The sequence below is a fragment of the Halorutilus salinus genome (assembly GCF_026242195.1).
Classification (GTDB): Archaea; Halobacteriota; Halobacteria; order Halobacteriales; family Halorutilaceae; genus Halorutilus; species Halorutilus salinus.
The window spans coordinates 1-56,745 of the sequence record NZ_RKLV01000010.1; the positions used below are offsets into that span (position 1 = coordinate 1).

Annotated in this window: 59 protein-coding genes and 1 pseudogene (1 of these 60 only partly in view); 44 read left to right on the forward strand and 16 right to left on the reverse strand. The window is 61.0% G+C overall.

All coding sequences use genetic code 11. From position 1 onward, the window contains the following. Nucleotides 1-89 precede the first annotated feature (89 nt). Nucleotides 90-791, forward strand: a complete 702-nt coding sequence (locus EGH25_RS09560) for a hypothetical protein (RefSeq protein WP_266087989.1) — start codon at nt 90-92, stop codon at nt 789-791. A gap of 31 nt (nt 792-822) precedes the next feature. Here EGH25_RS09560 and EGH25_RS09565 read toward each other — a convergent pair whose 3' ends face one another. Next, nucleotides 823-1,992: a redox-regulated ATPase YchF gene (locus EGH25_RS09565; protein WP_266087991.1), complete on the reverse strand. Its 1,170-nt coding sequence runs from the start codon at nt 1,990-1,992 to the stop codon at nt 823-825. 75 nt (nt 1,993-2,067) lie between these two features. Between EGH25_RS09565 and EGH25_RS09570 the strand changes: the two genes are divergently transcribed. The 25 genes from EGH25_RS09570 to EGH25_RS09690 all read left to right on the forward strand — a co-directional run bounded on the left by EGH25_RS09570 (nt 2,068) and on the right by EGH25_RS09690 (nt 24,770). Continuing rightward, the gene (locus tag EGH25_RS09570; protein ID WP_266087993.1) at nt 2,068-2,514 is read left to right on the forward strand and encodes a helix-turn-helix domain-containing protein; all 447 of its coding nucleotides are present in this window, start codon (nt 2,068-2,070) and stop codon (nt 2,512-2,514) included. A gap of 48 nt (nt 2,515-2,562) precedes the next feature. Then, nucleotides 2,563-3,564 (forward strand): signal peptide peptidase SppA, encoded by a 1,002-nt coding sequence (gene sppA, locus EGH25_RS09575; protein ID WP_266087995.1) that lies wholly within the window; start codon nt 2,563-2,565, stop codon nt 3,562-3,564. Between the two features lie 51 nt (nt 3,565-3,615). Then, the gene (locus EGH25_RS09580; protein ID WP_266087997.1) at nt 3,616-3,930 is read left to right on the forward strand and encodes an ASCH domain-containing protein; all 315 of its coding nucleotides are present in this window, start codon (nt 3,616-3,618) and stop codon (nt 3,928-3,930) included. A gap of 39 nt (nt 3,931-3,969) precedes the next feature. Next, on the forward strand, nt 3,970-5,022 hold the full coding sequence (hemH, locus tag EGH25_RS09585; RefSeq protein WP_266087999.1) for a ferrochelatase: 1,053 nt from the start codon (nt 3,970-3,972) through the stop codon (nt 5,020-5,022). Between the two features lie 135 nt (nt 5,023-5,157). After that, a complete protein-coding gene (locus tag EGH25_RS09590; RefSeq protein WP_266088001.1) occupies nt 5,158-6,564 on the forward strand; it encodes a class II fumarate hydratase in 1,407 nt (468 codons plus the stop codon). Between the two features lie 93 nt (nt 6,565-6,657). Next, a complete protein-coding gene (locus EGH25_RS09595; protein WP_266088003.1) occupies nt 6,658-7,044 on the forward strand; it encodes a DUF5820 family protein in 387 nt (128 codons plus the stop codon). Between the two features lie 313 nt (nt 7,045-7,357). After that, complete coding sequence (locus EGH25_RS09600) at nt 7,358-8,746, forward strand: ammonium transporter (protein ID WP_266088005.1); 1,389 nt, start codon at nt 7,358-7,360, stop codon at nt 8,744-8,746. Continuing rightward, entirely contained in the window at nt 8,739-9,092 is a 354-nt protein-coding gene (locus EGH25_RS09605; RefSeq protein ID WP_266088007.1) for a nitrogen regulatory protein GlnK1, read from the forward strand. Before EGH25_RS09600 ends, EGH25_RS09605 begins: the two co-directional genes overlap by 8 nt. A gap of 82 nt (nt 9,093-9,174) precedes the next feature. Further along, a complete protein-coding gene (trpD, locus tag EGH25_RS09610; protein ID WP_266088009.1) occupies nt 9,175-10,176 on the forward strand; it encodes an anthranilate phosphoribosyltransferase in 1,002 nt (333 codons plus the stop codon). Then, entirely contained in the window at nt 10,173-10,778 is a 606-nt protein-coding gene (locus EGH25_RS09615; protein WP_266088011.1) for a phosphoribosylanthranilate isomerase, read from the forward strand. The genes trpD and EGH25_RS09615 overlap by 4 nt, the downstream gene beginning before the upstream one ends. Beyond that, nucleotides 10,762-12,312: an anthranilate synthase component I gene (gene trpE, locus EGH25_RS09620; RefSeq protein WP_266088013.1), complete on the forward strand. Its 1,551-nt coding sequence runs from the start codon at nt 10,762-10,764 to the stop codon at nt 12,310-12,312. The genes EGH25_RS09615 and trpE overlap by 17 nt, the downstream gene beginning before the upstream one ends. Next, nucleotides 12,309-12,908 carry an anthranilate synthase component II gene (locus EGH25_RS09625; RefSeq protein ID WP_266088015.1) on the forward strand — a complete coding sequence of 200 codons (600 nt, stop codon included), beginning with the start codon at nt 12,309-12,311 and terminating at the stop codon, nt 12,906-12,908. The genes trpE and EGH25_RS09625 overlap by 4 nt, the downstream gene beginning before the upstream one ends. A gap of 25 nt (nt 12,909-12,933) precedes the next feature. Beyond that, nucleotides 12,934-13,383, forward strand: coding sequence for a CBS domain-containing protein (locus tag EGH25_RS09630; RefSeq protein WP_266088017.1), 450 nt, complete (start codon nt 12,934-12,936; stop codon nt 13,381-13,383). A gap of 46 nt (nt 13,384-13,429) precedes the next feature. Further along, entirely contained in the window at nt 13,430-15,127 is a 1,698-nt protein-coding gene (gene ilvD, locus EGH25_RS09635) for a dihydroxy-acid dehydratase (RefSeq protein WP_266088019.1), read from the forward strand. A gap of 3 nt (nt 15,128-15,130) precedes the next feature. Further along, nucleotides 15,131-15,478 (forward strand): DUF5658 family protein, encoded by a 348-nt coding sequence (locus EGH25_RS09640; protein WP_266088021.1) that lies wholly within the window; start codon nt 15,131-15,133, stop codon nt 15,476-15,478. 22 nt (nt 15,479-15,500) lie between these two features. Continuing rightward, nucleotides 15,501-16,628, forward strand: coding sequence for an isocitrate/isopropylmalate dehydrogenase family protein (locus tag EGH25_RS09645; protein ID WP_266088023.1), 1,128 nt, complete (start codon nt 15,501-15,503; stop codon nt 16,626-16,628). Between the two features lie 83 nt (nt 16,629-16,711). Next, a complete protein-coding gene (locus tag EGH25_RS09650) occupies nt 16,712-16,957 on the forward strand; it encodes an AbrB/MazE/SpoVT family DNA-binding domain-containing protein (RefSeq protein ID WP_266088025.1) in 246 nt (81 codons plus the stop codon). Next, nucleotides 16,947-17,318, forward strand: a complete 372-nt coding sequence (locus EGH25_RS09655; protein ID WP_266088027.1) for a PIN domain-containing protein — start codon at nt 16,947-16,949, stop codon at nt 17,316-17,318. The genes EGH25_RS09650 and EGH25_RS09655 overlap by 11 nt, the downstream gene beginning before the upstream one ends. Nucleotides 17,319-17,450: 132 nt before the next feature. Further along, on the forward strand, nt 17,451-19,034 hold the full coding sequence (locus tag EGH25_RS09660; protein WP_266088029.1) for a 2-isopropylmalate synthase: 1,584 nt from the start codon (nt 17,451-17,453) through the stop codon (nt 19,032-19,034). Nucleotides 19,035-19,040: 6 nt separating this feature from the next. Further along, complete coding sequence (gene ilvB / locus EGH25_RS09665) at nt 19,041-20,795, forward strand: biosynthetic-type acetolactate synthase large subunit (protein WP_266088031.1); 1,755 nt, start codon at nt 19,041-19,043, stop codon at nt 20,793-20,795. Then, on the forward strand, nt 20,792-21,367 hold the full coding sequence (gene ilvN / locus EGH25_RS09670) for an acetolactate synthase small subunit (RefSeq protein ID WP_266088033.1): 576 nt from the start codon (nt 20,792-20,794) through the stop codon (nt 21,365-21,367). Before ilvB ends, ilvN begins: the two co-directional genes overlap by 4 nt. A 26-nt stretch (nt 21,368-21,393) precedes the next feature. After that, nucleotides 21,394-22,407: a ketol-acid reductoisomerase gene (ilvC, locus tag EGH25_RS09675; RefSeq protein ID WP_276591970.1), complete on the forward strand. Its 1,014-nt coding sequence runs from the start codon at nt 21,394-21,396 to the stop codon at nt 22,405-22,407. A 93-nt stretch (nt 22,408-22,500) separates the two neighbouring features. Continuing rightward, on the forward strand, nt 22,501-23,898 hold the full coding sequence (leuC, locus tag EGH25_RS09680; RefSeq protein ID WP_266088035.1) for a 3-isopropylmalate dehydratase large subunit: 1,398 nt from the start codon (nt 22,501-22,503) through the stop codon (nt 23,896-23,898). After that, nucleotides 23,899-24,513, forward strand: coding sequence for a 3-isopropylmalate dehydratase small subunit (locus tag EGH25_RS09685; RefSeq protein ID WP_266088037.1), 615 nt, complete (start codon nt 23,899-23,901; stop codon nt 24,511-24,513). A gap of 2 nt (nt 24,514-24,515) precedes the next feature. Beyond that, nucleotides 24,516-24,770 (forward strand): YhbY family RNA-binding protein, encoded by a 255-nt coding sequence (locus EGH25_RS09690; protein WP_266088038.1) that lies wholly within the window; start codon nt 24,516-24,518, stop codon nt 24,768-24,770. Here the strand turns inward: EGH25_RS09690 and EGH25_RS09695 are convergent. Beyond that, a complete protein-coding gene (locus EGH25_RS09695; protein WP_266088040.1) occupies nt 24,767-25,240 on the reverse strand; it encodes a DJ-1/PfpI family protein in 474 nt (157 codons plus the stop codon). The two genes, EGH25_RS09690 and EGH25_RS09695, sit on opposite strands and share 4 nt — an antisense overlap. Nucleotides 25,241-25,317: 77 nt before the next feature. Between EGH25_RS09695 and EGH25_RS09700 the strand changes: the two genes are divergently transcribed. Next, nucleotides 25,318-26,073 (forward strand): Nif3-like dinuclear metal center hexameric protein, encoded by a 756-nt coding sequence (locus tag EGH25_RS09700; RefSeq protein ID WP_266088042.1) that lies wholly within the window; start codon nt 25,318-25,320, stop codon nt 26,071-26,073. Here the strand turns inward: EGH25_RS09700 and EGH25_RS12310 are convergent. Next, nucleotides 26,074-26,567 (reverse strand): annotated as a pseudogene (locus tag EGH25_RS12310) (DUF21 domain-containing protein). Between the two features lie 327 nt (nt 26,568-26,894). Between EGH25_RS12310 and EGH25_RS09715 the strand changes: the two are divergent. From EGH25_RS09715 to EGH25_RS09725, 3 genes are all read left to right on the forward strand, one after another. Further along, nucleotides 26,895-27,116 (forward strand): hypothetical protein, encoded by a 222-nt coding sequence (locus EGH25_RS09715; protein WP_266088048.1) that lies wholly within the window; start codon nt 26,895-26,897, stop codon nt 27,114-27,116. After that, entirely contained in the window at nt 27,113-27,505 is a 393-nt protein-coding gene (locus EGH25_RS09720; protein ID WP_266088050.1) for a PIN domain-containing protein, read from the forward strand. Before EGH25_RS09715 ends, EGH25_RS09720 begins: the two co-directional genes overlap by 4 nt. A 149-nt stretch (nt 27,506-27,654) precedes the next feature. Further along, on the forward strand, nt 27,655-27,867 hold the full coding sequence (locus EGH25_RS09725) for a hypothetical protein (protein ID WP_266088052.1): 213 nt from the start codon (nt 27,655-27,657) through the stop codon (nt 27,865-27,867). Between the two features lie 125 nt (nt 27,868-27,992). Here EGH25_RS09725 and EGH25_RS09730 read toward each other — a convergent pair whose 3' ends face one another. Continuing rightward, nucleotides 27,993-28,703: a DUF4396 domain-containing protein gene (locus tag EGH25_RS09730; protein ID WP_276591971.1), complete on the reverse strand. Its 711-nt coding sequence runs from the start codon at nt 28,701-28,703 to the stop codon at nt 27,993-27,995. A gap of 332 nt (nt 28,704-29,035) precedes the next feature. Between EGH25_RS09730 and EGH25_RS09735 the strand changes: the two genes are divergently transcribed. Beyond that, entirely contained in the window at nt 29,036-30,139 is a 1,104-nt protein-coding gene (locus EGH25_RS09735; RefSeq protein WP_266088154.1) for a pyridoxal-phosphate-dependent aminotransferase family protein, read from the forward strand. 45 nt (nt 30,140-30,184) lie between these two features. Here the strand turns inward: EGH25_RS09735 and EGH25_RS09740 are convergent, their stop codons facing one another. Further along, the gene (locus EGH25_RS09740) at nt 30,185-31,270 is read right to left on the reverse strand and encodes a glycosyltransferase (RefSeq protein ID WP_266088056.1); all 1,086 of its coding nucleotides are present in this window, start codon (nt 31,268-31,270) and stop codon (nt 30,185-30,187) included. A gap of 25 nt (nt 31,271-31,295) precedes the next feature. Further along, the gene (locus EGH25_RS09745; protein WP_266088058.1) at nt 31,296-32,261 is read right to left on the reverse strand and encodes a glycosyltransferase; all 966 of its coding nucleotides are present in this window, start codon (nt 32,259-32,261) and stop codon (nt 31,296-31,298) included. A gap of 95 nt (nt 32,262-32,356) precedes the next feature. On the opposite strand from EGH25_RS09745, the gene EGH25_RS09750 reads away from it, so the two are divergent. The 4 genes from EGH25_RS09750 to EGH25_RS09765 are packed head-to-tail and all read left to right on the forward strand — an operon-like array spanning nt 32,357 to nt 36,208. After that, nucleotides 32,357-33,721: a sulfatase gene (locus EGH25_RS09750; protein WP_266088060.1), complete on the forward strand. Its 1,365-nt coding sequence runs from the start codon at nt 32,357-32,359 to the stop codon at nt 33,719-33,721. Between the two features lie 25 nt (nt 33,722-33,746). After that, nucleotides 33,747-34,895, forward strand: coding sequence for an alpha-1 4-glucan-protein synthase (locus EGH25_RS09755; RefSeq protein ID WP_266088062.1), 1,149 nt, complete (start codon nt 33,747-33,749; stop codon nt 34,893-34,895). A 57-nt stretch (nt 34,896-34,952) separates the two neighbouring features. After that, on the forward strand, nt 34,953-35,996 hold the full coding sequence (locus EGH25_RS09760; RefSeq protein ID WP_266088064.1) for a lysylphosphatidylglycerol synthase transmembrane domain-containing protein: 1,044 nt from the start codon (nt 34,953-34,955) through the stop codon (nt 35,994-35,996). Nucleotides 35,997-36,055: 59 nt separating this feature from the next. Next, nucleotides 36,056-36,208 carry a hypothetical protein gene (locus EGH25_RS09765; RefSeq protein ID WP_266088066.1) on the forward strand — a complete coding sequence of 51 codons (153 nt, stop codon included), beginning with the start codon at nt 36,056-36,058 and terminating at the stop codon, nt 36,206-36,208. 8 nt (nt 36,209-36,216) lie between these two features. On the opposite strand, the gene EGH25_RS09770 is transcribed toward EGH25_RS09765, so the two are convergent. The 4 genes from EGH25_RS09770 to EGH25_RS09785 form a co-directional block, all read right to left on the reverse strand. Then, a complete protein-coding gene (locus tag EGH25_RS09770) occupies nt 36,217-36,657 on the reverse strand; it encodes a universal stress protein (RefSeq protein ID WP_266088068.1) in 441 nt (146 codons plus the stop codon). 45 nt (nt 36,658-36,702) lie between these two features. After that, entirely contained in the window at nt 36,703-37,785 is a 1,083-nt protein-coding gene (locus tag EGH25_RS09775) for a sulfite exporter TauE/SafE family protein (protein ID WP_266088070.1), read from the reverse strand. 175 nt (nt 37,786-37,960) lie between these two features. Beyond that, a complete protein-coding gene (locus tag EGH25_RS09780; protein ID WP_266088072.1) occupies nt 37,961-39,853 on the reverse strand; it encodes a cation:proton antiporter domain-containing protein in 1,893 nt (630 codons plus the stop codon). A gap of 78 nt (nt 39,854-39,931) precedes the next feature. Further along, on the reverse strand, nt 39,932-40,228 hold the full coding sequence (locus EGH25_RS09785) for a translation initiation factor eIF-1A (protein ID WP_266088074.1): 297 nt from the start codon (nt 40,226-40,228) through the stop codon (nt 39,932-39,934). A gap of 76 nt (nt 40,229-40,304) precedes the next feature. Here EGH25_RS09785 and EGH25_RS09790 point away from each other — a divergent pair, with 76 nt between their 5' ends. After that, nucleotides 40,305-41,345: a CNNM domain-containing protein gene (locus tag EGH25_RS09790; RefSeq protein ID WP_266088156.1), complete on the forward strand. Its 1,041-nt coding sequence runs from the start codon at nt 40,305-40,307 to the stop codon at nt 41,343-41,345. Here EGH25_RS09790 and EGH25_RS09795 read toward each other — a convergent pair. Beyond that, entirely contained in the window at nt 41,342-42,571 is a 1,230-nt protein-coding gene (locus EGH25_RS09795) for an NAD(P)/FAD-dependent oxidoreductase (RefSeq protein ID WP_266088076.1), read from the reverse strand. The genes EGH25_RS09790 and EGH25_RS09795 overlap by 4 nt on opposite strands. 109 nt (nt 42,572-42,680) lie before the next feature. On the opposite strand from EGH25_RS09795, the gene EGH25_RS09800 reads away from it, so the two are divergent. Then, entirely contained in the window at nt 42,681-44,189 is a 1,509-nt protein-coding gene (locus EGH25_RS09800) for a phosphoenolpyruvate carboxykinase (ATP) (protein ID WP_266088078.1), read from the forward strand. A 62-nt stretch (nt 44,190-44,251) separates the two neighbouring features. Continuing rightward, nucleotides 44,252-45,208 (forward strand): ferritin family protein, encoded by a 957-nt coding sequence (locus tag EGH25_RS09805; protein WP_266088080.1) that lies wholly within the window; start codon nt 44,252-44,254, stop codon nt 45,206-45,208. A gap of 9 nt (nt 45,209-45,217) precedes the next feature. Here the strand turns inward: EGH25_RS09805 and EGH25_RS09810 are convergent, their stop codons facing one another. The 4 genes from EGH25_RS09810 to EGH25_RS09825 form a co-directional block, all read right to left on the reverse strand. Next, complete coding sequence (locus EGH25_RS09810; protein WP_266088082.1) at nt 45,218-46,570, reverse strand: sodium-dependent transporter; 1,353 nt, start codon at nt 46,568-46,570, stop codon at nt 45,218-45,220. A 22-nt stretch (nt 46,571-46,592) separates the two neighbouring features. Next, the gene (locus EGH25_RS09815; protein WP_266088084.1) at nt 46,593-47,552 is read right to left on the reverse strand and encodes a PrsW family intramembrane metalloprotease; all 960 of its coding nucleotides are present in this window, start codon (nt 47,550-47,552) and stop codon (nt 46,593-46,595) included. A 94-nt stretch (nt 47,553-47,646) separates the two neighbouring features. Further along, nucleotides 47,647-48,159 (reverse strand): YbhB/YbcL family Raf kinase inhibitor-like protein, encoded by a 513-nt coding sequence (locus tag EGH25_RS09820; RefSeq protein ID WP_266088086.1) that lies wholly within the window; start codon nt 48,157-48,159, stop codon nt 47,647-47,649. A 57-nt stretch (nt 48,160-48,216) separates the two neighbouring features. After that, nucleotides 48,217-48,867 carry an SOS response-associated peptidase gene (locus tag EGH25_RS09825; protein ID WP_266088088.1) on the reverse strand — a complete coding sequence of 217 codons (651 nt, stop codon included), beginning with the start codon at nt 48,865-48,867 and terminating at the stop codon, nt 48,217-48,219. Between the two features lie 50 nt (nt 48,868-48,917). On the opposite strand from EGH25_RS09825, the gene EGH25_RS09830 reads away from it, so the two are divergent. Next, entirely contained in the window at nt 48,918-49,925 is a 1,008-nt protein-coding gene (locus tag EGH25_RS09830) for a sodium:calcium antiporter (RefSeq protein ID WP_266088090.1), read from the forward strand. 40 nt (nt 49,926-49,965) lie between these two features. Beyond that, the gene (locus tag EGH25_RS09835; RefSeq protein ID WP_266088092.1) at nt 49,966-52,530 is read left to right on the forward strand and encodes an AAA domain-containing protein; all 2,565 of its coding nucleotides are present in this window, start codon (nt 49,966-49,968) and stop codon (nt 52,528-52,530) included. Here EGH25_RS09835 and EGH25_RS09840 read toward each other — a convergent pair. Continuing rightward, complete coding sequence (locus tag EGH25_RS09840) at nt 52,527-53,738, reverse strand: DUF92 domain-containing protein (protein ID WP_266088094.1); 1,212 nt, start codon at nt 53,736-53,738, stop codon at nt 52,527-52,529. The two genes, EGH25_RS09835 and EGH25_RS09840, sit on opposite strands and share 4 nt — an antisense overlap. A 42-nt stretch (nt 53,739-53,780) precedes the next feature. Here EGH25_RS09840 and EGH25_RS09845 point away from each other — a divergent pair, with 42 nt between their 5' ends. From EGH25_RS09845 to EGH25_RS09860, 4 genes are all read left to right on the forward strand, one after another. Then, complete coding sequence (locus EGH25_RS09845; RefSeq protein ID WP_266088157.1) at nt 53,781-54,338, forward strand: undecaprenyl diphosphate synthase family protein; 558 nt, start codon at nt 53,781-53,783, stop codon at nt 54,336-54,338. Further along, nucleotides 54,335-55,618 carry a protoporphyrinogen oxidase gene (gene hemG / locus EGH25_RS09850; RefSeq protein ID WP_266088096.1) on the forward strand — a complete coding sequence of 428 codons (1,284 nt, stop codon included), beginning with the start codon at nt 54,335-54,337 and terminating at the stop codon, nt 55,616-55,618. Before EGH25_RS09845 ends, hemG begins: the two co-directional genes overlap by 4 nt. A 56-nt stretch (nt 55,619-55,674) precedes the next feature. Beyond that, the gene (locus EGH25_RS09855) at nt 55,675-55,974 is read left to right on the forward strand and encodes a sulfurtransferase TusA family protein (protein WP_266088098.1); all 300 of its coding nucleotides are present in this window, start codon (nt 55,675-55,677) and stop codon (nt 55,972-55,974) included. Nucleotides 55,975-56,051: 77 nt separating this feature from the next. Then, a protein-coding gene (locus EGH25_RS09860; protein ID WP_266088100.1) for a YeeE/YedE family protein crosses the window boundary here: on the forward strand, nt 56,052-56,745 show its 5' portion. 470 nt of this gene lie beyond the right edge of the window; only the first 694 of its 1,164 coding nucleotides appear in the window; its start codon is at nt 56,052-56,054; its stop codon lies off the right edge, out of view.

Consider the following 56,745-nt stretch of genomic DNA (forward strand, 5'->3'; position numbering starts at 1 on the left):
TCCAACTCGATGTTTCCCGCTTCATTCTCCTTGCTCTAACGATACAATCCATCGCTACCTAGTGATTCACCAGAGCCAAAGATTTAATAGTGGTTTCGCTCGAACCCGGAGAAACACAGAACGTTGATCTTTCGGCTGAGGTAGACACGGATAACGACGAAGAGGTGATACTCTCTGTGTCAACCGAAGACAGCACCGAAGTCAAAGCTGTGTCTACCGGCGACCGGTCTGTCGATGATCAGTCTGTAGGCGGACTAGGCGGGGGTAGTGTCTCGCCCGCTAACTTCACCGAACAAACCACTGTGTCGGTTTCCTCCGACGATGGCAGGGTTGAGGTTGAGGTTACCAACACCGGGGTTAGCGAAGGGGATACGACGGTCGAACTTGTACATGGGGATGATGTTGTCGACACCGCACCTGTCCGTTCGTTGCCGGGATACCTGTCCGAGATCGTATCCCTGTCATACGGCTCCGTGGCAGGTGAGTATGAGGTCGTAGTGGACGGCGAGAGTATAGACACGTTTACCGTTGAGGATGATGGAGACGATACAGAGAACGAAACCGAGCACGGAAGCCAGGATGGGGATGAAGCCAGTGACGCCGACGATACGAGCGATGAAGAGATCGATAACGAAAACGGAACCGATGGAGATGAAGAAGCGACGGAGGCAGGTGGCGTTGACGACGGTAACGAAACCGAGACCGACGGAGGGGAGAACCTACCCGGCTTCACCGCGGTAGCGGTTGTACTCGCCCTGATCGGGATGCTTGCATACCGTAACCGTCGGTAGTCGCGCACCCCACCGTTGAATATAGACCACGCTACGCCGTAACCACCTTCACCACGTCGCCTTCCTCTAACTCGGTTTCGTCGCTCATACGCTGTTTCGTACGTCCGTCGACCGCATGGTGGTACGCATCGCCTATGTCGGAGTGTATGGCGTACGCGAGGTCGCGCGGCGTCGCTCCGTCGCGCAGAAGGAACGCGTCGGGTAGGACGTTACCGCTCCCGTCCGTCCATCCGTTCTCGTTCCCAACGGGGTAGACGGTGATACGGTTCAGAGTACCGTACACCGCGGTGTCAAGCGCCTTCTGTACACCCGTTCCGCCGTACCCGTCGACCGTGTTACGGATGCTCTCAAGCCCCGCGCCCTGCTCGTCGGAGATATCGCCCGTGACCTTGAACGAACCGTCGCCGGGGGCGTAGTCGACGACACCCGACTCATCCGCGCGCCGTAGTGCGAGTTCCGACTCGGCGCTCGCAGGAACCGCACCGTCTTCGACGAGCGCATCCACGAACCCGTCGGGCGCAACGTCGAGCTTGTTTGCGACCACGAGCGTCGGCTTGCTGAGACCCCGAACCTCGCGCGCGAGCACCTCGATCTCCTCGTCCCCCCAGTCACCGACGGGCGGAAGTTCGACGCGTCGGAGGGCATGCTGTACGTCCGTCTCTGAAGCGCCTACGCCCGTTAGGATTTCGGCGAGCGCCTCGTCGAGTTCGAACTCCGGTGTCTTCGAACGGCGTACGAGACCGTTTAGGTTGTCGCGTAAGACGCCGGCTATCCACATCTCCATCTCGTGTTCGAGAAACTCGACGTCTTCCTGAGGGTCGTGTGCACCGACCTCGACGGGTTCGCCCTCCTCGTCCGTCCCACCCGACGCGTCGACGACGTGCAGAATAACGTCCGCTTGCCGGAGTTCGTCGAGAAACCGGTTTCCGAGTCCACGCCCCTCGTGTGCGTCGGGTACGAGACCCGCGACATCGATAACCTCGACGGGGACGTACCGGCGTCCTTCGCGGCAGTTTCCGCAGTAGCCGTCGAGACCGTCGACCTCGTCGCACGGGCAGTCGGTTCGTACAGCCGCAACGCCGCGGTTTGCGTCTATCGTCGTGAACGGGTAGTTGCCGACCTCCGCCTCTGCACGTGTCACGGCGCGGAAGAACGTCGACTTGCCCGCGTTCGGCTTCCCCGCGAGTCCAACCGTTATCATCGATGAGCGGTAGACGGGCTTTCCTTGTCAAACTATCTAAAAAGAAATATAAGCTTGGGATACTTCGGTCGGTACATGTCCGACGAAAAAACAGAGTTAGACGAGACGGTAGAGGCGGACGACGCAGAGTCAGAGGGTGTAGAGGAACGTGTAGAGGAACAGCGCGAGAAGGTCGAGGAGCGCGCAGAGGAACTTCTTGACTCGGTTGACGACAACGTCGACCGCCTCCTTTCGGAGATACTCGACACGCGTGCACGCGTCGCTGTCTACGTCGGTCTCCGCGAGGAGGGCGGTGGCTCCGTCGAAGAGGTATCGGAGGCGACAGGTCTCAACCCCGACAAGGTCGAGGCGGTTCTCGACGACCTCAGGGACGACGGCATCGTGGAGGTCGAGTCCGGCGAGTACAAGGCTATCTCCCCCACGGAACTCGTGCGCCGCGTTCCCGACCGTGTCGGTGAGTGGCTCGAAGACGTTCTTCCGCGCGGTAACGACGACGAGACGACCGACATAGACGTCGAGTAGACCTACGACAGCCGACCTACTTTTACGCGTGCCTGTACACATACACGTATGGCACGCAGTTCAACCGCAGGACAGGGCTTCGTCGTCGCCTTAGGAACCGTTACGGCGCTCGTCGCAGGCTACGCGGGCTTCGTCGTCGTACCCCGGATCGCCGACGTCTCCGTATGGAGCGTCTTCTTCATAGTAGCCCTCGGCTTCGGCGGTCTGTTCGTCTCACAGCGGATCGCTTCGGCGCTCGTCTCGCCTTACAACACGGCGGAGGTCTCCGTCGACGGTCCTATCACGCGCGACGGAACCGGCGGACTGGTACCGACACCCGGCTTCGGAGCCGACCGTGTCGTGGACGCCATCGAGGCGGCGGACGAAGACGAAGCCGTTAACGCACTCATCGTACGTCTGAACACCCCCGGCGGAGAGGTCGTTCCGAGCGACGACATACGCCGTGCTGTCGCTGAGTTCGATGGTCCCGCTGTCGCGTACGCCACGGATGTCTGCGCGAGCGGCGGCTACTGGATAGCGAGCGCGTGCGACGAGATCTACGCACGCGACACGTCGCTCGTCGGCTCCATAGGCGTTATAGGCTCGCGTCTCAACGCCAAGGAGGCGGCGGAAAATCTCGGCGTCGAGTACGAGCGTCTCGTCGCGGGACGGTACAAGGACGCGGGCAACCCGTTGAAGGAGACCGACGATGAGGAGCGCGAGTACCTACAGGGTCTCATAGACGGCTTCTACGATGTCTTCGTCGACCGCGTCGCCGAGGGTCGCGGTATGACCGAGGAGGAGGTGCGCGACACCGAGGCGCGCGTCTACCTCGGCAAGGAAGCCGTCGACTCAGGTCTCGTCGACGAGACGGGTACGTACGACGACGTAGAGGATCGGGTCGGCGATATGATCGAAGCCGACGCGGAGGTACGTGAGTTCTCGCCGAGACGTTCGTTCCGCGAACAGATAGGCGGAGGGGCGCGCTCCGTCGCTTACTCCTTCGGTGCGGGCGTCGCCTCGGTTCTCGGAGACGACGACGTCGACGGCTACGACTTCCGTCTGAAGTAGGTATTAACCCATCCGGTGTTTTTAACATTCTTGCCGAGCAACACGTGATGTATGGCACGCATTGATGCCACCGACCTACTGCCCGCACAGCGCCTACGCGATGCCGTCGCAGACGGCGAGATAACACAGATACACCGAGGCGACAGACACGCCGATGAGGGCGATACGTTCGTCGTCGACGGAAATGAGTACGAACTCGTGGAGGTGCGCGAGCGCCGTCTTGGCGAGCTCACTGACGAGGACGCCCGCGCCGAAGGATCGCCGAACCTCAAAGCCTACAAGCGCCGTATAGAGGAGACCCACGACACCGAATGGGACGACGGTTCGACGGCTTACCTCCACGACTTCGAGCCAACCTATGACTAAGACGAAGGAGTGAAACGTCACGCGCGCGTATAGCCCATCATGACGACCGGAGTCCTGTTACTCAACTTTGGCGAACCCGAGGAAACAACCCGCGACGCCGTCGTGCCGTACCTCGAACGTATCTTCATGAGCAACATGGAGATGGAGGATATAGACGACGAGGACGAGGCACGTGAACGCGCACATGAACTCGCAGAGAAACGCGCACCCGGTCTTCTCGCCGAGTACGACGAGATGGGTCCGTCGCCGCTCAAGCCGCAGGCGCGTGAGCAGGCGGACGCGCTCGTCGACGAACTCGACGAACGCGGATTCGACGCACACGTCTACAACGGTATGCAGTACACCGAACCGTTCGTCCGCGACGCCCTCAAAGAGGCGCGCGACGACGGCGTCGAGAAACTCGTCGCCCTCCCCGTCTACCCCCTGTGCGGACGTACCACAACGGTCGAGTCGCTCGAAATGGCTGAGGACGCACTCGAAGGGTTCGACTGGTCGCCCGAGTACACCGAGATCACGGGGTGGCACGAACACCCCGACTACGTCGAGCTACGTGCCGAGAACCTCGCCGGCTTCATCGAGGACGAGGGTGTCAGTATGGGCGACGACGGCGACGCCGAGCTACTGTTCTCGGCGCACGGTACACCGACCAAGTACCTCGAAGGCGACCTTGCAAGCAGATACGACAAGTACGTCGAGGAGTTCTGCGACTGGATGGCGCGCCGGATCGGTGTCGACGACTACCTCCTCGGCTACCAGAACCACGAAAACCGCGGTGTCTCTTGGACGGAACCCGACACCGAGGACGTGATCGAGGAGGTCGAGGCGGATCACGTCGTCGTCGAACCCGTCTCGTTCATGCGCGAACAGTCGGAGACGCTCTCCGAACTCGACATCGAGCTACGCGAGGACTGCGACGAACTCGGTGTCGAGCTACACCGTGTCCCCGTGCCGCACGACAGCCCGCGTTTCCCCGGCGTCCTCGCCGACCTCGTCGAGCCTGTACTCGGTGACCAAAGCCTCGCCGACTACGGTATGGGACAGTGTAGATGCAAGGAAACCGAGGGCACGTACTGCTACGGACCCGCATACTGACGGAGCCGTGCCGAACGCCTCCGTTTGGACGTCTATCTCCGACCCCCACGGAACCCCGGCAACAGAGCCTACTGACGGAGCGTACCACGCGCCCGTTTGGACGGCTTTTTGTACCGCGCCCGCCTGCGTCGACCTATGACGGATGAGAACGACTACCGTGTAGAACAGGACTCCATGGGCGAGGTACGTGTCCCCGAAAAAGCCCTCTACGGCGCACAGACACAGCGCGCCGTCGACAACTTCCCCGTCTCCGACCTACGTTTCGGCAGACGTTTCATACGTGCCATAGGGACGGTCAAGTACTCAGCGGCGGAGGCAAACGAGGAACTCGGCTTGCTCGACGCCGACAAGGCGGACGCTATACGGCAGGCGGCGCGCGAGGTTGCCGAGGGCGAACACGACGACGAGTTCCCCGTCGACATCTTCCAGACCGGTAGCGGTACCTCGACAAACATGAACGCCAACGAGGTCATCGCAAACCGTGCGTGTGAGATAGTCGGCGCGGAGAAGGGTTCGAAGGAGGTACATCCCAACGACCACGTAAACATGGGACAGTCGAGCAACGACGTTGTACCCACGTCGATACACGTCGCCGCCCTCACCGCCGTCGAGGACGACCTCCTCCCAGCGCTCCGTAACCTCGCGGGTTCTCTCGACCAAAAGGCGGACGAGTTCGACGACGTGGTAAAGACGGGACGGACGCATCTTCAGGATGCCACCCCTGTCCGTCTCGGTCAGGAGTTCGGTGGGTACGCAGAACAGATAGACAAGGGCGTCGAACGCGTCGAGCGCGCGCGCTCGTCGCTACGTGAACTCGCAATCGGCGGAACCGCGGTCGGTACGGGTCTGAACACGCATCCGGAGTTCCCTGAACTCGTCGTCGAGAACGTGAGCGAAGAGACGGGTGTCGAGTTCGTCGAGGCGTCGAACCATTTCGAAGCACAGGCGGCACGCGACGCCGTCGTAGAGACGAGCGGTGCGCTCAAGACGGTCGCGGGTTCGCTGATGAAGATAGCCAACGACCTCCGCTGGCTATCGAGCGGACCGCGCACGGGCTTCGGCGAGATCGACCTCCCCGCCGTACAGCCGGGTTCGTCGATAATGCCGGGCAAGATAAACCCTGTCATTCCGGAGTCGGTCTGTCAGGTCGTCGCGCAGGTAACGGGGAACGACACGGCGATAAACGTCGGCGGTCAGGCGGGCAACTTCGAGCTAAACGTCATGAAGCCCGTCATGGCGCACAACCTGCTCCAGTCTATCGAACTCGTCGCAAACGTCTCCGACCTACTCTCCGACCGTTGCGTCGAAGGGATCGAGGCGAACCGTGTGACGTGCGCCGACGACGCCGAAAGGTCGCTCTCTATCGTGACGGCTCTCGCACCGCATATCGGGTACGACGACGCCGCAGAGATAGCGAAGCAGGCGATGAAGGAAGGGCTCACCGTCCGCGAGGTCGCGCTTGAACACGGTCTGAGCGAGGACGAACTCGACGACTACCTCGATGTCCGCGAGATGACCGAACGCGGTATACTCGGCGAGTAGAGGTCTTCGACGAAGAAGACCCGCGCCTCACCCGTCGACGCAGAGACCGGACGAAGCCGACAAGACTCTTTACCGCGCGCACGTATCACCGACATGGATCTCCCTAAGGAGCACGCGGGTCGCCGCCTACCCGACGGCTGGTACGTCTGGTCGGAGGACGACGGACTCGTCGCGTGCTACAAGCCCGGTATCTTTGACGGCGACGAATACCCGCGCGCGTGTCTACCTCTCGTAACCGTCACCGAAGCGTCAAGAGGAACCGCAGGAGGACGCGACGGCTGGCGCGTCTCGTTCCATATCGAAGCCGACGTTCCGGCGCGCAAGCTCCGTAAGAACCTCGTGGGGTACGACAAGGCTATCGACTACGCCTTAGAGATAGCCGGCGACTTCTCCGACGGCGAGTACGACGTAGCGGGCTTCTACGCCGACGGCGACGTGCGCGCGGGGTACGTCGCGCGCCTCCGTGAGGAGACGGGATAGCGCCTTCCGCTTCTGGGCTCTCTTAACACCCACGAAACAACGTACGTCTAACGCCTCTTACCGAAGGTTTAGTTCTGCAAACCTATACCTTAGTGCTACAATCTATTAGTTCTTTCGCTGAACGTTCAGGTATTTGACACGAACTATTGTCACATCTATTTTTGGACAGTATCGACCTGAATTCTCTAAGTTCACCCGTTGTGAGTTAGTAATGCTTTTATACCTACGTGTATTTGGTGTAACTGCCGAAACACATGCCCAAACGTCCAAAACTGAAAGTTTGGGCTTGGAAGGCGTAACAAGGTAACAAAACATGGTAGACGAACTCGTACTACAGGTAGAGGACGTTGGAACGCTGGTCGATGGTATCAATACGGTGTGGGTGCTGACGGTGACGTTCCTGATCTTCTTCATGCACGCCGGATTCGCTATGCTCGAATCCGGTCAGGTGAGGAGCAAGAACGTCGCAAACCAGCTTACGAAGAACATGCTGACGTGGAGCGTGGGGATACTCGCGTTCTTCCTCGTCGGCGCAGGGGTATCGGGGATAGTTGGCGGTCTGACAGGTAGCGGTAGTTACTCGCTCGCGGGGGCTTTCAGCCATCTCACAGCCGAGTACACGAGCTTTAGCGGCACGAGCCAGTGGACATCGTGGCTGTTCGGCGGCGTCTTTGCGATGACAGCCGCGACGATCGTCTCCGGCGCTGTCGCGGGACGCGCAAAGCTCCGCGCGTACGTCGGATACACCGTCGTTCTCGCCGCCCTCATATACCCCGTCGTCACGGGGTTCACATGGGGTGGAGGGATGCTGACAGCCGACGGTCTCATAGGTAGCGTCATCGGCGCGGGGTTCAAGGACTTCGCGGGCGGTATGATAGTTCACGCCGTCGGCGGAATCGCGGGTCTCACCGCGGCATGGGTACTCGGTCCGCGTATAGACAGGTACAACTCCGACGGTAGCGTCAACGTCATCCCCGGACACTCGTTGACGTTCGCAGTGCTCGGCACGCTTATACTCGCGTTCGGCTGGTACGGCTTCAACGTCGGCACAGCCGCGACGCCTCTCGCTTCGGGCGAAGGCGGTATAGCGCTCGGTTCGTTCTCCATCGTCGGTCTCGTCGCCCTCAACACGACGCTCGGTATGGCGGCGGGCGGTGTCGGCGCGGCGGCGCTCGCGCTCTACATGAACGGCAAGGTCGATACGCTGTACGTCGCAAACGGTATGCTCGCGGGTCTCGTGAGCGTCACGGGTATCGTGGACGACGTTATCTGGCCTGGGGCGCTCGCCCTCGGTCTGCTCGCAGGCGCTCAGTTGCCCATCGTCTTCAACTTCATACAGCACAAGGTGAAGATAGACGATGTCTGCGCCGTCTTCCCGGTTCACGGCTCCGCGGGTGTTCTCGGTATACTTGCGTACCCGTTCATAGCCGTCGGCGGCTTCTCGGTTAGCGCGCTCGTAGCACAGGTCGTCGGTGTCGTCGTCATCACCGTCTGGACGGTCGCCGCGACCGCCGCCGTCTTCGGTGCGTTCAAGGCTGTCGGACAGGCGCGTGTCTCCGAGGAGCACGAGCACGAGGGACTCGACATATCCGAACATGGCGTCGATACGTACCCCGAGTTCGGGGGTCCCGAAACCGTCTCCGACGGAGGGGGTACGACCGCCGACAACGCGTTCACGGACGGAGGTGTGAACGATGACTGACGGCGAGATACAGATGATCGTCGCGTACATACGTCCCGACAAGCTTAGCGCCGTCAAGAAGGCGCTCGTCGAGGTCGGCGCGCCGAGCATCACGGTCATAAACGTCAGCGGTCGAGGCAGTCAGCCTTCGAAGAAGAGCCAGTGGCGTGGGGAGGAGTACACCGTCGATCTCCACCAGAAGACCAAGATAGAGTGTGTCGTCGCCGACGTTCCCGCGGAGGACGTTGTCGACGCTATCTCCGAGGCGGCGCGCACGGGAGAACCCGGCGACGGAAAGGCGTTCGTCCTACCCGTCGACGAGGCGCGTCAGATACGGACGGGTAAGAGCGGACCCGACGCGGTGTAGGTAGGACGCGACGACCGCTCACAGACAGCAACCCTTTTACTCCCTGAACTACTCTGTACACCAAAGTACAGAGTTGTACATCATGGTTCAGGAATACTTAGACAAGACGCTCGACGGCGAAGATCTGACGTTAGACGAGGCGCGTTCTGCGGCGGACGCCGTCTTCGAGGACGCTACGGACGCCCAGATAGGCGCGCTTCTCGCGTCCTTGCGGGTCAAGGGCGAGACGGAGGAGGAGATAGCCGGCTTCGCGCAGGGTATGAAAGACGCCGCGCGGTCGGTTTCGCCCGACGTTTCGCCGCTCGTCGATACGTGCGGAACCGGCGGCGACGACCACGACACGATCAACGTCTCGACCGCAAGCGCTATTGTCGCCTCGGCGGGCGGTGCCGGGGTTGCGAAGCACGGTAACTACTCCGTCTCGTCGTCGTCGGGGAGCGCCGATGTCTTGGAGGAGATGGGCGTCAAGATAGACGCCGAACCGCCTGCGGTCGAACGCGCCATAGAGGACGCCGGCGTCGGCTTCATGCTCGCGCCCGTCTTCCACCCCGCGATGAAACGCGTTATCGGACCGCGTAAGGAACTCGGCGCACGTACGATCTTCAACGTACTCGGTCCCCTCACCAACCCTGCGGACGCCGAGGCGCAGGTCGTCGGCGTCTACGACGACGAACTCGTCCCCCTCATGGCGCGTTCGCTCGCGCATATGGACGTTGAACGCGCGCTCGTCGTACACGGCGACGGTATGGACGAGATAGCGCTTCACGGAGAGACAACCGTCGCGGAGGTTGACGGTGAGGATGTCGAACAGTACACGGTCTCGCCCGAAGGGATAGGCGTCGAGAGCGCCCCCGTTGAGGCGGTCGCAGGCGGGACGCCCGCCGAGAACGCGCGTGACCTCCGCGGTATCTTCGAGGGTGAAGAGGACGGCGCGAAACGCGACATCGTACTCGCCAACTCGGGCGCGGCGTTGTACGTCGCGGGTATCGCCTCGTCGGTGGAGGAGGGTGTCGAGGTCGCGCGGAACGCTGTCGACGAAGGCTCCGCGACCGATAAGCTGAAAGCGCTCTCAGAGACACAATGACGCGTACCAAGGTCTGCGGTATAAACTCACGTGAGGAACTCGACGCAGTCGTACGTGCGGGCGTCGACGCCGTCGGCTTCGTTACCGAGGTACCCGTCGACACACACAGGAAGCTCGACCGCGACGAGACGCGCGAACTCGTCGACGAGACGCCGCCGTTCGTGACCACCGTCGCCGTCACGATGCCCGACGACGACGACAACGCAGAGGCGCTCGCACGCGAGACGGGCGCGGACGCCGTACAGGTACACAACGGCGTCGGTGCTTCGGGCGCGGCGCGCCACGCAAAGATCGTGGAGCGCACCGAGTTCGAAGAACCCTCGGATGAGGCGGACGCCGTTATAGTCGACTCCACGGATGCCGAGGGTGCGGGGGGTACGGGCGAGAAGACGGACTGGGGGGCGGCGGCGCGTTTCGTCGACAAAACCGCGCTTCCCGTCGTCCTCGCCGGAGGTCTCGAACCGTCGAACGTTGCGCGCGCTATCCGACGCGTCGAACCGTACGCCGTCGATGTCTCGTCGGGCGTCGAACGTAACGGAACGAAGGACGACGTTCTCGTAGGGAACTTCGTGCGCGGGGTGGACGATGCCGACGCCGTTTGAACTGACGCGCGACGGGTTCTGCGACATCGAACCCCCTGCTGTCGTCCGCCTGACCGCTTCCGTCGACGCACCTAAGCCTCTCGAAGCCTACTCTGCGTTACGTACCGACCATTCGTTTCTGCTCGAAAGCGCCGACACCGACGTCTCCGCACTCAGACAGGTCGGCGATAACGGCGGCGGTGGCGACGGACGCGCCCGTTACTCGTTCGTCGGATTCGCACCCGACGCAGTCTTCCGTTCGAACGCGCGCCGCGTCTCCGTCGAACGTCTCCGCGAGGACGCGACGGTCGTCGGTCTCGGTGCTGTCGAGGACGGTCGTATCGTAGACGGAGCCGACACACTTGACGCCCTACGTTCCTTCTTCCCCGATGCGCGCACAGTCAACTTCGACGACGGCGACAGACAGGTCTTCGAGGGCGGACTCGTCGGCTTTCTCGCGTACGACGCCGTCGGTGACCTCTGGTTAGACGAACCTCTGGAGACGCCGACCGACGACGCCGTCTTCGTACTATCGACGCGGAACCTCGTCTACGACCACAACAAGGACGACGCCCGTCTCGTCTTCACACCCGTGCTCACCGGCGAAGACGACGCCGGCGGTATCTATGACTCTGCCGTCTCCGATGCCCGCGAAGCTATGGAGACGCTCGACGCACACGAAGAGCGCCGAACCGGTGGCTTCGAGATACTCGACGACGACGCCGACGACCGTGGGGCTTACGAGGAGGCTGTCGGCCGTGGACGCGAACACGTCTACGACGGCGACGTCTATCAGGTCGTTCTTTCGCGTAAGAAACGTTACCGCGTACGCGGCGACGCGTGCGACTTCTACGCACGTCTCCGCGATATCAACCCTTCGCCCTACATGTACCTCGTCGAGTTCGACGGCTTCGGCGTCGTGGGTTCGAGTCCCGAGACACTCGTCAGCATCCACGACGACCGCGTAACGACGAACCCTATCGCGGGGACGTGTCCGCGCGGCGAAACCCCCGTTGAGGATCGCAGACTCGCGGGCGAGATGCTGAGCGACGAGAAGGAACTCGCCGAACACGTCATGCTCGTCGACCTCGGTCGTAACGACGTACGGCGCGTCGGCGAAGGCGGAACCGTCGAGGTCGACGACTTCATGAGCGTTGTTCAGTACTCGCACGTACAGCATATAGAGTCGACCGTCTCGGCGCGTCTGCGCGACGGCTTTGACTCCTTCGACGCCACGCGCGCCGTCTTCCCCGCAGGTACGCTTTCAGGCGCGCCAAAGATACGTGCGATGGAGATAATCGAAGAGTTAGAGCGCGAACCACGCGGCGTCTACGGCGGCGGTGTCGGCTACTTCTCTTGGAACGGCGACTCCGACTTCGCTATCACCATACGTACGGCGACGTTCGACGGGAACGGCGACGGCATCAGCGACGTAGAGGTACAGGCGGGCGCGGGTATAGTCGCCGACTCGGTGCCTGAGAGCGAGTACGACGAGACGGAGGACAAGATGAACGCACTCGTGACGGCGCTCGAAACTCTGGAGGACGGAACGTGACCGGTACCAGCCACGCAACCGTCCTGTTCGTCGACAACTTCGACTCGTTCACGTGGAACCTCGTCGACTACACGGGTATCGAAGGTGTCGAGACGGTCGTCGAGAACAACCGTGTGACGGTCGAACGCGTCGACGAGATCGATCCCGACGGCATCGTCGTCTCGCCGGGTCCCGGACATCCCGCGAACGACCGCGATATAGGTAACGTCCTTGAGATACTCCACGGTTTCAACGACACACCGACGCTCGGCGTATGTCTCGGACACCAAGCGATGGCTCAGGCGTACGGCGGTGAGGTCGGTCACGCACCCGAACCCGTACACGGAAAGACGGCGCGTATCGAACACGACGGCGAAGGCGTCTACTCCGACCTGCCGCAGAGCTTCCCCGTCGGACGTTACCACTCGCTCTGTGTAACCGAGGTGCCCGACGCGTTCGAGGTGACCGCACGCGGCGGCGGTGTCGTAATGGGGATACGCCACGACGAAAAGCCGCTTGAGGGCGTTCAGTTCCACCCCGAAAGCGTCCTAACGGCGTACGGACACGAGATGATGGGGAACTTCCTCCGGCGTGTACGTGACGTGGGTCAGAGTTAAGTTCCTGCCGACGTACCGTAAACGTATGCCCACGGTAGACGAAATAGCCAGAGACGCCGAAGACGTGGTAACATCCCCTTCCGACGAGACCGTAAGAGAGCTTGCGGAGACTATGCGTGACGAGAACGTCGGTAGCGTCGTAGTGATCGAAGACGGCGAACCCGTCGGTATCGTCACCGACCGCGACATAACGGTGCGGGGTGTCGCGAAGGAGAACGACCCCGACAACACAACCGCCGGCGACGTTATGACCGGTGACCTCGTCGTCGTAAACGCGCACGACGAGATAACCGAACTCATAGAGACGCTTGACGCCGCGGGTGTACGCCGTATGCCCGTCGTCGACGGCGACGAGATCGCGGGTATAGTTACGCTCGACGACATCGCCGTACTCCTCGCTGTTGAACTCGACGGTATCGCCGAGGAGATGACAAGCCTCTCGAACGTCATACGTTCGGGTTCGCCGCCTTACTGAACGCGCGTACCAAACCGTATATTAGCGGGCGCGACGTTTTACGTACATGAGCAAGAAGATACAGAGTCAGGAGGTTACCGAGGGACGTGACCGCGCACCTCACCGTGCGATGTTCCGCGCCATGGGGTACGACGACGACGACCTCGCGTCGTCTATGATAGGTATCGCCAACCCCGCGGCGGATATAACGCCGTGTAACGTCCATCTCGACGATGTCGCCGACTCGGCGCGCGAGGGCGTCGAGGACGCGGGCGGTATGCCTATCGAGTTCGGCACCATCACCGTCTCCGACGCCATCTCGATGGGTACGGAGGGTATGAAGGCGTCGCTCATCTCGCGCGAGGTCATCGCTGACTCCGTCGAACTCATCTCGTTCGCGGAGCGCATGGACGGTCTCATTACGCTCGGCGGATGCGACAAGAACATGCCCGGCATGATGATAGCGTCCATACGTGCCGACCTTCCGAGCGTCTTCCTCTACGGCGGCTCCATAATGCCCGGTAGCTTTCAGGGCGAGGAGGTCACCATACAGAACGTCTTCGAGTGCGTCGGCGCGACGGCGAAGGGTGAGATGACAGAGGAGGAACTCGACGAACTCGAAAGAAACGCGTGCCCCGGACCGGGAGCGTGCGGCGGTATGTTCACCGCCAACACGATGTCATCGATAACCGAGGCTATCGGCTTCGCGCCCCTCGGTAGCGCCTCACCGCCCGCAGAGGACGAAGAGAGGTACGAGGTGGCGCGACGCGCGGGCGAACTCGCCGTCGAAGCCGTCGAGGAACGCCGCCGTCCTTCCGACTTCCTCTCCAAGAGGTCTTTCGAGAACGCCATCGCCCTACAGGTCGCCGTCGGAGGCTCCACGAACGCCGTCCTACATCTACTTGCGATGGCGGCGGAGGCGGATATCGACCTGTCGATAGACGAGTTCGACGACGTAAGCCGACGGACGCCCAAGATTGCCGACCTCCAGCCCGGAGGCGAGAAGGTGATGAACGACCTACACGAGGTCGGCGGCGTCCCTGTCATCCTCAAGGCGCTGTACGACGCCGACCTTCTCCACGGAGACGCGATGACGGTCACGGGCAAGACGATAGGCGAGGAGATCGAACGTATCGATCCGCCCGCGATAGACGAGATAGACGCCGAGTTCCTGTACACCGTCGATGAACCCAAGAACGAGCAGGGCGCTATACGTATACTCAAGGGCAACCTAGCACCCGGCGGGGCGGTTCTCAAGGTAACTGCCGACGAGGATATACACCACGAGGGACCCGCACGTATCTTCGGGAACGAGGAGGACGCCATGGAGTACGTCCAGACCGAAGGTGCGGAGACGGGAGACGTAATCATCGTCCGTAACGAGGGTCCGAGCGGCGGTCCCGGTATGCGCGAGATGCTCGGCGTCACTTCCGCTGTTGCAGGACAGGGACACTCGGAGGACGTCGCTCTCATCACCGACGGGCGTTTCTCCGGCGCGACACGGGGTCTGTCCATCGGACACGTCGCGCCCGAGGCGTACGACGGGGGACCCATCGCGGCGCTCGAAGACGGCGATACGGTCACCGTCGACATCGCGGAACGTGAACTCTCCGTCGATCTCTCCGACGACGAGATACACGAACGCCTCGAAGAACGCGACGACCCCGAACCCAACTACACGAGCGGCGTCCTCGCCAAGTACGGCGAGTCGTTCGCGTCGGCGGAGTACGGCGCGTACACCAACCCCGGAATCGATAGGGGGTAAGGCGTGTCACCCCTCGAAGGCGTCCTCTGGCTCCTACTCGTCGCCTTCTGGGGAGTCGGTGACACCGTGACAACCTACCTCGCGGTTACGCGTTACGGAGGCGTCGAACGCAACCCGGTTCCGCGGCGCGTCTTCGACCGTTTCGGCGTCCGCGCGATGGTACCGATGAAGGCGGTCGGCGTCGCCCTCATCTACGTCTCATGGCGGACGGTCGCAGAAAACAACGTCCTGAGCATTACAGCACTCTCCGGCGTCGTCGCTCTTGGCGTCGGCGTCACGGCTTGGAACACGTACCAGATACTCTCCGCCGTCCGTCGCCGGGGGCGCGGAACGAGTACGAAACTCCTATGAGCACCGCGCGCCCGTGTCGGGCATGCACGAGATCCCCGTCATAGAGGGCGACGGAATCGGACCCGAGATAATCGACGCCGGAAAGACGGTGCTCGAAGCCGCGAGCGACGCGCGTAACTTCGGTCTGGACTGGCACGACCTACCGTACGGCGCGGATCACTACCTCGAAACCGACGAGGTTCTTCCGGATCACGCGCTCGACGAACTCTCGAAGTACGACGCCGTCTACTTCGGTTCGATAGGCGATCCACGCGTCGAACCCGGCGTACTCGAAAAAGGAATTATCCTGCGCCTCCGTTTCGAGTTCGACCAGTACGTCAACCTCCGTCCTATAAAGCTCCTCGAAGGCGTCGAGTCGCCCCTCCGCAACCGCGGTCCTGACGACATCGACTTCACCGTCGTGCGCGAGAACACGGAGGACTTCTACGTCGGTATCGGAGGACGCGCCGAGACGGGCAAGACGGAGGCTGAACTGGAGGTTGAACGCAAGCTGTACAAAACAAAGTTCGGTCTCGACATAGAGACCGACGCCGAGGAAATCGCGTACCAGATAGGCTCCATCTCGCGCGAGGGCACCGAACGCGTCGTCGAGTACGCCTTCGACCACGCCGAGGAGAACGACCACGACCTCGTGACGGGCGTCGACAAGGCGAACGTCCTCACCGACATCTACGGCATGTGGCGCGAGGTTATGGACGACGTGGCGACGAACTACGACGGTATCGACCACGAGTACGACTACGTTGACGCGACGACGATGTGGTTCGTAAAGAACCCCGACCACTACCAGACAGTCGTCACCCCCAACACCTTCGGTGACATAATCACGGACCTCGGCGCTATGCTCCAAGGAGGACTGGGTCTCGCACCCGGCGGGAACATCAACCCCGACGGAACGAGCATGTTCGAACCCCTCCACGGGAGCGCGCCCAAGTACGCAGGTGAGAACCGTGCTAATCCGACGGCGACGATCTGGGCGGGCGCGCTCCTCCTCGACCATATCGGCGAGGAGGAAGCGGGCGAACTCGTACTCGAATCTCTACAGGACGTAATCGCAGAAGGCGAGACGCTGACACGTGACCTCGGCGGCGATGCGGGCACAGATGAGTTTGGTGAGACGGTCGCGGAGAGGGTGCGCGAACAGGGCTGAGACGTAGCCCGAACTATCCGCGGGTAGCTCTTTGATTGAATGGGAGTGATTTATTTATTTCCCTTTTCTACCTCTAAATAGGAATGACTGAAGTCGAAACCGACTCTCGCGGTCGTGTAACCATACCGAAGGATGTGCGCGAGAGGTACGGCGAAAGGTACCGTCTTGTCGAACTACGCAACAGCGTAAGGCTCGTACCCGTACCTAAAGACCCCGTCGGCGCGTTGCGTGAGTCGGCGAGCGACGAACTCAAACAGGCTTCGATGAACGAGTTACGCGAATCAGCGGGCGAGGAAGGCAGGAAACAGGCGGAGGAGAATGTACGCTGACACCGACCTCTGGGTCGCGCTCCTCAAGGACGACGACTCGCTCGCCGAACGCGCGGAGGAGGTTCTCAAAGAGCACGGCGACGAACTTGAGGTCTCGCTCGTGACCTTCGTCGAACTGTTCCTAGTCGAGGAGAGGTGCTCCTTCGAACGCGAACGCGCCGTTACGAGCATACTTGAACTCGCGTCCTTCGACGGCGATGAGAACGTTCCTTATCAGGCTTCGGAGTACATCGACGACGGTCTGAACACGTTCGACGCGTTCCACGCCGCGCTAGCCGACGACAGCATCGTTTCGAGCGACAAAGCGTTCGAAGGTATCGGCGTAGAGCGTCTGGCACTCGAACCCGATGACCAACAGTAGCGCGGTTCAGAATAAAACCACCTGAAAGACCGTGCCACCGTCTCCCAACCACCCTTTTAACCGACAGGCTTAAGTCTGAAAGGTGACTGCGTTAGTGTAAGATGTCCCAAAACAAGGACGGCTCCGCGGGTGATGGATTTGTACCCGGAGAGCCGAAGGAAAGGGGTCGTTTTTTGGGAGCACGACGTAGATAACGTCAGTATATTCGACACGACGTTACGTGACGGTGAGCAGTCGCCGGGTACCTCGTTCTCGCACGACGACAAGATACGTATAGCTGAGACGCTCGACGGTATGGGGGTCGATGTCATTGAGGCGGGGTTCCCCATAAACAGCGACGAGGAGTTCGCCGCTGTCGAGGAGATAGCCGCAACGAGCGACAACACGGTCTGCGGTCTTGCGCGTGTCCACGAGCAGGATCTCGACGCCGCGCTTGATGCTGATGTGAACCTCGTACACACCTTCGTCTCGTCGAGCGACATACAGATTCAGAAGTCGATGGATTCGTCGCGCGAGGAGGTTCTTGAGATGACCTACGACGCCGTCTCGCACGTTAAGGATCACGGCGTCGACTGTATGTTCTCGCCCATGGACGCGACACGTACGGAGTTCGACTACCTCGTCGAGATAGTCCGTACGGCGAAGGAGGCGGGCGCGGATATCGTCAACATACCCGACACGGTCGGTGTGATACGTCCGACTGCGATGCACAGGCTTATCTCGGCGCTCCGCGACGAGGTCGACGTGCCGTACGACGTACATACGCACGACGACTTCGGTCTCGCGGCGGCGAACGCCCTCGCGGGTATCGAGGCGGGCGCTGTCCAGTGTCAGGTTTCGGTCAACGGTATCGGTGAGCGCGCGGGTAACGCGGCTCTCGAAGAGGTTGTCATGTCGCTCGAATCGATATACAACGTCGATACGGGCGTCGACACGACGGAGATATACGACCTTTCGAAGACGGTCGAACGCCTCTCGGGCATACCGCTTCCGGGGAACAAGCCCATCGTGGGCGACAACGCCTTCTCGCACGAGTCGGGTATACACGCCGCGGGCGTCATACAGGACTCGTCAACTTTCGAACCCGGTATAATGACGCCGGAGGACGTTGGACACCAGCGCCGTCTCGTCATGGGCAAGCACACGGGTACGCACAGCGTACGTGAGACGCTCGAAGAGGCGGGGTACGAACCCGACGACGACGACGTGCGCGAGATTACGAAACGCGTAAAGAGCATGGGCGGAAAGGGCAAGAAGGTCTCCGACGCCGATGTCTTCGCGATCGCCGAGAGCGTCATGTCCGCCGTTCCCGAAGCCGAGAAGACGGTCGACCTCAAGGAGGTCAACGTCTCGACGGGCAACGAACGTACACCGATGGCGAGCGTACGCGCCGAGGTTGAGGAGGAGGAACGCGTCGAGGCGGATGTCGGTGTCGGACCTGTCGACGCCGCTATGTCCGCCGTCTCGTCGCTCATGGGTGACGACCGCGAGGTAGAGATCACGGACTTTCATATAGATGCGATAAGCGGCGGTAGCGACGCCGTGGCGAACGTCTACGTAGGCGTCGAACGCGACGGTGTGGAGGCGAACGCCTCGGCTTCGAGCGAGGATATTACGGTGGCGTCGGTCGAGGCTACGGTTGACGCCGTCAACCATCTCGTCCGTAAGGAGGCGCGCGATGAAAAACCCGCAGACAGTACAACGAGACAGCCATAGACAGACATGAGCAAGACAAGAGAAGACGGAGAAACGACAGAAGAGAAGGAGGCTCCGACGACACGTAGGGGTGCAGAGGCGCTCGTCGAAGGTCTGAAACAGGAGGGCGTCGACACGATGTTCGGCATCACGGGCGGCGCGGTCATGCCCGTCTACGACGCCTTGTACGACGACGAGGATATCGACCATATTATGATGGGACACGAACAGGGCGCGGCACACGCCGCCGAGGCGTACCACTCTGTGACGGGACGACCGGGTGTATGTCTCGCCACGTCGGGTCCCGGAGCGACCAACCTTATAACGGGTCTCGCCGACGCCGACATGGACTCGCGCTCCATCATAGCGGTTACGGGGCAGGTTCCGACGGAGATGATAGGCAACGACGCGTTTCAGGAAACAGACATGCGCGGCGTCTCGATGCCGGTTACGAAGCACAACTACCTCGTAAAGGACGAGGACGAGGTGCCCGACACCGTACAGGAGGCTTTCTACGTCTCCAACACGGGGAGACCGGGTCCCGTCGTCGTCGACATGCCCAAGGACGTTTCGAAGAACGATACCGACGCCGTCCGAGGCGAGCTAAACATCGAGGGGTACAGCCCTAACTACGAAGGGCATCCGCGTCAGGTTAAGAAGGCGGCGGAGGCGATAGAGGGAGCCGACAAGCCGCTCATATTCGCGGGCGGCGGGGCTATCATGGCGGACGCCGCGGACGAGGTACGTGAACTCGCAAACGAGAACCGTATACCCGTCACGACGAGCCTTCAGGGTCTCGGCGGCTTCCCTGAGGACAACGACCTGTCGCTCGGTATGCTCGGTATGCACGGCACGGGGTACGCCAACCGCGCCGTCACCGACTGCGACCTCCTGATCGGCATAGGCGTCCGTTTCGACGACCGTGCAACGGGCAAGATAGAGTCGTTTGCGCCGAGCGCCGAGGTCATACACGTCGACATCGACCCTGCCGAAATCTCGAAGAACATACACGCTGACATACCTATCGTCGGCGACGCCAAACGTGTCGTTGGAGACATCAACGACGAGATGGCTTCGCACGCGTCACCCGACACGGAGGACTGGCTCGACACGCTGAACGACTGGCGCGAAAAGTACCCGATGGAGTACGAACAGGAAGACGGCGAACTCAAGCCACAGTACGTCATAGAGGAACTCGACGACAGGACGCCCGACGACACGATCGTCTGCACGGGCGTCGGTCAGCACCAGATGTGGGCGGCGCAGTGGTACGAGTACAACGAGCCGCGTACATGGATTTCGAGCGGCGGACTCGGCACCATGGGCTGTGGACTTCCCATGACGATAGGCGCTAAGCTCGCCGCGCCCGACAAGGAGGTCGTCTGCATCGACGGCGACGGCTCCTTCCTTATGACCGTACAGGAGTTAGCGACGGCGGTTCGTGAGGAACTCGACTTCACGCTCGTCATCATCAACAACTACTACATGGGCATGGTACGCCAGTGGCAGGAGCTTTTCAGCGACGAACGTTACGCCGAAAGCGAACTACCCCACCTGCCTGAGTTCGACAAGATAGCCGAGGCTTTCGGTGCCAAGGGCTGGAGGCTAACGGAGTCGGAGAACGTCGGTGAGGTTCTCGAAGAGGCTCTTGAGTACGACGGACCGAGCGTCATCGACGCAGTCATAGACCCCAACGAAAACGTCTTCCCCATGGTGCCTGCAGGAAGCGGAAACGACGAGTTCATAATGGGTAAGGGAACACAAGGGAGCAGAATATCATGAGCAGGGGAGCGCCTTCACGCAGGCTGTCGACGGGTGTCCGCGAGGACGCGGTTGCGCGCGGTGCGGACGAGACCGAGTACACGCTTTCGGTACTCGTCGAGAACAAGCCCGGTGTGCTTTCGCGCGTCGCGGGTCTTTTCACGCGGAGAAACTTCAACATAGACTCGCTCGCAGTCGGCGAGACGGAGAACCCCGAGTACTCACGTATGACCATCGTCGTCGAGGGCAACGACAAGACGGTGGAGCAGGTCAAGAAACAGCTCAACAAGGTCATACCCGTGATCAAGGTTAGCGACCTAACCGACGACGACTCCGTAGACCGCGAACTCGCGATGTACAAGGTGTCGTGCGACCCCGAGACGCGCGGCGAAATCATGCAGATCGCGGAGTCGTTCCGCGCGAACGTCGTCGACATGGGAGCGGAGGCTGTCGTCGTCGAGGTCACGGGCGACACCGAGAAGGTCGAGGCTATGGAGGACATGCTCCGTGGCTTCGGGATAAAGGAGACGGTGCGTACGGGACGTATCTCGCTCGCGCGCGGTGAGAAGACCACCGACGAAACGGGTAACTAAAGACGGAGGAGGTACGAGGGAACAGCATGACAGAGGACGAGTTCGACATAACGCCGCTGTACGACGAAGACGCAGACCCCTCCTTCATCGAGGACAAGACGGTCGCCGTGATCGGATACGGATCGCAGGGTGAGGCGCAGGCGCGTAACCTACACGACTCAGGCGTCGACGTAGTCGTGGGTCTACGCGAAGGCTCGTCGTCGCGCGATGATGCGCGCGAACACGGTCTCGACGTGGCGAAGACTCCGAAAGCCGTAAAACGCGCCGACGTCGTCCAGATGCTGGTGCCTGACACCGTACAGCCGGCTGTCTACGACGAGCACGTCAAGCCGAACCTCGACGAGGACGACGCTCTGATGTTCTCGCATGGCTTCAACATACATTACAGCCAGATACGTCCGCCCGAGTACGTCGATGTTCTGATGGTCGCTCCCAAGTCGCCCGGCGACCTCGTCCGCCAGACGTACGAACGCGGCGACGGCGTCCCTGGTCTTCTTGCGGTCGAACAGGATCACACGGGCGACGCACGCGACCTTGGACTTGCGTACGCACACGCGATAGGGTGCACACGTTCGGGCGTCATAGAGACGACGTTCCGCGAGGAGACCGAGACCGACCTGTTCGGCGAGCAGGCGATACTCTGCGGCGGCACGTCCGCGCTCATCAAGGCGTCGTTCGAGACGCTCGTCGACGCGGGATACTCGCCCGAGATGGCGTACTTCGAGTGCGCCAATGAGCTAAAACTTATAGTCGACCTGATCTTCGAGGGGGGTCTGTCAGGGATGCGCGACAACATAAGCGACACCGCCGAGTACGGCGACCTGACACGTGGACCGCGCGTGATCGATGACGATGTCCGCGACAACCTCGACGAGGTTCTTGAGGAGGTTCAGAACGGCGAGTTCGCACGCGAATGGATAAACGAGAACCAAGCGGGGCGTCCGTCGTACAACCAGCTAAAGGAACGCGACGAGGAGCATCTCATCGAGGACGTTGGGGGAGAGTTGCGCTCGCTCATGACGTCAGTTCAGGAGGACTAACTGCTGTTTCGGGGTCGCGTTCTAACGGCGCGACTCGCGTAACAAACTTCTAACGTCTACACGAACTACAGACACAACACACGACAAACAACGATGTCAGAAAGAACACTGTACGACAAGGTGTGGGACAACCACGCCGTACAGGAGCTACCCAACGGACAGACACAGCTGTTCGTGGGTCTCCATATGATACACGAGGTGACGAGTCCGCAGGCTTTCGGTATGCTTGAGGAGCGCGGCTACGATGTCGCATTCCCCGACAGGACGTACGCGACGACCGACCATATCGTACCGACCGAAGACCGGTCGCGCCCGCTCGAAGACGAACAGGCTGAGACGATGCTTTCGGCGCTCGAAGGGAACGTCGACGAACACGGCGTCGAGTTCTTTGGTCTCGACTCCGGAAGACAGGGTATCGTCCATATCGTCGGTCCCGAACTCGGTCTGACACAGCCCGGTATGACGGTTGTCTGCGGCGACTCGCATACGTCGACACACGGCGCTCTCGGCGCTCTCGGCATGGGTATAGGCACGAGCCAGATACGCGATGTCTTCGCCACGGGATGTATCGCGGCGGACAAACAGGACGTGCGGCGTATCGAGGTGGACGGTACGCTCGGCGAAGGCGTCTACGCAAAGGATCTCATACTGACCATCATACGCGAGTTGGGCGTCGAGGGCGGCATAGGCTACGTCTACGAGTATGCGGGTAGCGCCGTCGAGGATCTCGACATAGAGGGACGCCTCGCGCTCTGTAACATGTCCATCGAAGGCGGTGCGCGCGCGGGATACGTCAACCCCGACGAAACGACGTTTGACTATCTCAAGGGGCGCGAGTACGCGCCGTCGGGCGACGACTGGGACGAGGCGGTCGGGTACTGGCGTTCGATACGTTCGGACGACGACGCAGTCTACGACGACGTGGTGGAGATAGACGGCGACGGTATAGAGCCGATGGTGACGTGGGGCACTAACCCCGGACAGGTCGTCGGTATCGACGAAGCCGTGCCCGAACCCGACGAGACGAACGACCCGCGGGCGGCGCGCGAGGCGCAGGAGCATATGAACGTCTCACCCGGCGACACGATGCGAGGTGTGAACGTTGATGTCGTCTTCCTCGGTTCGTGTACCAACGGACGCCTCTCCGATCTCCGCGAGGCGGCGCGCGTTCTCGAAGGGAGCGAGGTACACGACGGTGTCCGCGCGCTCGCTGTCCCCGGTTCACAGACCGTACGCGCCAAGGCGGAGGACGAGGGACTCGACGAGGTTTTCGCGGACGGTGGCTTCGAATGGCGCGAACCCGGATGCTCAATGTGTATAGCGATGAACGGCGACAGTATCGAAGACGGCGAACTCTGTGTCTCGTCTTCGAACCGTAACTACGTCGGAAGACAGGGCGCTGAGGGCGGTAAGACGGTTCTGTCTTCGCCCGCGACGCTCGCGGCGAGCGCCGTACGTGGCGAGATAACGGATCCAAGGGAGGTGCTCTGAATGTCGGAAACGGACGAGACCGATGAACGCAAAGCCGTTCGACGCGTCGCAGGAACCGGCGTACCCCTCCGAGGCGACGACATCGACACCGATCAGATCGTCCCCGCGCGTTTCCTCAAGGAGGTCACGTTCGACAACATGGGGAAGTACGCCTTCCACGACGCGCGCAGGGACGATGACGGTGGGATGAACGACCATCCGCTCAACGTCTACACGGGTAACGTACTCGTCGTAAACGACAACTTCGGATGCGGTTCGTCGCGCGAGCACGCGCCTCAGGCTCTGATGCGTTGGGGTGTCGAGGCTATCGTCGGCGAGTCGTTCGCCGAGATCTTCGCCGACAACTGTAAGTCGCTCGGTATACCGACCGTGACGGTCGACGCCGACGGTGTCGAAGAGATACAGACGCGTGTGGAGGACGAACCCGACACGCCGCTTGAGGTCGATGTCGAAAAGGAACGTGTCGTCGTGGCTGGTGACGAGTACGACGCCCGTATCACGGACGCACAGAAGGAGGCGCTTGTCGAAGGAATCTGGGACACGACGGCGTTGATGCGTTCGTCGCTCGACAAGGCGAAAGACACCTACGACGACCTACCGTACACGGACTGGTGAAGATGGAAGAGGAAAAAGCACGCAAGAAGGCGCATGAACTCGACGCGACGGTACGCGTAGGCAAGAAAGGTGTCGAGGCGGTCGCTGACGAACTCGCAGACCAGTTGAGCAACGAAGAACCGAGGAAGGTCAAGTTCCTCCGTTCGTCGCGGGGCGGTACGACGACGGATGAACTCGCGCGCGAACTCGCAGAAGAGGCGGGCGCGCAACTCGTCGACACGCGCGGACACACGGCGGTCTACGTACGCGATCGTTAGAGATCCTTGAGACGCGCACGACGTACCTTTCTGACAACCTCAGCGCCAAACTCCGCGAGCGCATCGCCGCCCACCGTCGTCAGCATCTTTGCATCGACGACGACGGGTTCGTCGTAGGCGCGTCCGTCCACAGCGCGTACCTTCTCCGCTGTATCGCCCCTCGCGGCGACCTGTCTGTCCCCCGCAACACCCGCTTCGACAAGGACTTCGACGCCTTCGCCCACGGCGGTGACGAGCGCGCCGTCTTCGGTACCATGCCGGACGGTATCCCCGACCCGCGCGCGCTCTTTCTCTCCACGCTCTCCTCCGGTGACGTGTACGAGGTCGTACCCGTCGTCGAGCGTCGTCTTCGTACCGTCGCCCACGTCGCGCGCCTTGACGACCTCTACGTCCTCCTCACGTAGCCTCTGTGCAACGTAAAGCAGTTCGCGGTCGTTGAAGCCGTCGGCGGCGACGAACAGAGCGTCCATATACGGGATACGTCGCACCGGTGTAAATGCGCTTCCTTAGACGAAGGAAATATGCGGCGGACGTACCAAAACCGGACATGCTCCGACGTATCACCGAACACCTCGACGGTATACTCGGTAACGACGAATGGAACCCCGTAGACGCCGCGACGAACGGTCTTCAGATCGAGAACTCGGGACGTGTCGACACGGTTGCCTTCGCCGTCGACGCCGCGACACAGACGGTCGAGGAGGCGGTGGAACGCGGCGCGGAGATGATGGTCGTCCACCACGGCTTCTTCTGGGGCGGAAAGGACGCGGTCGTCGGACAGGACTACGACCGTTTTAGGCTTCTCATTGAGAACGACATCGCCCTGTACGCCTCTCATCTTCCTCTCGACGCGCACGACGAGGTCGGAAACAACGTCCTCCTCCTCGACGCTCTCGACGCTGAGCCTGTCGAACGGTTCGCCGACTTCGGTACCGACGAGGTCGGATACGTAGGCGAACTCGCGTCGCCGGTCGGCTTAGAAAGCTTCACAGACGGCGTCGCCGATGCGGTCGACAGCGAACCCGACGTACTCGACTTCGGATCCGACGAGATCGAACGCGTCGCGGTCCTGACGGGCGCGGGCGGTGGACACGTCGCCGAAGCGGCGGCGACCGACGCGGATGTCTACATCACGGGCGAACCCAAGCACAGGGCGCACCACGATGCGCGCGAGCACAGCCTCAACGTCGTCTTCGCGGGGCACTACCATACGGAGACGTTCGGCGTGCGCGCGCTCCGCGCTCTCGTAGACGAAGAGTTCAGCGTCGATACGTTCTACATCGACCAACCGACACTCGTTTAGCTACCCCTCGTACGCCTTTTCGACGCCGACGTCGCCTCCCAAGACGCCGCTCATACGTTCTGTCACGACATCAAAGACAGCCGCGACGGGGTAGAGGAGGACGGAGATAACGACCATCGGACGCGCCGCACGTAGCGCCCACGACTCGGCGTTTCCGAGACCGTACGACTTGGGATTATTTCGCCTAAGATGAGTATGAGAACGGATGCCGACGTGGTCGCGACGACCGCGGCGGCACCACCCGACAGACGTTGCGCCACGAGTAGCGTGACGATGCTCGACACGGCGACGTTGACGACGTTGTTACCGACGAGTATAGTCACGAGAAGCCTATGAGGGTCGGAACGCAGACGCGCGAGCGCCTCGCTATCCTCTCCGACCCCTACCTTCTCGGACGGAAGCGAGAAGACGGCTATCTCCGTACTCGAAAAGAACGCGCTAACCCCAAGCAGGACTGTAACCAGAACCACACCGACGCCGACTGTGACTGACATACAGACATACAGGACGGGTCACACAAAAGCCGAACGGTGACCCCTCAACGACGGTGTTTTCACGCGGAACCACGTATGTCAGGTAGCCGATGACGACGCTCACCCTCCGACGCGAAAGCGGATGACGAACCCTATGAGTACCGAGGCTGTATCCCTGACCACAGATTTGCGAGTGGAACCGGTGTAGGATGTCTCTTCTCTTTGAGGACGGTATCCGTCGGGTTTCCCATGCCTCCTCAGACCGTGGACATTTTATTGAGCGGACTAAATGTAAAAGAGCTTGACCAGACCAAAAACTCATATCTGCGTATACCTAAGTATACAGTGATGAGCAAGTCCGTACGTATCTCGGAGGAGTTCCACGAGTTCGTGAGGTCGCACAGTCGCGACGATGAGACGATGGAGGAGACGTTGCGTAGACTCATCGGCGAACCCGACCCGGAGGCGGTCGCAGGTATCCTGTCCTCCGAGACGGCGGAGGGGATGCGCGAGCGTATTGAGGAGAGACGTGACGACGGGAAGCGCGAGTTACGGGAGCGTTTCGAGTGATACTCGACACGTCGTTTCTGATAGACCTGTTCGACGGCGAACGCGCGGCTTTCGAGAAGGGCGTCGAACTCTCCGAGGTCGGTGTGGTGCAACGCGTTCCTTCGCCCATTGTCACGGAGATATCCTACGGAGCGGAGTTCGGCGACGAAGAGGAGCGTAGGAATGTGCGTAACGCTCTACGCATGTATCCTGTCGTGGAACAGGACGAGGAGACGGCACGAAACGCGGGGGAACTGCTCGCGCGCGCTGACCGTAAGTCCGGTGGAGAGAGCGGCATCGGATGGATAGACGCGATGATAGCCGCGTTTGGTGAAGGGTACGACGAACCGGTGCTTACGGATAACGTTGAGGACTTCAAGAGGCTCGGCGTTGAAGTTGAGGCCTACTGAGATACAGGGAGCCGAATGGTCATGAGTACCGAGGCTGACCGCTTAACCACGGTTCCCGGAACAGACCGGACGGCGTCTTCCACCGACTTCTACCCCTCATCCAACCAAAGAGGCTTTTGACCACTGCCTCGTACGAACCCCAAGTAAAGATGACCGAGGAAGACGCCGAGAAATCGGCTTCGTCGCCGATTACGGACAGTCGGCTGAGGCTGGTGTACGTCGCGGGCATCGCGCTTAACCTGATCGCCTTGTACGGTGCGGTAACGGCGGACGAGTGGCTGTTCGCCGTGACGTTCATGATTATACTCATATACATCAGCATCCGTTACTGGATGGTTGCTAGGTCAACTCTCCGAGGCTGAGCGGAAGACGGGACAGGTGTAACGTCCGAGCAAGCTCACCGAGAAACCCCGTGCGAACCGTCCCTCGGCGCGTGGGTTTCTGAAGCTTCCCCGGACGGAGTCAACAAGGGCGATACCTCCGCGCTCTAACCACCACCCATCTCAGCGGGGTTCTTCATACCTTCCTTGACGCCGAGTCTAACCAGAACGACGTTCACGGGGTAGGCGGCGATGAAGCCCAGCGAGAGCGACAGTGCCAGCGCCATCCAGAACAGTATGTCGCCCGTATGCGCATGCGAGGCGAGCAGGAGATCCGCGCCGATAGCGACGACCTCCATGATCGTGATCGAAGGCGTCTCGCTGTAGAACGCGTCCGCCATCGCCTCCCGGAACCCGACGCCTTCCTGCATCAGCGGTTCTACGGTGAGGCTGTAGCCGAATACGTACGCGAGCCCGAAGGTGATCGCCGCGACCCAGCCGACCGCCAACGCGAGAACCCCCTGTGCGAGCGTGATGCCGAAGACTTCGCCCGCTCCACATCCTGAGTAGCAGTGGGCGGTCGAACGGACGCCGCGCCGCCAGACAGAGTCGTTGCTAATCTGTGTTCGACCTGCGTACCAGTAGAGGGCGAGTCCGAAGGGTCCGGAGTAGACTGTGACGAGCGTCCAGACGCCTTTCATGAGCGACGGTAGCGCCCGGTTGCGGTTACGTATGTCCCACACGAGGATGCCGATGGATATACCGACGAGGAGCGCCCACGCTACGGCGACCATCGGATCCGACAGTATGGGTCTCAGTACCTCGATAGCCGGTGCGAACACGTCTTCGACGCGGGTAATCAACTGACCACGTATCATAGATGTATGAACCGGTGTTCGTGTTACAGGGGCGGTAGACGTTCGATCGGTTCGAAAGGGTCGTTACCGCATGTTAACTAAGCTTAGTTTAATGGACCTTTGGTTAGAAACCATGCCGAACCGGCTTTGTTCATCCACGACGTTCCGAGCAACCTTTCGGGATGGATTAGGACGACACGGTGGACGCGCCGAAAGCTTCGGTCGCCGAACTTCTCTGTACGACAGAACCGTGGGCGCGGGCTGTACCCCGGCGCGCCGGGGACACGACGACGGCACAGGCGGAGCGTGTCTATCAAAACACCCAAACCGCGCTGGCGCGACTTATGATTACCGTGACGAAGAAGACCGAGTACACCGACGACTACGAAGACAAGACGCTGTACCTTCCGGGACCCACGGAGGTACACGAGGATGTCATAGACGCCATGGCTCAGCCCATCTTCGGTCACCGAACCGAACGTATGACCGACCTGTACACGACCATCGTTGAGGACACCAAGGAGTTCCTCGGTACCGAACAGGAGGTTATCGTACTCACGGCGTCGGGTACGGAGTTCTGGGAGGCGACCACCCTAAACCTCGTCGACGACTCGATACTCGTCCCCACGAGCGGCGCTTTCAGCGAACGTCAGGCGAACGTCGCCGAACGTCTGGGTAAGGACGTTGACCGTATAGGGTACGGCTGGGGCGATGCAGTCAAGCCCGAAGATATACGCGACGCGCTCGAACCCGGCGACTACGACGCCGTCGGCGTTGTTATGAACGAGACATCGACGGGCGTCCGTAACCCGGTCGAGGAGATCGGCGAGGTGCTCGGCGACTACCCCGACACGTACTTCGTCGTCGACGCGATCTCGTGCCTCGGCGGCGACCGTATCGTCCCTGACGAGCACAACATCGACTGTATCTTTACGTCGACACAGAAGGCGTTCGCTATGCCGCCGGGTCTCGCCGTCTGTACCGTCAGCGACGACGCCTACGAGCGCGAACTGTCGAAGGACTCGTCGTCGTGGTACGGCGGCTTCCAACGTTGTCTCGACTACTACGACAGGAAGGGACAGACGCATTCGACGCCCGCGATCCCCATAATGCTCGCGTACCGCGAACAGATGAAACGTATGCTCGAAGAAGGGCACGAGGCGCGCGACGAGCGCCACCGCGAGATGGCTGAGTACACGCGCGACTGGGCGCGCGATAGCTTCGACCTGTTCGCCGAGGAGGGCTACGAGTCACGGACGGTGACGTGTATAGAGAACACGCAGGGTATCGACGTTGCCGAGACGGTCGCGCGCGTCTCTGAGGAGCACGGTATGCTGTTCTCCAGCGGCTACGGCGACATAAGCGAGGACAGCTTCCGTATAGGACATATGGGCGAGCATACGGTCGAGAGCATAAAGGAACTCACCGACGCTATCGAGGACGTCGCAGGAGTCTAAACGGATCGGTATGTACTTCTACCGGTCAGCCTGAGACGTACCGCCTCACGCCGTCTGGTACATCTCCTTGACCTCACCGACAGTCTCCTCCTCGTATATACGTTCCAACATGTCGATAGTCTCCCTGATACAGTGCTGTTCCGCAGTCCCCCTCGTGCTGTAGTCGTTGCCGAGCGCCGTCTCAACCGCGCGCAACATGTCTCCCGTATCACCGAACTCGAACCTCTCACCGTTCTGTGAGGTTATCGTACGGCTGAACGGCTCCACGTCAGCCGCGACCACGGGTGTTCCGCAGGCGTTAGCCTCCAACGTCGAAAGACCCAGCGTGTCGCCCGTCGAAGCCGTTGCGAAGACGTCTATCCCTGAGTAGAACTCGGGTAGCCTCTCCCTGTCGAGGAAGTCCATCACCTCGACGTTCTCACCCGCCATCTTCTGAATCCGGGGTCTGTCGGGTCCTTCGCCAACGATGACCACGCTACCGTCGAAGCCCTCCGCGAACCTGCACAGGTGACCTATGTTCTTCTCACGGCTGACCCTGCCTGAGTAACCCACGACGGGTCTCTCTACGTCTATCTCGTCCACGAAGGAACCCTCGCACGGTTCGAAGAAGTCTATATCCACACCGACGGTCAGCTTCTTCGCCTCCACATCCCTGTCCATCCTGCCCGTAGACGCGGTTACGACGTCGAACTTGGAGAGAAACCTGTTTTCGATAGGTACGTATATCCTGCCTACGGCGTTGGCTATCCTCTTGCTACGGACAGCCTGTTCGACGTACTCCTCGATAGGCGTGTGGTGGGTGTAGACCTTCGGTATACCTTCCTTCGCCGCGTAACGCCTTCCGTACCTTCCGACGAAGGCGGGTCCGTGGCAGTGAACCACGTCGAGTTCGGGAAGCTTACCGTAACCAAGGGGTAAGCCGATGTTGTAGCCCCTGTAAAGCGGGTTGGGGAGCGACCTGACGGGTATCTCCCCCTCGTCGGGGTCGTACCTCTTGGAACCGGGGTAGACGATAAAGACCTCGTGACCCCTTTCCTCCAACCTCTCCTTCCAGTGTCTTAGGGTATAGCTCACCCCGTCGATCTCCGGGAAGTACGAGTCGGTGAAGAACCCTATGCTCAGTTTATCCATATTAAACTACCGTATCGGGTGTGGGTTATGAGTTTTGTTTTCCGGAGTTGAGGAGAACATCCACGAACGCCTCGGCGCCGTTGCCGTATTCGGGGTTCTCCACCTCCCCGTTACAGCATCTCTCCACCTCCTCAACCACCTCGTCGACCGTATCAGCCTTTATGACGCCGTCGGTACCCTTACGTTCCGCCTTCTCCGCGAGGCTCTTCTGGAAAGGCAGGAACGGGTAGACGACACACGGCGTGCCCGCGACGACGGTGTCCGCGATAGACGAGTACCCCGTGCAGACGACACAGTCCGCGGCTTCGGTATGCGGGGTCATCGAGGGCTGTATCTCCCAGTCGTCGGATCCCACCAGCTTCACCTCAAGACCTTTCGCCTCTAACCTCTCCCTGATCTCCTCAAAGTCATCGCCGTGGGTTCCGGGGTTGAGAAGCACGTCGTACCCCTCTACCTCCGCGTCGCCTTCCTGGGCGAGAGGATCCACGAGTTCGAAGCCGTCGGGGGCTTCCTCCTCCTTCCAGAGCGTGGTTACGACTATCTTCTCACAGAACGCGAGCGAGGTTCTGTCGTACAGACGCAGAAGAACGTCCCATCTGAGATCGAGCATACCCGGTGTGAGATGGTCGATCCTGTAGAAATCGACGCCCTGTGCGACGGCGGCTATACACGCGAAGATGTCGTCTGTCACGAGCACGTCCGGCTCCTCCTGCTTCAGCCACCGGTTTAGCTCCCTGAGACGACGGACGGACGACGGTACGACGTCGAACAGGCTGTGCTTCAGAAACGACAGAGGGTTGCTACCCTTCACCGCAACCGTCGTGAGGTCGGGGTGTTCGTATCCGTTCATCTCCACAAACGGCTTTCCCTGCCCGCCGCCTGCGACCGAGACCTCGACGCCGCGGGATTCGAGTTCCTGTGCGACGGGTATACTCCTTGCGGCGTGTCCCGCCCCGTCGCACCAGTAGACGATAGCCGCCTTTTCGACCATACGTACGTCGTTTTGTACCGGGCGTATAGATACAACTACCGGTTCGCGGACGACAAACCGAAGTTACTAACTGTGGGCTGGAACCCTAATAGGTCATGCGGGACACCGTTCCGGAGAAGAACGTCGTCTTTCTCGTCCTCGACTCGCTCCGGAAGGACAGGACATCCGCGTACAACGAAGACGTAGAGTTTACCGAGAGTATAGGCGAGGTCGCCGACTCGTCGGTCGTGTTCCAAAACGCCGTCACACAGGCTCCTTGGACTCTACCCTCGCACGCATCGATGTTCACGGGCGAGTACCCGTGGGAGCACGGGACGACACACGCGAGAAGCTACTTTCCGTCCGACTCAGAGACGTTCGTATCGGGGTTTCAGGACGCGGGGTACACGACCGCCGCTATCACGCCCAACGTCTGGATTACGCCGCACAAAGGGATGACGGGCGACTTCGATCACGTCGAGAACTTCCTCGGAAAGGCGGACAACCGGCTTAGCGTCGCCCTCTCGCGCCTCGGTGCGAAGGCGTACCACAGCCTCGACGAGGTGACACGCCGGGTTCTGGGAAGGCAGATAGACCGTCTTTTCAGGCTGTTCGACGTCGACGACTCGTGTAAGTCTGAGGAGACAGTCCGTGAGGTGGAACGTTATCTCGACGGCCGCGACGCCGACGAGAGGTTCTTCCTCTACGTCAACCTGATGGAGCCACACGAACCGTACAGACCGCCTCAGAGGTACGTCGAGAAACACGGTGTCGACGACGACGCCAACGTACCGCACAGGCAGAAGGACGTCTTTACGCAGGACGAAACCGACTTCGACAGCCTCAGGAGGCTCTACGACGCGTCGGTGGAGTACACGGACGACCTCGTAGGAAGGATCACGGATGCGCTCCGGCGGAACGGTATAGACGAGGAGACGGTCGTCGTCCTTCTTTCGGATCACGGTCAGGCGCTCGGCGAGGACGACGGCTTCGGTCACCAGTTTACGGTCGCCGAGCCTGTGGTCAACACTGTTCTGATGATCGATCACCCCGACATACCTCCCGGCACCGAGGAACGTCCTTTCGAACTCAGAAGGCTGAACGAACTCGTTCCTTACTACGCGGGGATAGCGCCGCGTCCGGACGATATCTTCGGCGACGTTGTAAAGGGCGGATTAGAGTTTCCCGAAAACTTCACCGGCTATATCCCCCGTGAGAGCTGGGATGAGTACTACCGTAAGTACAGGTACGCAAAAAAGGACGGAAAGAAGGTCGTCAAGTCGGTCGGCGAGGACGGCGAACCGCGTTACGAGGCGTACGACCTCGAAACCGGCGAGGAGATACAGGTGCCCCAGGATCTCGCCGACGAGGTCGACGGAACCTCCGTCGACGCGTCGCACGAGGACGGGAGCGGTTCGGACGACCGCGACGAAGCCGACGAGGCTGTCAAACGCCGTCTAGAAGACCTTGGATACAAGTAGACCGTAGACGAGGTTACAGATACATATGACCCAGCCAGATATCTGCGTCGTCGCACCGACCGTAAGAAACCCGGAGTTCATACGTGAGTATATCGAGAACGCACGCGCCAACGGCTTCGACACCGACAGGCTCCACGTCGTTCTCGTCACCGAGGACTTCTGTGACAAGGAAAGCATACGCGCGACGCTCGACGAACTCGGTGTCGATGGAAAGGTGTTCGGAGGTACGGAACGCGAAGACTGGTACGAACAGAACGGTATAGAGGACTACTCGGATCTCGTACCCGCGGCTTCGCACGCCGAGACGAGCTTCGGTCTTCTGTACATCTGGGCGAACCCGCGTTTCGAGTACGGCGTCTTCCTTGACGACGACACACGACCGCACGACGAGTTCGACTTTTTCGGGACGCATATGGATCATATCGGCTCTCAGAAGGAGGTCGAACACGTCGGATCCGACGAGCAGTGGGTAAACGTACTCTACCAGAACGTCGACGAGCACGGTCTGTACCCGCGTGGCTATCCGTACTCGGCGATGGACGAGACGGTTCAGACGGAGACACGGCGTACGGACGAGATAGTCGCCTCTCAGGGTCTCTGGACGGACGTCCCTGACCTCGACGCCGTCCGTATACTGATGGACGGCGACCTACGCGGACAGGCGCAGACACGTACGAGCGCAGGCGACTTCACGGGGAACTTCGCAGTCTCCGAGGGTAACTACCTCACCGTCTGCTCCATGAACCTCGCGTTCCGCAGGGAGGTGGTACCCGCGTTCTACCAGATGCCTATGGACGACAACGAATGGGATATAGGACGTTTCGACGACATCTGGTCGGGTCTGACGTTAAAGAAGGCGGCGGACATGCTCGACAAGACGGTTCTCACGGGCTATCCGTTGTGTATACACGAGAAAGCCGAACGGAGTACATTCAGCGACCTCAACAACGAGGTTCCTGCGTTGGAGCTAAACGAGCATTTCTGGGAGGCGCTCGATAAGGCACCCGACTCGGCAAGCAACTACTTCGAAGCCTACGAGGAGATGGTCTCTGCCGTCGACGCGTACGACTTCTCGGACTACGGTAACAGCGGCTTCATAGACCTTACCGTCGAGAAGATGTCCCGGTGGCTGGAGGCGTTGTCGGCGCTCGAAACAGGTGGTCGGACGGCGTGACGACCACGGGCATCCGAAGGAGCGGAGACAAAAACACGGGGATGGTTCGGACAGACGATGTCTGAAGACACGCTCAGGGACTCCCTCGTAGATATAGGCTGGAGGGGATGGGTCTGGGTCGGCGTCTCGGTGGCGTTACTCGCCGGTCTCGTCTACATCGCCGACTTCGGCGAGTTCGTCACCTCCGTCCGACGCGCCGATACCTCACTGTTCTTGATCGCGCTCGGACTCGGTCTCTCTTCACTCCTCGTCTGGGCGTGGGTCTGGCACCGTTTCTTTGAGAAGGTCGGCATCGAATCCACGTCTTCTGAGACGGTACGTATGTTCCTGACGGGGAACTTCCTAAACTCTATCACGCCCCTCGGTCAGTTCGGTGGCGAGCCTATAATGGCTTACATCGTCTCCGAGACGACCGACGCCGAGTACAAGAGAACCCTCGCATGCGTCGTCTCCGCGGATGTCGTGAACGCGACACCGTTCTTCACGTTCACGCTCGGCGGTATACTGTACCTCGCCGTCGCCGGCTCCCTCCGGGGACCTTTCGTAGATATAGCCGCGCTCGCTGTCGTCCTTCTCGCCCTTCTGAGCCTGACCGCGTACCTTCTCTGGTCAGACAAGCGGGGTTTAGGCGATACGGTCATACGTCTGACCGACGCGCTCGAAGCCCGTCTCGGACGCGGCGAATCCGTCTTCGAGTCGGTGCGCGAGAGCGTCGAAGGTGTCGAAAACGCCTTTCAGGACGCGGGCGACGACCCGCGTTTCCTCATAACCACCGCGGCTATCTCACACCTCGCAATACTCGCACAGATAGCCTCGCTGTACTTCGTCTTCCGGTCGCTCGGGCTACCCACGGAGTTCGTCCCTATCTACCTCATCGTCAACCTCTCCGTCATCGCCACCCTCTCACCCACACCCGGAGGTACGGGGACGTACGAGGCGGCGTTCACGGGTCTCACGACGCTTTTCTTCTCCGTCGACCTGACGACAGCGGTGACAGCGGCGGTTCTCTTCCGCCTAACCACCTACTGGCCCGGAATACCCGTCGGTGCGGTCGCTCTTCTGACGCTTCGGAACAAGATGAAGGCGAACCCCGGAAGCTGAGGAGTCTTCCCGGAGGCACACCAACATTTATATCCCATGATAGAATAGTATAGACCACCATGAGCCTGAGAGACAGAACCGTCGGCGGAGCGGGGTCGAAGAAAGGGGTCGACTCGGTAAAGCTCGTATCCAAGCTCCTGAGAAGACATTACGAAACGTGGTCGCGTCTCTACGTCGAGCAACGTATCGAGATGTTCGAGTCCGACGGTTAGTTCTCGGCTCAGTCACCTCCGTTCAGACTCACCGTAAGAACGGGTACGCGCGAGTTACGTACGACGCGTTCGGCGACGCTTCCTATGAGGTAGTGGTCGACGCCCTGACGCCCGTGTGTACCCATCACGACTATATCGACCTCTTCGTCCTCGGCGTAGTCGAGTATGACACGGTGCGGGATACCCGACTCTACGGCTGTCTCTACGGGTATACCGTCGGGTAGTGACGCTTCGGCGTCCTTGATGGCTTTCTGTGCGCGTTCGCGTTCCGACTCCTCCCATGCGTTGGGAGCCAGACCGCTACTCGGACTTTCGAAACGGTTCCTCGTATCGGCTACGGAGACGACGTGTACGGTTGCCCCGTACTCTAACGCGAGGCTTCCGGCGTGGGAAGCCACACCGTCGAAGCCCTCGCTTCCGTCGGTCGGTAGAAGGATCTTCGTATACATACGGTTTCCTTAACGCCCCTGCGGGTTAAACCGACGGGTTGTGGCTCAGATACCCCCCGTAGCCATGATGAACAGTGCGATCGATATGACGGCGAAAAGAGCCGCGACGCCCTTTGTGAGCGTCCCCGTTTCGAGCGCGTTGGAGACGTACGGCGCTATCTGACCGCCCGTCACCGTCGCGGGTACTGTGAAGACGACCATGTTCCACGGCGTAGACGCGAGGTCGAGTGAATGACCTCCGGGTACCAGACCGCCGCCGAAGACGTGGACGAGCGAGGCGATTATCGCCGTAACAGCCACGACGATATGGTTGGTTCCTATGGCGACACGTACAGGGACGTTGGTTCTTAGCTGTGATATGATACCGAGTTCGCCTATACCGAACCCCGCCAGACCTTGGAACACGCCTCCGACGCTGTAGTTGCCGAAACGTTCGAGGTAGCCCGTCCATGTGTAGAAGTAAGACTCGCCGCCCTGTGTGACACGTGTCACGTCACCCTCCTCGACCTCCACACCAGCGGGTCCGAGCTTACCTGCGTCGTCGGGGAGATCGTCGCCGGAGCCGTCGGCAACGGCTTCGGTCGATCCGTCGTCCTCGGAGCCTTCGCCGTGTGAGATATCCGCCGAGAGGAGGAGGTATGACGCGGCGAGGAGTGCGACGCCCAAGGCGGCGTGGAAAAGAGGCTCGGGAATCACGAACGAAAGCAGTGCACCGCCTATGACGAACGGTATGCTACCCAACACGAGCGTGAGAGCCAGACGTCTGTCGACCAGACCGTAACGTATGAACGCGACCGCCGAACTCGAAAGACCGAACGACTCGCTTATGAGACCCACCTTGACGATGGTCGGCGGTTCGAGGCTATGGGACAGAACCGGGAAGATGAATATGAGGAACGGCACGAACAGAGCCGAGCCGCTGATCCCGACCGTGTTTACGACCGTCGCGCCTAAGAGGAAGAAGAAGAAGAGCCACCAGTACTCGAACCAGTAGCCCGCGCCGGCGTCGTGTGGTACAGGCGCGGCGAGGACGACTATCAGTATGAAGACGATCGGCGACGCAAAGACCAAGAAGTGTTGGTACTTGAGGAACGACTTCTGTACCCGCTGAGACTTGGTTGGTGTCATTTTAGTGACTCAGAACAGGTATCGTTCTACGAACCGGTCTTTTGCGTTCCGTACAGGCGACCTTTCATACGCGCGGCTTTGTGGAACCCGGTAAAAAAAGCTTTGGAGAGCGTCGGTGTCCGGGGTGCCTCGCGCCGGATCCGAAACGGCTTACACGGTCGAAGCTCGCGCGTCTTCAGTCGTGGGGATGCAGACGTTCGATAGCCTCGTCCACGGCGTCTGTTCTTCCGAGAACCGTCAGACGGTCGCCGCTCTCTACCACGAAGTCGAGTTCGGGAACCTTGTTCTCGCCTCCCCTGCTTACGAGGGCTATGACACACCCCTTAGGGAGTATCTCGTCTATCTCGCCCACTGTCTTGCCTACGGTCTCCTCGTCTGTCATCTCTATCTCCTGAACGTCGCCGCTTCTGCCGAGTTCGCCCATCCATTTCGACAGCGCGGGGCGTTCTATGAGGTTGTCGATAGCCCACGCCGTCGACGACGACGCCGCGACCGTCTCTATGTCGAGTTCGTTGAAAGCGCTGAGGTTGTCCGGCTCGTTTACGCGCGTTATGACGCGTTCGACGCCGAGACGTGTCTCCGCCAACTGCGTAACGAGGAGGTTGGTGTCGTCGTCGCCCGTCGCCGCAACGGTTATATTCGCGCGATCCGCGCCTGCGTCACGTAGGTCGCCTATCTCCGTCCCGTTGCCTTCATGTACGGTAAAGCCGTCCTTACGTAGCCTCTCGGCTACGTCGGCGTCGTGTTCGAGTACGACGACGTTCTCGCCCCGATCCTCCAGCATGTTTGCCAGCTCTCTGCCAACGCGACCGCCACCTATTACGATTACATGCATCGGTATCACCTGTAGCTTTTCGGCTATCTGTCGTGCGAAACCGCCTTCGAGTACGACCGTCACGAGTATGACAAGGAACACCGTACCCGCGAGAACACCCGCACCTTCGGGGTTTGACGGTGGCTTCGCGTTCCTGAGTTCGAGCGCAAAAAGCGTCGCGACGCTCGCGGGGATTATACCGCGGGGTCCGACGAAGCTAACGAACAGCTTCTCGTCACGCGTGAGTTCTCCCCCTGTCGTCGACGCAAAGACGAGAAGAGGACGCAGAATGAGTGCGACGAAGCCGACGACGGCAAGACCCGCTAAGCCGAGCGAGAACAGCGTCTCGAACTCTATGAGCGCTGAGAGAGCGATGAAGACGAACGAGAGTACGAGTATCGTAACGTCGCCCTTGAACTCCTCTATGGTGTCCTCGTACGGCAGATCGGCGTTTCCGAGTACGACGCCCGCCGTCGCAACCGCGGCGACACCCGCCTCAGGTTCGAGCGTATCGGCGACGCTGAAGGCGAGAACCGCGCCCGCGAGCGTCATGAGACGCGCGTTCTGAGGCATCCAGCCGCGGGGTAGTTCGACACGCGTCAGGAGGTACCAGATGACAGCGGCGGTTACGAGACCTATGAAGACGCCGAGACTGATACGTTCGACGAACTCAACGAGGTATTCGAGCGCGCTCGCCGACGTTGAGGACAGAAGGCTGAAGAAAACCACAGCGGCGACGGCGGCGGTAACGTCGTTTACGATACCCTCGGTTTCGAGCGCCGCCGCGACGGGATCGCGTACAGGGACGACGTCGAGTATAGGTGTGATGACCGTCGGACCCGTGGCGACGAGAAGAGAGCCGGTCACCGCTGAGATGCCCCATCCGACGCCGAGGAGGTAATGGACGGCGACGGTCGTGCCGACGAACGCGAGGAGAGCGCCGACGGTCACGAGACGGAAGGCGGCGGAGGGTGCCTCACGTACCTTATCCACCTTGAGATGGAACGCACCCTCGAAGACTATGATAGCTACGCTGATACCGACGACGGTCGAAAGCTGAGAGCCGAAGACGTCGAGCGTCACGATAGACAGACCCTTTGGACCGACCGCGACACCCGCGAGTATCAGGAAGAGAACGCTCGGAACACGGAAACGGTCGGCGAGAACCTGCGCCGTGACACCGAGGACGACTATGAGTGCGACTATGAAAAGCGTGTTCGAGGATCCGCCTACGGCTAACGGTGCCGCGATCATACACACGCCTCCGGGGGGGCAGACACGTTCATCGACGCACTAACTGTGTCGCCGGGCTACGTCAATCTGTTGACCGTCTCAGAAGCTGGCTGGGTCTATATGACCCTCGCGCCGGAGCTGGTCGGCGTCCTCCTCCGAGTAGCACCACTCTATGTTAGCCTTCTCGTCCTGCCAGTCCCACGGCTCTACGAGGACGACGTTGCCCTCGTCTATCCAGTTACGGTACTTCATACGTCCGGGTATCCGCCCCATACGGTTCTCACCGTCCTCGCACTCGACACGGACGTGGTTACCCCCGTCGTGTCTGGTTACGACCGCGAACATCTCGTCTTCGTTGGGCATACGTAGGTTCTTGCGCCCTTTTTCTTCACTCATAGTTCACATACGTTCCGGAGACGGTAAAGTGAATCGGAAAGGTTCCGTAGCCTTTTCACCGTAGGAGCCTACATTCCTGCGTATGTTGGAGATAGTCGCACGTCTAACCGCCGGTGTTCTCCTCATACTCGGAAACGCCTTCTTCGTCGCTATCGAGTTCGCGTTGACGCGTGCGCGTCAGTTCCCCGAGGAGGAGTTTGACGAACCCGGTCTTAGACGCGCCTGGAAGATGACCGACGACCTCGAAATATATCTGACGTCGTGTCAGGTCGGTATTACGGCGACGAGTATCGCGCTCGGTATAGTCGCGGAGCCTGCGCTTGCGGCGCTTTTCGAACCCCTTCTGCACGACACCTTTCTCGCATCCCTCGGCGCTGGCGGTATACTCTCGTTCATAATCATAAACCTCGCACATCTCACACACGGCGAACAGACACCGACGTACCTCGGCGTCGAACGGTCGAAGTTCGTCTGCCGTTACGGTGCGACGCCTCTCTACTACTTCGCGTTACTCATATCCCCCGTTATCTCCATCGGTGACACCGTCGCAAAATGGACTCTCTCGCTCTTCGGCGTAGAGATGACGGGGGCTTGGCTCGAAACAGAGGTCGAGACGTTCGAGTCACGCGCCGAACTCCGCGCGCGTATGAGCGACGTACTCGAAAAGGGCGACCTGCCCGACGAGCGCCGCGACGAGGTTCTGGGCGCGCTCGATATAGACGAAAAGACGGTCGGCGAGATAGCCGTCCCCGTGGAAGAGATAGTGACGCTTTCGACGGAGGTCGAAGATGACGAAAACGTCCGTCGTATACAGGAAAGCCCGCATACGCGTTACCCGCTCGTCGGCGACGGCTTTGAGGAGTTCGTGGGTATCGTCTACGCCCCTGCGCTTCTAAGGAGCGACGAACTCGCCGAGGTCGATCTTGAGGAAGCCGCGTCACCCCCGATGACGCTTGCGGGTGACACGACGGTTAGCGACGCCGTCGACATGTTCCAAGCCGAAGGGCACGAACTCGCTCTCGTTATAGACGGCGGCGAAACCGTCGGTCTCGTGACCGTCACGGACGCTGTCGAGGAGATCATGGGCGAACTCAAGGATCCGTTGGACAAGGACTAAGACGGCGACAGAAGCCTCCTACCGACGCGTGCCAGCGCGGGTACGTCGCCGAGATGTATCAGCTTCATCATGGCGCGTTTGCTCCCCTCGTTCGCCTTGCTCAACACCTCGTCATCCGTCGCTCGCAGATCACGCATGAACCTGTCGTACCTTTCGTTCGGAACCTCGTACAGGAGGTTTGCGAGGAGAAGACGTGCGTCGACGTTGGGCGCGACGCGGTCGTGCCAGATGTCGTCGTACAGGGACACCGCCTCCGCGGAGAATTCGTCCGCCTGAAGACACGTGTCTGCGGTGACGCCGGCGGCGCGTCCCGAACGCATACATTTTCCTATACCTTCGCCCCAGACGGGATCCACGGACGGAACCGTGTCGCCGACAGCCATGAGACCCGGCGCGCTCATCGACTCCGGCTTCTGTACGTGCGCCGAACCCCGGTGGTGCGCTCCGTCGATACGTACCGCGTCCTCGAAACGCGGGTCGTTCTCTATCCATCTCTCAAGATAGCCGTCCACCGTCTCGCCATCCGCGCGGCGTTCGTGTACCTCGTTCTGTATGTAACAGACGCCTACCTTCGCCGTATCGCCGCCCGTGTGGAAGACCCACGAGTAGCCTCCCGGAGCTATATCATGGTCGAGCCTCAGCATCATAGCGCCGCGCAGATCGGCGTAGCCGTCGGGGTTCATCGAGACGTTCTCCATCTCGTACTCGACACCTATCGCCTGTCTGTCACGGCGCAGGTCTACGACGCCCATCGGCTCTGCGAGCGCCGCGCTCGGTCCCGTCGCATCGACGACGATCTTCGCGCGTACCTCCTCGTCGCCGTTGTAACGCACGCCGACCGCACGCCCGTCCCCAACGACAGGCTCCGATACGCGCGCACCGAAACGGTACTCGGCACCCTTCCTGCGTCCGTCGTCGACGAGCCACTGCTTGAATGCGCCGAAGTCAAGGACGCCACCCGGGTGCTCCTGAACGTAGTGTGAGTTAGGCGATTCGATTACGACGGAGTCGGTAAAGTTCTGTACGACATCATCCGGAATCCCGAAGGAGGCGAGCGTATCGGGAAACGTTCCCCCCGTCGACTTGTTGCTCGTGCTCGGAAACGCGTCTTCCTCCTCTGTTTCGAGTACGACGACGTCGTACCCCCGTGCTGATACGTCGCGCGCGCACTGTGCGCCTGCCGGACCCGCGCCCGCGACAGCGACGTCATAGGTCTTGTCCGTCATGCAGGGGTGTAGCGCGTCGAACGGCTTAACTTCCCGGTCGTCGTTCGTCGAAGTTCGCGCGGACAGATGACACAGATTTATGCACGAGCGTACGTATACATCCGTAGAGATGTCGACAGATACAGAGAGGGCGGTACGCCCGACGTCTTCGGAACTTCCCGACCCGTCCGACGCACAGAACGTCGTCTACGATCCGCGGGAGGAAAGGCTCCGCGAACTCTCCAGCCACCTCGAAACCACGACCGAGTACGGCTCGCCGTCGTACGTTAGCGGGTACAGGTCGCGTTGCGCCGACAGGACACGTAACGTAGTCGACCACGACTTCGGCGACGAAGACTACGCCTACATCGACGAGGCTTTCGACGCGGCGCGCGGCGACGGTATGGTCTGTGTCGACCGTCGGGTCGGAGAGCATCCCGAACACAGCTACACGTGCCGTTTCTACGTCCCGCGCGAACACGCGCGTATCGCTCTCACGCTTACCAAGCTACTCGACCCCGCCGACGACGACGAACCCGACTTCGTTACGGTGCAGATACCCGACGCCGACGAGACGGCTATACGCGTCCTACCCGACGAAGGTGTCACCGCTGTCGTCGGCACCGACTACTCGGGCGAGGCGAAGAAGTCTTTCCTACGTCTGTTCATGTACCACGTCAAGAAGGCGGGCGGTCTGGGTCTCCACGCGGGAAGCAAACGCGTCACACTCAACGACGACGGGGAGCGCGAGGTCGGACAGCTTTTCCTCGGTCTCTCCGCAACCGGTAAGTCGACGCTCACGGCGCACGGTCTCGGTCTCGAACCTCCTGAGGACGCGACGATGTTACAGGACGACGTATGCGGTCTACTCCCTGACGGAACCGTCGTAGGTAGCGAGGGACGGGGTCTGTACGTCAAGACGATCGGACTCGACGAGGACGAACAGCCTGAGACGTACGCCGCTGTCACGCACGGGTCGGCGGTGTTGGAAAACGTCGATGTCGGGGATGACGGCGCGGTGGAGTTCGACTCCGACAGGTACACGACGAACGGACGCGCCGCGATACTCCGTGACAACCTACCGTCGGCGGGCGAAGGTATCGACCTCGACAGCGTCGATCAGGTCTTCTTCATCACACGTAACCCCGCGATGCCGCCCGTCGCACGCCTCGATCCGTCACGCGCCGCCGCGGCTTTCATGCTCGGTGAGTCGATCGAGACGAGCGCCGGCGACCCCGACCGTGCGGGCGAGTCGGTACGTGTCGTCGGAACCAACCCGTTCATACTGGGTTCGGAGGGCGAGGAAGGAAACCGTTTCCGTGACCTCGTCGCCGAACTCGATGTCGAATGCTACGTCCTCAACACGGGATGCATCGGCGACGAGAACCCGACGGATATCTGCGTCGAAGACTCCGTCACCGTACTGCGCGAAATCGCACGCGGTAACGTCGACTGGCGCGAGAGCGGGACCGGAATGACGGTACCCGAAGATGTGCCCGGGTTCGATATAGAAAGGTTCTCGATCTCCCAAAACATCAAGGACGCCGACGAACGCCTTGCCCGACTCCGCGAGGACAGACGGCGCTACCTCGAAGGCTTCGACGACCTTGACGACGAGATCGTCGACGCCGTATACTGAGCTAATAAGTAGCCGGACATATACGGAGAATCCGTTTTGTACCTGCGGTCGAAGTTTCGTTTATGTCTAACGGATACCGCGGAGGCATGCTTGGGTTCGAGAGCAACCGCCCGTTCAGGTACTTTCAGAACTCGGTCGACCGTTTCTGGAACCCTAACGAGATAAGCTTCGACCAGGATCGGGAGAACCTTATTGAGGCGTACGAAGGTGTTAGCGACGAGGCGGCGAAACAGATGTCGACGGTTATGAAGAAGCTTCTGGGTATGTTCGGTGCGGGTGAAACGTCGGTGACTGAGGACATAGCGCCGTTTGCGATGGCTTTCGACTCGGTCGAGAAACAGATGTTCATATCGTCGCATATGTACGAGGAGGCGAAACACGCGACCCTGTTCGACCGTTACTGGTCGGAGGTCATAAACGCCGCAGAGGAGGCGCACGGACACGAGGTCACGACGCCGAACGACGACCGGTGGTTCTGCGACGAGTACGAACAGCTGTTCGACGCTGAACACGAGGCGACGGAACGTCTCTTGGAAGAAGACACGCCCGAGAACCGTGTACGCGCCTACTGCACCTACCAGCTTACTGCGGAGGGTATCATCGCTCAGACGGGGTACTGGGGTATCACCGAGAACTTCAGCGACCACGCGGGTACTGAGGTCGAGATCGCGGGTGATACAGTCGAGATACCCCGTCTACCCGGTCTCGTCGAGGGTATAGAGAGGATACGTAGCGACGAGGGGCGACATATAGGCTTCGGTATGAACGAGGTGAAGAACCACGTCCAGAACGGCGATGTCGACGAGGAACTCGTGACGAGCACCATCGAGAGGCTTCTTCCTCTCACGATCGAGATCGTCAACTACGCGTACGAGGGTCTCGAAGACCCGACGGTCTTCCCTATCGGACCCGGCGACGCCGCCGAGTTTACGGCGGAGAAGCATCAGGAGCGTATGAGGCAGATACTCGACGATGACGGCGATATACCAGACGTAGAGGAACTCGTCGCGCTCGCCTGATTACGCCGTCTATACCAGAAACCTCTCGGCGAGTCCCCGAACCATCTCGACGTAGTCGGTGATACCGAGGAGGAGCACGAAGACGAGAAATACGACCGCGGGGTAACGAACAGTCCATATCCACGCCTTGCCCAGCCGTCGTGTTCCTTTGCTCCCGCGTAAAGCCTCGTCGAGAGCTTCGTCCCTGTACCTCCATCCGACGTACGCGGTTAGGAGGAGAGAGCCGAAGACGAGGAGCACCCTGTCTATGAAAAGGTCGTAGATATTGAAGACCGAGAGGCTAAACGCCGCCGGGACGCCGACGAGGAAGAGACCGACGCCTACGCTTGCCGTCGTCGCTCTACGCGATCGCGCGAAATCCTCCTGCTCCAACATGTAAGAGACGACGACCTCCAACAGGCTCACCGTACTAAGAAGCGCCGCGACGACCACGGTACCGAAGAAGACGACGCCGACGATACCGCCGCCTGTGATACCGCCAAAAGCGGCGGAGAGGCTGATGAGGACCGTTCCGTGTCCCGCACCCGACGGCGGGACGCCCGCGGTAAACAGTATGGGGAAGACCACGAGGCCGACTACGACGGATATAGCCGTGTCGAACGCGATTATGACACCCGCGTCCTCGATGAGGTTTTCCTCCCTGTCGACGTACGAGGCGTACGTCACCATTATTCCCATGCCGAGTCCGAGGTTGAAGAATGCCTGTCCCAGCGCCTCCGGTAGCACTGTCGACCAGTTACCGAGCAGGAAGCCTATGTCAGGCACGAGGTAGTAGGCGTACGCCTCGCTTGCTCCCGGCAGACCGTATGCGTAGTAAGCCATACCGACGAGTAGAACGATGAGGGTAGGAAGCATGAGCTTAGCGGCTAACTCGATACCTCTACGTAGACCGAGAGCCACGACGACGACGGTAGCCAGCATGAACAAGCCGTGGAAACCGACCGTATCGAGACCGACGGCGACGTCGGCGAACCCCGCCGAAGCCGCCTCGACCGTCGACGGGTAGCCGTCGATGAATCCGAAAGCGCCGTACCGGAGAACCCATCCCGCCACCACGGTGTAGTAGGAGAGGAGCAGAAATGCGGATGCTACGAGGAGCCAGCCGAGGTACTCCCAGATGCCTTCACCTATCTCCATGAGCGCACCTACGACGCTCTTACCCGTCCGTCTGCCGACGGATAGCTCGACTAGTGTGAGAGGAAAGCCTATACCGACTACACAGACGAGGTAGACAAAAAGAAACGTACCGCCGCCGTCCTGACCCACCGCGAAAGGGAAACGCCAGAGGTTCCCGAGACCGACGGCGCTACCGATCGCCGCGAGCAGGAAGCCAGTCCGTGTGTTCCATGTTCCCCCGGTCATAACGAACACATACAGCGCTTTATCATAAGTCTCCTTCCTCCCTTACACCGACTTCGAGTTCGGCACGACGGTACCCTTCTACCAACGAGTAGAGAAAGTAGCCAACGCCCGCGTAGAAACCGATAAGGAAGGCGAAGTTGACCACCTGTACAGCAACCTCTCCGGCGTCTATACCGACGGCGAGAGGCGCGTACGTCATGAACGTGTTGTACGTTCCATGTAGAACCGCGACGGCGACGAGTCCCTTGAAGATCAGGACGCCTGCGTACTCCTTCGTGACGTATGCCAGACCGAGGTAGTAGCCGGCTATACCCGACCACATTACGTGCGCCGGAGCGACACCGGCGCGTCCGATCACGGTTCCGAGACCGCCGCCGCTGATAAGCCCCTCTGTCGCTATGTATAGCGCGTTCTCCGCCGTCGCAAAGCCCAAGCCAGCGAAAGCGCCGAAGACGGCACCGTCGAGCGCCGTACCGAAGCCGTCGGTGTCGAAAGGATAGACGTAGACAGCACCGAGCTTCAGCGCCTCCTCAATGGGTCCGACGAAGAGGAAGAAGAAGAAAGCCATCGGGGCGACGGGCAGAGACTCGAACCAGCCGACAGACGAACTGTTGAGAAAGTACGCAAACGTCGTAGCGACGGTGCCGAGCGCGAACGTAACGGCGATGTAAAGCGCGGGTCTCTTTGCCGTCGGATCAGACTCCCAGACGTAGACGGCTATAAACCCCGCGGGCAGAACCGAAACGACGGCGAAACCGCCGACGATGGGGTTCAGGAAAAGACCCGCGAGCGCGAGCGAGATATTGGTGAAAAGTATGACCACCAGAAGACCGACGGCGACAAGCTTAGCGTTTGTCAAGAGAGCGCCGTACAGGTAGTAGAAGAAGATATCTAGCGCCGACCGAGGCTCCCACTCGGTCACACCGTGAAGTAGGTTCGAACTCCCGCCGTCTTCCCCCCTCCCCCGATTTTTGTCACTCAACCGGTCTGTATATCTTGCGAAAGCTCATAAAGCTATGGTACGTCGAACGTCGATACTTCGGGCACAGGTCGGGGATGAGGTAGAAGAACCCCCCTCAGAAGACAGTACCCTGCTCTGCGTCGTACGTCGTGTCGATCTGCGTCGAAGCCAGTACGTCCGCGTTCATCGCTATAACGCTACCGAGACGTGTCTTACGCGTGTACCCCGGCGCTCCGAGCGACGAGTCGAGTGCGAGAAGCTTGAACCTGTAACGGTGCTCGCCCTCCGGCGGCGCGGGTCCCCCGTATCCGTGTTCGAGGTAGTCGTTGTAGCCGACCGTCGCGCCCTCGCCTTCCCAGCCCTCAGGGAGTGCGTTCACGTCGGCGTCTATGCCCCAGACGAGCCAGTGATCCCACGTATGCCCCGCGACGGGTTCCGCGTCGGGGTCGTCTAACACCAGCACGAGGCTCTCGGCGTCGTCGGGAACACCGTCTACCTCAAGACGCGGGCTTAGGTTCCCGTTCGCCTTCCCGGTCGAGTCGGGGAGACGCCCGCCGTCTCCGGTGTCGGGGCTGGACAACGACAGTTCGCCTTTCTGCTCTACCTCTCCGTTTAGTACGGTTCCCATCTTGTACCACCTGTCAGGTAGATCGTCGGCGTGGTACTTCTTTCTTACGCGGTCGGTCTACATCCCCTCGACCAGCGAGGGATCGTCGTTGGACGGATCGTTTACGCGTTCGGAGACACGCCGAACCGTCGCGGGTTCGTCTCGCGGATCGAGTTCGTCCGCGGTCAAAGAGCCGTCAAGCCATCCGTCCTCCTCTTCGGGCGCGAGAACCGCCGCCATCCTGTGATGGAGTCGTGCGACCTGCTCGTTCGGCTCCGTCGTTAGTATAGCGAACGTCTCCTGCACCTCCTGTCCGTCACCTTCACCGCCGAACTCATCCAGACCCGACTGCCGTCTATCGGGAACCCGGCGTTCCCAGATACCCGCGAGTCCGGCTACGCGTTCGAACCCAACGTAGTAAGGGTCGTCGTCCCATTCGTAGAAGCCGTCGACGGGGACGAGGCAACGCCTGCCTTCGTACGCCTCCGCGAACGACGGCTTCTCCGCGACCGTCTCGGAACGTGCGTTTATGTATCCGTCGGCGTCGTCCGACCACGACGGGACGAGTCCCCAGTCGAGGAGGTCTAAGGAGCGGCGTTCCTCCTCACGCACCACGGGAAGGCTCTGACCCGGCGCGGCGTTGTACGTCGGCTCGAAGCCGACACCGTCCGCTCCGAACCTCTCTGTGAGTTCCTCACCCGTGGCACGGAGGCTGTACCTTCCGCACATACGTCGGACTACGTCGTGGGTTCTATTTAGGGTGACGACGATCTGGTACTGTGATAGCCCTTACAGTAATCGGCGTCCTCTCCGCCGCCGCCGTATGGGTCGGGGGAACGCGTCTCGAACGCGCCGCCGACAGGCTCGCCTCCTACTACGCCCTTCCGCCCGTCGTCCAAGGCGCTGTGATCGTCGCAGTGGGTTCGAGCATGCCCGAGCTACTCACCGCTGTTCTCGCGCCTCTACTACACGGTAACTTCGAACTCGGCGTCTCCGTCATCGTCGGCTCCGCCGTCTTCAACGTCCTCGTCATACCCGCTGTCGCGGCTTTCGCCAGCGACGGCGCGCTCAACGCCACCCCGGATCTCGTCTACAAGGAAGCGCAGTTCTACCTCCTCTCCGTCAGCGTCTTCATACTCACGCTCTCGCTCGCCGTTATCTACAACCCTGCGCCCGCCGACTTCGGCGTAGGAGGTAACGTGACGCGTGGGCTTGCGCTCGTCCCCATAGCCGTCTACGGTCTGTATATCTTCCTACAGTACGCCGACACAGTCGATCACGAAGCCGAGGGAGCCGAAGGCGTCGATGTCCGTAGACAGTGGCTCACCCTACTCGTCGGCTTCGTACTCATCTCAGCCGGTGTTGAAGGGCTTCTGAGGTTCGCCATCGGTGTAGGCGATGCGCTCGGCACCGAGAGCTTCGTATGGGGTCTCACGGTCGTCGCCGCGGCGACGAGCCTACCCGACACGGTCGTCAGCGTTACGTCGTCACGGAAGCAGAACGACGTGACGAGCATCGCAAACGTCTTCGGTAGCAACGTCTTCGACCTGCTCGTCGCCGTCCCCGCGGGCGTACTCGTCGCGGGAGGGACGTACGTCAACTTCTCGCGCTCCGTACCTCTGCTCGCCTACCTCGTCCTCGCCACCGTCGTTCTTTTCACGCTGATGCGGACGCGTTTCGAACTCTCGCGGTGGGAGGCGGGCGCTCTTCTCGTCACCTACACCGTCTTCGTGCTCTGGGTCTTCGCCGAGTCGTTCGGCGTTGTCGGACTCCTAAACGCGACGTGATTACCACAACCGACTTGTTCGGAGAGCGACAACTTCACGCGTGGACAAGGTCGAAGGAACCGTTCTCGAAGTAGGTGAGACGCGTACAGTCGCCACACGGTACGGTGAACGCGAACTCGCAGAGTTGACCCTCCTCGTCGACGGAGAGCCGACGAAGGTGACGCTCTGGGGCGACTGGGCGGAGACCGCCGGGTACGTCGAACAGGGGCATACTGTCGCCGTCCTTAACCCCAACGTCACCGAGAACGAGGGGCGTACCGGGTACGCGACGGGTGAGGATTCACGCGTCGTTGTCGAACCCTCTTACCTCGTAAACGCCACCGACGTTCGCGCGTGGGTACAGTGCCCGCGTATCGAGTACCTAAACAAGCTGACGGGCGTCCCTCTAAAGTACGAGGTCGTACGTGGAACAGTCGTCCACGGCGTCTTCGAGGATATGCTCAACGGCGAGGAGGTAGAGGGGTCGGTCGACGAACGCGTACGCGACGCGGGTCTCGAACTCGGTCTTCTCGGACGCGAAGCCGACGGGGTACGTGACGAGGTACGTGAACACGCCCGCGCCGTTGAGGGCTGGCTTGAACAGACGCGTCTCGGCGACGGCGACGACGGATGGCGGACGGAGAAGACGCTGTTCGACGCGTCTCTGGGTATGAAGGGGCGCGCCGACGCCCTACGCGCGGATTCACCCGTAGAGCTAAAGACGGGTTCGTGCGACGGCGACGCGCGTTTCAAGGACAAGATACAGACGGCGTGCTACGCGCTGATGCTCCAAACGAACCCCCAAACCGGGGTGGTTCTGTACACGGGAACCGACGGAGCGCCCGCGCGTGAGTTCCGTCTCTCCGACGGATTGCTCGACTTCGCACTACGCAAACGGAACGAGGTAGCCGCCTCAGAGACGGCGGGGCGGACGCCGACAGGACACGAGGCGAACGCAGACTGCTCCAGATGCTTCGAGTACGACACCTGTACCGTCGTCGCGGGAAGGCTGGATCAGGAGTCGAAGGCGGGGACGGTCGGCGAACCGCTTCCCGATGAGGAGCGCGACTACTTCGAGGAACAGCACGCGGTTCTCGAACAGGAGCGCCGCGCTGTCCACGACGAACATTCGTCTCTTTCCGACGATGAGGGTGCTCTCGAAGTCCGCGTCCGTGACGCCGAACCCCTCGCCGACGGCGGGTGGAGGCTCGAACTTTCCAGAACTTCCGACGAACCTACACGTATCACCGAGGGGGATCTCGTGCTCGTCTCCGACGGTGATCCCTCGAAAGACGCCGAAACCGCGTGGGTACGTGACGTAACCGCAGACGCCGTAGCCGTCCGCGTCGGCGAACGTATCGACGCGACACGTATAGACGCGTACCCTTCGACGGTCACGGTCGACCGTTACATGGTCGCCTTGCACGACTTCGTTCTGAAGGCGGACGAACGCCGTAGGGACGTCCTGCTCGGAAGGGCGTCGCCGGGGTTCGACGGTACAGCGTCCGACGGAACCTACATCGAAAACAACGAGGCTCAGGATCGCGCCGTCGCCCGTTCCGTGGCGGCGCGTGACCTCTCGCTGATACAGGGTCCTCCCGGTACGGGGAAGACACATACGGTCGCGCGTCTCGTCCGCGCACTCGTCGACCGCGGCGAACGCGTACTTCTCTCCTCCTTCACCAACCGGGCTGTCGACAACGCCCTTGAGGCGCTCCTCGAACAGGGGTACGACGGCTTCGTACGTCTCGGAACCCGCGACGGCGTACGCGCCGACATGCTCGAACACCGTTTCGATGAGGCGGGCGAACCCACCGAACGCGCCTCGGCGCTCCGCGACGCATCCGTCGTCGCGTGCACCACCGCCACGTGCGCCTCGCGCGTGATGCGTGAACAGGGGTTCGACTACGCCGTCGTCGACGAGGCGTCACAGCTTACCGAGCCTGCGACGCTCTCGGCGGTCAACCTCGCGTCGACCTTCGTACTCGTCGGCGACCACGAACAGCTACCCCCCGTCTCCGCATCTGAGGCACCTTCGATGTTCGAACGTCTCGCCGACAAGTACCCTGAGTCCGCCGTCACCCTACGTAGACAGTACAGGATGGCGCAACGTATACAGTCTTTCTCGTCGAAAGAGTTCTACGACGGCGCGCTTTTCCCCGCCGACGACGAGGTAGCACGTAGGTCTATCGAAGACATCGCCGACCCGCCCGACCGTTACTCCGACCCCGTGACCTTCGTACCCGTCGACGGCGAGGAACGTCAGAACGTCAACGTAGACGAGGCGGAGGCGGTCGAAGCCGTCCATGCCGAACTCGTCGACTCAGGCGTGCCGTCCGGATCGATCGCTGTCATCGCCCCTTTCCGGGCTCAGGTAGCCGAACTCGGACGCCGTCTACCCGACGAGACGCCCGTCGATACGGTCGACCGTTTCCAAGGTTCGAGCCAAGACACCGTCGTCCTCTCGTTCGTCGCATCCGACGACCTCGACAGCCCCGTATTCGACGATCCGCGTAGGCTCAACGTCGCACTGACGCGCGCCAAACGTGCGCTCGTTCTCGTCGGAAACCCCGACGCACTCCGAACCGATCCTTTCTGCTCACGTCTCCTCGACTGGGCTGTCTAAAACAGAACGAACGACGACGCGACGAGGGCACCCGTCGTGCATGCAGAGAGGTTCACGCCGCTGTTTCCGAGGTAACGCCCTTCTACGGTAGCACCCAGAACCGAGTCGACGTGCGCGCCGACGAGACCCGCGAAAGCCCCTGCGACGGCTCCTGATACGGGAACGACGCCCGCGAGGTAAGCCGTAGCTCCGACGACGGCGACGGCGACGACCGTAACCACCTCGCCCTGCCACGAGACACCGCCGTCGGTTCCGGGCGGTACACGTTCCAAAGTCGTTACGAGACGTGGTTCGCCCGCAACCGTCCCGATCTCGCTCGAAGCCGTGTCGGCGGCGGCGGTCGCCATACATCCGACGAACGCGAACCCAGCCGCGATCTCGATCGTCGGATCAGTCTCTGCGGCGTAGACGATCGCCGACGTGAGCGCGACCACGCCGTTCGCCGCGACGTTTTCGAAGCCGCGCCCCTCCGTATGCTCGGCGAGACCCATCTCCGTCTTCTCGTCGCGTCCGTACGCCGTCGTAACAGCGCCCGTCACGACGAAGGTACCGAGTACGACAAACCACCCCACACCCCCGGCTACGAGAACGACGTAGCTGAGCAACGCCCCTGCGGAGGCACCCGATACCGTCATGAGGTCGGCGAGGTTCGCACCGCCCGCGAGACCCGCGACACCGACGACAGCGACGACGAGAACGGGTGCTGACGCCGTCGCACCTACCACCGACCCTGCCCATGCACCGACGGAGGCGACGACGACGGTTAGCCAGAGACTCGTTCCGAGCGACCTCGCCGTCACCGTCGTAAGCGCCGCGAAGAAGCCTACCGTAACGCCGACCGCGGCGTCCATGCCGGCGGCGAAGCCCGCGACCGCACCCGCACCGCCGCCACCGAGTATGTAGAAAGGTGCCGTGAAAGAGTCGACGGAGCGTTTACCGCCGGACGGGTACGTAACCGCCTCGCCAACCGCGACAGCCGTAACTGCGCTAACCGCCACGGCGTCGGAGATATCGGAGACGGCGGTCACCGCCAGAACCGCCACGACCGCGACCGTAACCGCGGCTACACGGTGTCTGTCGTCGTAACCGGCATCCGTCTCCGTCGCGCCGAGGGCGAGCAGTATGAAAGACGCCGTGTAGCTTTCGGAACCGAAGAGAAAAACGAGGCAGGCAACCAAGACGGCGACCGCCGGTATCCGGCTGTTCATCGACAGTATTTATTGCTCGGTCTCCTTTATAACTCCGTGGTTATGCTGACATCAGGCTCCGGCGAGACGGAACGCGGCGAAGAGCTACCGGGGCACGTAGCCGTCGTCTTCGGGGGTGGCACTGACCCGTCGACGGTGCGCGACCTCTACGTCTGGTGCGACGAAGTCGGTGTTGAGACCACGACCGTGTGTCTGCCCGACGTGGTGAACAGGGCTGTCTACAACGACGCTGTTGCCGAACTCGAACCACCCGTCCGTGTGATCGACACCGCGGAGGGCAGGGGCGGTGAGGAACACGGACGCGTCCTAAGCTACCTCGGCGGACGTGAGGAGCTGGTCGACGCGTTCCGTCGTCTCGCACGCGATATCGATTCCGGCGACCTATCGCCCGACGGTATCGATGCCGACGCCGTGGCGGATCGTCTCGGGGTTCCCGGCGAACCCGACCTCCTGATCGAGGTTTCCGACACGGTTCTTTCGGACGTTCTCATCTGGCAGACGGTCTACACCGAACTGTGTTACGTCGACAGACTTGATGAGGACACCCTCCGCGGCTGTATCGACGACTACCGCGAACGCGAGAGGCGGTACGGTAGATGAGCGCCGAGGAAGACGTCGCCGTCGTCGGCGCGGGCGTATCCGGCTTAGCCACGGTTCACAGACTCCGAAAACGGGGTGTCGACACCGTCTGTTTCGAGGCGGACGACCGACCCGGAGGCATTGTACGTACTGTTCACGACAACGGTCGCGTGCTCGAACTCGGACCCCAGCGTCTCCGTCTCACCCCCCCTGTCGAAGGGCTCGTCGACGAACTCGGTCTGCGCGACGAGGTGCGCGAGGGCGACGACGCGCCGCTGTACGTCTACCACGACGGCGAACTACGTGTCGCGCCACTTTCGGTGGGCGAAGCGGTCACGACGAACCTTCTTTCGTGGCGCGGTAAGGCGCGCGTCCTCGCAGAACCTCTGACGCGTCCCGCGCACGACGGCGAAACCGTCGACCGGCTCCTTACGCGTAAGTTCGGACGTGAGGCGGCGCGGCGTTTCCTCGTTCCTCTGTACAGCGGTCTTTACGGAACGCCCGCCGACAAGATGCCCGCGGAGCACTCCGTAGCGCGTGCGCTCGACGACGCGGGCGTCGGAAGAAGCGTCCTCGTCTGGGCGGTAAAGAAGCTCCTGAGCCAACGTGATACACCGCCCGTCTTTAGCTTCGACGAGGGTCTGGAACGTCTGACAGACGCGTTGTACGAAGCCAACGCCGACGCCGTCCATCTCGGTGACTCCGTCGAGGAGGTGAACCGCGACGGTGACGGCTACGAGGTCGTAACCGAAGACTGCGTGACACGCGCCGGTGATGTCGTCGTCACGACGCCCGCGCCCACCACGGCGGAGATACTCGAAGGCGCCGTGCCGTCGGTGCACCCCCTCCGGCGTCTGAGCTACAACCGTATCGGTGTCGTACATCTCGCCTCCGGCTACGACGGCGACGGCGTCGGTGTTCTCGTACCCGACCACGAGGACGTACGCGTCAGCGGCTTTACGTGGAACGCATCTTTCCTCGGACGCGACGGCGTCTTCACGTGCTACGTCGACCCGTGGAGCTTCCCCGGTATGCCCGATGCAGACGACGATGAACTCGCGGAGGTCGCCGTAGACGAGTTCGAACACCTCACGGGTGCGTCGGCGGAGCCTCTCCACGTCCACAGGTGGGTTCCGGGTATGCCGGCGTACGACGAGACGTGGGACGCCCTCGACGAACTCAGACCCCCCGACGGCGTACATCTCTGCACCAACTACGTCGAACGCGCGGGTGTTACGGGACGCCTCGCGCACGCGTCGCGCGTCGCCGACGCGATAGCCGACGGTCGGGGCGGCGGATAACCGGCAACTCCCGCCCCTTTCGCAGACCTTTTTCATCGTAACCACCTACCATAACCATGAGCACACCAGAATGGGAGGATGTCGTCGAGATGCCCGACGAACTCGATGATGGGACGGCGGAGGCGCTCGCGGAGGAGGCGGACGAGTTTCAGAACATGAAGGGCGAGATGTGCCCGTACCCGCAGGTCGAGGCGAAGAAGGCGCTGTCGTCGCTCGACCACGGCGACCTTCTCGTACAGGAAACCGACCACGTGCCGAGCACCGAGAACGTACCTAAGGCTGTCGAGGACGAGGCGGACGCGAAGGTCTGGCGAAGCGGCGACGGTCTTTACCGTATCTTCCTCCATAAGAGGTAGCCGAACATGTTCGACGGAATCCGCAATAATTGTCGGTACGGCTACTACTATATCCGATCCCACCCTAACCTACGCCGATGTCAACGCTACTAATCGCCGCCGCCGTCGGTATCGCGTTAGGGATACTTTTCCAGAAGGGGCGTTTCTGTTTCGTACACGCCTTCCGTGACCTTTTCGCTTTCAAGGACACGCGCGTCACCAAGGGCGTAATCGCCGCAACGGGTCTTACGATGTTCTTCTGGAGCGTCGCGTACGCACTCGGCTACTACCAGGGCTTCTGGACGCCCGGATGGGGTCTGACGGGACTCATCGGCGGCTTCATCTTCGGTATAGGTATGACGTACGCCGGGGGATGTGCGAGCGGAACACTGTACCGCGCCGGTCAGGGCTACCTCCATTTCTGGCTCGTCCTTGTTTCGATGGGTGTCGGATACGCCGTCTTCACCGTCGCGTTCCCGACATTACAGAGCCTATACTTCGACCCTCTAACCTTCGGCACGGGGTTCACGCTGTTCGACTCGACGCCTCTGCCTGCGCCCGTCGTCGCCGTCCTGTTCATCGCCGGCTTCCTCGCCGTCTACGCCACGGTACTCGGACGTGAAGGGAAGGGGCGCGAGAAGACCAAGACGCCGGACGCCGCCTCTGTCGCGCTCGCACCGTCGGCTACGGTGTCGGGTCTCCGTTCACTCTACGACGGAACCGTAGAGTACCTCCGTGGCTTTACGGAGATAGACGACCTGCGTTCAGCCGCCAAACGTCCGTGGGATCCAC

Bases quoted from the DNA above. Each gene is read 5' to 3' on its own strand.
- EGH25_RS09565 (WP_266087991.1), bottom strand. From the start codon at position 1,992: ATGATAACGGTTGGACTCGCGGGGAAGCCGAACGCGGGCAAGTCGACG.
- EGH25_RS09570 (WP_266087993.1), top strand. From the start codon at position 2,068: ATGTCCGACGAAAAAACAGAGTTAGACGAGACGGTAGAGGCGGACGAC.
- sppA (WP_266087995.1), top strand. From the start codon at position 2,563: ATGGCACGCAGTTCAACCGCAGGACAGGGCTTCGTCGTCGCCTTAGGA.
- EGH25_RS09580 (WP_266087997.1), top strand. From the start codon at position 3,616: ATGGCACGCATTGATGCCACCGACCTACTGCCCGCACAGCGCCTACGC.
- hemH (WP_266087999.1), top strand. From the start codon at position 3,970: ATGACGACCGGAGTCCTGTTACTCAACTTTGGCGAACCCGAGGAAACA.
- EGH25_RS09590 (WP_266088001.1), top strand. From the start codon at position 5,158: ATGACGGATGAGAACGACTACCGTGTAGAACAGGACTCCATGGGCGAG.
- EGH25_RS09595 (WP_266088003.1), top strand. From the start codon at position 6,658: ATGGATCTCCCTAAGGAGCACGCGGGTCGCCGCCTACCCGACGGCTGG.
- EGH25_RS09600 (WP_266088005.1), top strand. From the start codon at position 7,358: ATGGTAGACGAACTCGTACTACAGGTAGAGGACGTTGGAACGCTGGTC.
- EGH25_RS09605 (WP_266088007.1), top strand. From the start codon at position 8,739: ATGACTGACGGCGAGATACAGATGATCGTCGCGTACATACGTCCCGAC.
- trpD (WP_266088009.1), top strand. From the start codon at position 9,175: ATGGTTCAGGAATACTTAGACAAGACGCTCGACGGCGAAGATCTGACG.
- EGH25_RS09615 (WP_266088011.1), top strand. From the start codon at position 10,173: ATGACGCGTACCAAGGTCTGCGGTATAAACTCACGTGAGGAACTCGAC.
- trpE (WP_266088013.1), top strand. From the start codon at position 10,762: ATGCCGACGCCGTTTGAACTGACGCGCGACGGGTTCTGCGACATCGAA.
- EGH25_RS09630 (WP_266088017.1), top strand. From the start codon at position 12,934: ATGCCCACGGTAGACGAAATAGCCAGAGACGCCGAAGACGTGGTAACA.
- ilvD (WP_266088019.1), top strand. From the start codon at position 13,430: ATGAGCAAGAAGATACAGAGTCAGGAGGTTACCGAGGGACGTGACCGC.
- EGH25_RS09645 (WP_266088023.1), top strand. From the start codon at position 15,501: ATGCACGAGATCCCCGTCATAGAGGGCGACGGAATCGGACCCGAGATA.
- EGH25_RS09650 (WP_266088025.1), top strand. From the start codon at position 16,712: ATGACTGAAGTCGAAACCGACTCTCGCGGTCGTGTAACCATACCGAAG.
- EGH25_RS09655 (WP_266088027.1), top strand. From the start codon at position 16,947: ATGTACGCTGACACCGACCTCTGGGTCGCGCTCCTCAAGGACGACGAC.
- EGH25_RS09660 (WP_266088029.1), top strand. From the start codon at position 17,451: ATGGATTTGTACCCGGAGAGCCGAAGGAAAGGGGTCGTTTTTTGGGAG.
- ilvB (WP_266088031.1), top strand. From the start codon at position 19,041: ATGAGCAAGACAAGAGAAGACGGAGAAACGACAGAAGAGAAGGAGGCT.
- ilvN (WP_266088033.1), top strand. From the start codon at position 20,792: ATGAGCAGGGGAGCGCCTTCACGCAGGCTGTCGACGGGTGTCCGCGAG.
- ilvC (WP_276591970.1), top strand. From the start codon at position 21,394: ATGACAGAGGACGAGTTCGACATAACGCCGCTGTACGACGAAGACGCA.
- leuC (WP_266088035.1), top strand. From the start codon at position 22,501: ATGTCAGAAAGAACACTGTACGACAAGGTGTGGGACAACCACGCCGTA.
- EGH25_RS09685 (WP_266088037.1), top strand. From the start codon at position 23,899: ATGTCGGAAACGGACGAGACCGATGAACGCAAAGCCGTTCGACGCGTC.
- EGH25_RS09690 (WP_266088038.1), top strand. From the start codon at position 24,516: ATGGAAGAGGAAAAAGCACGCAAGAAGGCGCATGAACTCGACGCGACG.
- EGH25_RS09695 (WP_266088040.1), bottom strand. From the start codon at position 25,240: ATGGACGCTCTGTTCGTCGCCGCCGACGGCTTCAACGACCGCGAACTG.
- EGH25_RS09700 (WP_266088042.1), top strand. From the start codon at position 25,318: ATGCTCCGACGTATCACCGAACACCTCGACGGTATACTCGGTAACGAC.
- EGH25_RS09715 (WP_266088048.1), top strand. From the start codon at position 26,895: ATGAGCAAGTCCGTACGTATCTCGGAGGAGTTCCACGAGTTCGTGAGG.
- EGH25_RS09725 (WP_266088052.1), top strand. From the start codon at position 27,655: ATGACCGAGGAAGACGCCGAGAAATCGGCTTCGTCGCCGATTACGGAC.
- EGH25_RS09730 (WP_276591971.1), bottom strand. From the start codon at position 28,703: ATGATACGTGGTCAGTTGATTACCCGCGTCGAAGACGTGTTCGCACCG.
- EGH25_RS09740 (WP_266088056.1), bottom strand. From the start codon at position 31,270: ATGGATAAACTGAGCATAGGGTTCTTCACCGACTCGTACTTCCCGGAG.
- EGH25_RS09745 (WP_266088058.1), bottom strand. From the start codon at position 32,261: ATGGTCGAAAAGGCGGCTATCGTCTACTGGTGCGACGGGGCGGGACAC.
- EGH25_RS09750 (WP_266088060.1), top strand. From the start codon at position 32,357: ATGCGGGACACCGTTCCGGAGAAGAACGTCGTCTTTCTCGTCCTCGAC.
- EGH25_RS09755 (WP_266088062.1), top strand. From the start codon at position 33,747: ATGACCCAGCCAGATATCTGCGTCGTCGCACCGACCGTAAGAAACCCG.
- EGH25_RS09760 (WP_266088064.1), top strand. From the start codon at position 34,953: ATGTCTGAAGACACGCTCAGGGACTCCCTCGTAGATATAGGCTGGAGG.
- EGH25_RS09765 (WP_266088066.1), top strand. From the start codon at position 36,056: ATGAGCCTGAGAGACAGAACCGTCGGCGGAGCGGGGTCGAAGAAAGGG.
- EGH25_RS09770 (WP_266088068.1), bottom strand. From the start codon at position 36,657: ATGTATACGAAGATCCTTCTACCGACCGACGGAAGCGAGGGCTTCGAC.
- EGH25_RS09775 (WP_266088070.1), bottom strand. From the start codon at position 37,785: ATGACACCAACCAAGTCTCAGCGGGTACAGAAGTCGTTCCTCAAGTAC.
- EGH25_RS09780 (WP_266088072.1), bottom strand. From the start codon at position 39,853: ATGATCGCGGCACCGTTAGCCGTAGGCGGATCCTCGAACACGCTTTTC.
- EGH25_RS09785 (WP_266088074.1), bottom strand. From the start codon at position 40,228: ATGAGTGAAGAAAAAGGGCGCAAGAACCTACGTATGCCCAACGAAGAC.
- EGH25_RS09795 (WP_266088076.1), bottom strand. From the start codon at position 42,571: ATGACGGACAAGACCTATGACGTCGCTGTCGCGGGCGCGGGTCCGGCA.
- EGH25_RS09800 (WP_266088078.1), top strand. From the start codon at position 42,681: ATGTCGACAGATACAGAGAGGGCGGTACGCCCGACGTCTTCGGAACTT.
- EGH25_RS09805 (WP_266088080.1), top strand. From the start codon at position 44,252: ATGTCTAACGGATACCGCGGAGGCATGCTTGGGTTCGAGAGCAACCGC.
- EGH25_RS09810 (WP_266088082.1), bottom strand. From the start codon at position 46,570: ATGACCGGGGGAACATGGAACACACGGACTGGCTTCCTGCTCGCGGCG.
- EGH25_RS09820 (WP_266088086.1), bottom strand. From the start codon at position 48,159: ATGGGAACCGTACTAAACGGAGAGGTAGAGCAGAAAGGCGAACTGTCG.
- EGH25_RS09825 (WP_266088088.1), bottom strand. From the start codon at position 48,867: ATGTGCGGAAGGTACAGCCTCCGTGCCACGGGTGAGGAACTCACAGAG.
- EGH25_RS09840 (WP_266088094.1), bottom strand. From the start codon at position 53,738: ATGAACAGCCGGATACCGGCGGTCGCCGTCTTGGTTGCCTGCCTCGTT.
- EGH25_RS09845 (WP_266088157.1), top strand. From the start codon at position 53,781: ATGCTGACATCAGGCTCCGGCGAGACGGAACGCGGCGAAGAGCTACCG.
- hemG (WP_266088096.1), top strand. From the start codon at position 54,335: ATGAGCGCCGAGGAAGACGTCGCCGTCGTCGGCGCGGGCGTATCCGGC.
- EGH25_RS09855 (WP_266088098.1), top strand. From the start codon at position 55,675: ATGAGCACACCAGAATGGGAGGATGTCGTCGAGATGCCCGACGAACTC.